We start from the raw sequence: 57,348 nt of genomic DNA, 5'->3' as shown, positions 1-57,348 counted from the left end.
GCGGTGGCCTTGCCAGTTCCATCGCGACGCGAAGGGCGCGCTGCGCACGAAGAAGGTGCGCGACACCACGGTCTTCCTGGTGGAGCACAGTCAGCCGCAGCCCGCGCCCAGCCGCGACTGCGATACCTACGTCCTGGCGGTCCGCACCCACGGCGACGGGTTGGAGGCCTCGACGGCCATGCACGTCGCCGCGTGCCTCCCCTTCACCTGGGACGCGAAGATCTTCATCGCGCTCTTCTGAAGCGCGTCGGGCTCACTCCATCTGCGAGGAGACGATGGGGTCCTGCTCGCCCGTGCGCCACGGCAGGCTCGGCCACCAGCGCTCCAGCGGAGGCGGTGAGCCGGGCTCCACACTCTGTCCCGGCCGAGGCGCGATGGCCGTCACGCCCGCCTTGTCGGCCGCCGCGAGCGCGCGCTCGATGGGCTCGGTCCATCCGTGCGCGGCGAGCCCCAGCAGCCCCCAGTGCACCGGCAGGAAGACGCGGCCCTGGACGAGCTGATGGGCCCGCACGGCCTGCTCCGGGCCGATGTGCCAGTCGGGCCAGGCCTGGTGATACTGGCCCACCTCAATCATCGTCACGTCGAAGGGCCCCAGCTTCTCGCCAATGGCTTTCATCGCGGGGAACAGGCCAGTGTCCCCCGAGTAGTAGGCGCGGTGCGTGGGCCCGCGCACCGCGTAGCCCGCCCAGAGCGTGGCGTCCTTGTCGAAGCCCTTGCGTCCCGACGCGTGGCGCGCGGGCGTGGCCACCACCTCGAGGCCGCCCACCGGCACGGACTGCCACCAGTCCATCTCGACGATGCGCGACTCGGGGATGCCCCAGGACGACAGGTGCGCGCCCACGCCCAGCGGCACGATGAAGCGCGTGTCCCAGTCCTTCATCGCCACCAGCGTGCCCCGGTCGAGGTGGTCGTAGTGGTCATGGGAGATGAGGACCGCGTCGATGGCGGGCAGCGCGGCCAGCGGCACCAGCGGCGGGAACCAGCGTCGAGGGCCCACCCAATCCAGCGGTGACGCCCGCTCGCTCCACATCGGATCCATCAGGACGCGGTGACCATCCAGCTCCAGCAAGACGGACGAGTGCCCGAACCAGGTGACCCGCAGTCCGGACGCGGGCGGCGTGGCGAAGCGCTCGGGGTTGCCCATCACGGTCGACGGTGGCGTGGAGGGGCTCACGTCCGGGCTGGGATGGAACATGCCCGCCACCGAACCCCACGCGTCGTTGATGAGCGGCTGCGGGTTGGTGAAGTGGCCGTCGCGCCACTCGGGGGAGCGCTCCATCCGCTCACGCCGCGCGCCCGTGGCGCTGCTCCCCAGCGCCGTCCACGCCTGCGCGGCGAGGACCCCGACCAAGAGGACCAACACCCCGAGCAGACCGCCCACGCTCCAACCCAGCCGCTTGCGCCACGTCATGCCGCGTCCGCCTCCCGCGCGAGACGGCGCACTCTAGCGCCTCGACTCCCGCCCGGTGCGGCCCCTGAAACCGGACGCGTCCCAGACGCGCCATGCCCGCGCCCGCCGAGCGCTCAGCGCACCATGCGCCTGCTCGCCCCTGCTGGATGCATGGCGCTCAGCGCGGCCTTCCACTCGCCATCGAGGGAGGCACGCGCAGCCGGCGCAGCGTGGAGTCTCCCTGGTCCACCACCAGCGCATCGCCACCGGGAAGCACCGCGATGCCCGTGGGCAGACTGAACGTGGCCTGCTCGGCGGGTCCATCTCGCGTCCCCGCCGCGCCACTGCCCGCGAACGTTCGCGCCCGGCCACCCGAGACCGCGCGGATGCGCTCGTTCCCCGTGTCCGACACGAGCACCTGCATCCCCGCGACCGTCACCCCCAACATGGGCATGAAGCGCGCCGAGCCGCCCGTGCCATCCGAGAATCCCCCCGGATAGCTGCCGGCCACGGTGGACGTGGTGAAGCTGGCATCGAGCGCCACGCGCCGCAGGGCCCGATTCCCCGTATCCACCAACCACACCGCGCCCGAGCCCGCCGCGAGGGCCGTGGGGCGGTTGAGCCGCGCTCGACTCGCGGGCCCATCTCCGCTGCCCGCGCCCCGTGCCCCCACCACCGTCGTCACCCTCCCATCCGGCGTGACGCGCGCCAACCGGTGGTTCAGCGTGTCCGCGATGAAGAGGTCCGAGCCCGCGAACGCCACGCCCATGGGCGTCTGGAAGCGCGCCGCGGTGCCCAGGCCATCCGCCATCCCCGAGCGTCCCTCTTTCGAGCCCACGAAGGTGGACACCGTCCACCGGCCATCCCGCGCGATGCGCACCACGCGGTGGTTCCCCGTGTCCGCCACATACAGGCTGGAGTCCGGTCCCAGGGTGACGGACTCCGGCAAGCGCAGCGCGGCGCGCGCCCCCGGACCCTCGCCCACTCCGGCCGCGCCCGTGCCTGCAATCGTGGACACCGTGTGCGCCGCGTCGTTGGCAATCATCCGGATGACATGGTTCCCCGTGTCCGCGACGAAGACATTGCCCGCGCTGTCCACCGCCAGCCCTACCGGCCGGCGGAAGCGCGCCTCCAGGGCCGGCCCATCGCGCCAGCCTTCCTGGAAGGCCCCGCCCGCGAACGTCGTCACGCCCAGGGATTGACCGGTGCGGTCCACCGGGCGCTCCCGCCCCGCGCCAAACGTGTCCCCCGGATGCGGCGCCACGAGCCCCGCCCGGGCGAAGACGTTGTCCGTGATGCGCTGCACCCGAAGGTCCGCGAAGTTGAAGTGAGACAACCCCAGGGACCACGCAACCCCTCCCGCCGCGAAGACGAACGCGCCGGAGGGCGCCGTATAGACAGACGCCGCATGCCAGTTGGGCTCGCCCTTGCTGCCAATGACGGGCGAGGTGGCCAACGGCACCAGCCCCGCGGGCGAGTGGCCGTTGTCCCACTCGCGATCAATCTCATAACCCGCCATGGCCAGCAGCGTGTCTCCGTCCGCCAGGCCCGTGCCCTCGAAAGGCCAGGCGCCAGCGTTGCGCACGACAAAGGGCTGATTGATGAGCGCCCACGAGTCCGACATGACGCCCACGAGTCCGTTCTCGGGCTCGTTGAGCAGCGGGTTGCGCCAGCGCACGGTGATGACGTTCGAGTGCGCGAGCGGATCCTCGCGAGGCGCCTCGTCCTTGAAGCACACCTGCCTGCGTCGCGGGACGCCGCTGAACGAGGGCTCCAGGCGGATGAGCCAGCAGCTCGTGTCCCCCGCGAGGAACGCCAGGTTCACACCCGAAGCGAGCGCCGCCACCACCGCCTCACGGCCCGGGCGAGACCAGTACTCGTCGTGCCCCACCGCGAGGAACAGCCGCTGTCCGAGGAGCAGCGACGGGTCGCGGTCCAGGTCGGGGTTCGTCACGTAGACGAGGTCATGCCCCTTCGCCTCGGCCCAGAGCACGAACTGGTGCACGTAGTTGAAGTACTCGCCAGAGCCGTTGCCGTTGGCATAGGGCCGGTCGAACGACACCCTCTTCGCGTGGCCGCCGGACAGGCCCAGCGAGTCGTTATAGAGGCTCTCACCGCCCCAGAAGTTGTAGGCCTGGAACGTGGTGACGGGGACCTGGACCAGGGCCGCGCCCTTGCGCTCATCCGAGCGCACCACGAAGAGGACGTAGGACTGGAGCCCATCGTCCCGCAGCAACTTGATGACATACACACCCGTCGCCCAGGACGGCTCGGTCTGGACCGTGAAGGACGTGGGCCAATGACATTCGAGCAATCCCGTGGAGGGGTCCGCCGAGGGCGTGGGCTGAGGGCCCACCGAGATGGGGCCACCCGAGGCCACGCGCCGGCCTCCGACGCCTCGGTAGTAGCCCATGCGGTAGACCTCCCAGCGCACGGTGTGGTTGCCATCCGTGCGCGCGTGGACGTCGATGGACTCGCCATGCTGGACGCTGCTCGCGCCCGCGTACCCTTCGAGCTGGGCCCCGACCGCGGCGCGTCCGAGCCGCCACTGGGTCGAGCCCGGCGCGGTGTTCTCCACGTCGATGGGATTGGGCTCGGCCGCGCCCGCGAGCGCCCACGTCAGGACCAGCGCCATCAGCATGCGTGCTACCTCCCCGGGCCGATGTCCCCCGCCCGGGAAGGTCACTCAACCCCGGCGTCGCGGGGGTGGGCGTGCCTCGACATCGCGCGCCCGCGTCTGTGCATGAGGTGACGGCCGGAGTGTCCGGTGCGCGCCCTCACGCCACCGCGTCAGCGCACGCGCAGCACCACCTTGCCCACCGTGCCCCGCCCTTCGAGCCGCCGATGCGCCTCCACCGCCTGGGACAGCGGAAGGGACAGCCCCACCACGACGCGCAGCTCGCCTGCCTCCATCGCGGACAACAAGGCCTCCCGGGCGCGGCGCCGTGACTCGGGTGCTTCGGGCGTGCGCAGCCAGTAGGCGCTCACCTGGAGCGACTTCGCGTAGAGCGACTCGACAGAGACCGGAGGCGGCGAGCCGCTCGCGTTGCCGAAGCTCACCAAATGTCCGAAGGGAGCCAGGGACTCCATGCTGGCGCTCCAGGTGCTCGCGCCCACGGAGTCCAGCACCACGTTCACGCCCTTCCCGTGAGTCAGCGCCAGGACACGTGGCGCCACCTCCTCCCGGTCGTACCGGACCACCTCGTCCGCGCCGAGCTCGCGCGCGAGGCGCTCCTTCTCATCCCCCGACACCGTGCCGATGACGCGAGCCCCCGCCCGCTTCGCGAGCTGCACCGCCAACAGACCCACGCCGCCGGCCGCCGCATGGATGAGCACGGACTGGCCCGCCTCCAGGCGTCCCATGGTGTGCACCACGTGATAGGCCGTGAGCCCCTGGACCAGCAGGCCCGCCGCCTGCTCGAAGGAGACCGAGTCCGGCAATGCGACCAGCTCTCCCACGGGCGCGCGGGTGAACTCGGCATAGGCCGCCGTGGTCAGCGCCACGACTCGGCGCCCCACCCAGGCCGGGTCCACGCCGGGTCCCACCCGGTGCACCACGCCCGCGGCTTCGCTTCCGAGGATGCGCGGCAACGGCACCTGCGCGTCATAGAGCCCGCGCCGGCGCTCGGTGTCCGCGAAGTTCACGCCCGCGGCGTGTACCTGGATGAGCACCTCTCCAGCCTCGGGGACGGGCTCCGGGATGTCCTCCCAGCGGAGCACCTCGGGACCTCCCACCTCGTGATAGCGAATCGCTTTCATGCGCGCGGACATAACGCCCGCCCCACGCGACGGCATCCTCGAGCGCCCTGCGCGAGCACCTGCCAGACACTCACTGCACGGCCTTCCAGAAGAACAGGGCGGTGGCGCGCTTGTTGCGCCGCTCGCCCTCACCGAAGTAGCGCGTCGCCGAGTGCACGAAGTCCGCCCGGTAGACGATGAGGCGGTTGAACACGTTCTCCACCTCCACGTCCTGCTGCCACGCGTCCGCCGGGAGCTTTGTCACGCCGAAGGCCTCCGTGAGGTTCTTGCAGCCCGCGGGACACAGGTTCCCGCCCAGCCCGCCGCCAGGCAGTCGCAGTCGGTAGAACGACGTGCCCGCCTTCTTCGTGGGCGGCTTCGGGTGCAGGTAGATGACGGCCGCGTAGTCGCAGAGCACCAGCGAGTCGACGTGCGGCTTGGCCACGGACTCGCGCTCGCCCACCACCTGCACGTGGTTGTGTGACAGCGCGCCCGACACGGGCGACTTCTGCGTCAGCGCCTTCGCGCCCGTCTGCTGACAGACCCACGCCTCCACCTGCGCCAGCTCGTGCGGGAGCAGCGCCTCGGGCGCGCGGATGCCCGGCCAGATTTCGTTGCGCCAGGGCGCGCCCTGCGTCCAGTCCTCGCGGGCGAGGTTGCGCTCGTAGACCTCCAGCGCATTGGGGAGCGCGTTGTCTTTGACCCAGTAGTCCCGTCCCAGCTTCGGTTTGCGGTACGGGAGCACATCGCGGACAACAGGTTCAGCGGCGCGCCGCATGATGGACATGACACCTCCGGCCCAAGAGCCGGAGGGGAATCCTAGGGCTCGCGCCCACACGGGGCATCCGGTTTCCACGGGCCCGCCCGCTCATGAACCGGGCGGGCCGCGTCAACCCTCAGTCCACGCCCCACAGCCGGCGCGCTTCCTCGGCGATAACGTCCGGAAACTCCTCGGGGAAGAACAGCTTGGCGCCTGGCACCCGCCGCACGCCGCGCGACTGGGGCAGCGTCTTGTCCAAGTAGTCCGGGCTCGCCTGCGAGAAGAGGGAGTCACCCGTCCCCCAGACTATCCGTGTCGGGACCGCGCACATGCGGAGCTTCGCCTCGATGCCGGCCAACGGGTTGGGCGACAGGCCCATCGCGTAGGCGTTCACCCGCGCCCGGCCCTCGGGCGTGCTCACCAGCGGCGCCAGGTAGTACTCCACGGTCTCGTCCGCGAGCTGCTGCGGATACGTGAACGTCATCCCGCCCAGGCCCTGCTCCGAACGCGCCAGGTTCTTGTCCGCGCGCCACGGGCCCAGCCACGAGCTCACGAACGTGTCGGCCTTGGCCATCTCGATGACGGGAATCACGGCCGGTGGCGGGCTGTCGTTCTCCACGTCGCAGTTGGTCAAGAGCATCGTCCGCACGCGCTTCGGATGCTTCGTGACGAAGAGCTGCGCCACGGCACCACCGCTGTCATTGGCGATGAGGTCCACGGTGTCGATGCCGAGCTGATCCAACAGCGTCACCAGCATGTCCACCTGCGCGTCCGGCGCCACGCTCTGCCCCGGCGCGACCTCCGTGTAGCCCAGGCCCATGGAGTCCGGCGCCACGCAGCGGCGATACGGCGACAGCCGCTCGATGGCCCCGCGCCACTGGAAGCTGTTCAGCGGGAACCCGTGCAGGAACAGCGCGGCGGGCCCCTGGCCTCGCTCCACGTACGCGATGCGCCCGAACCGCGTGTTCGCATAGCGCCGCTCCGCGCGGAACGCGGCCGCATCCAGCGGCGCCCCCGTCGAGGGCTTCCCGCCCACCAGTCCGCGAGGCGCGCACCCCGCCGCGAGCCCGAAGGCCGCCCACGCCATCAACTCCCGACGTCCCAATCGCGGGACGATGCTCCGCCCTGAGTCCTCCACCTCCACCTGCTTCGTCTCGAAGTTCATGGCGCGCACTAGTAGCCACCGCGCGCTGCGCCCGCTTGGAGAAAATTGCACCGTGGCTCACTGCGCTGGCGCAGGGAGTCGCGCGAATTACACGTATTTCGGATTGAAAGAAAATGAACGGCTCGGCAGGATTCAGCCGCCCGGCTGGACCAGGGAGACACGAGCGGCATGATGAGGAGTTCGTGGCTCGGCTCGGGGGGATTGTCTGTCCATGTGGCGGAACAAGGAGCGAGTCTATGCAAGCACGCCGTGCCGTGCGTGGTCTGGGTTTGTCCCTGGGCTGCGCGGTGGTGATGATGGGATGTCAGGGTGAGCACGTCGCCCCGGATGCTGCCGCGACCGAGCAACGCCAGACAGCCGCGCTGGCGACCACGTTCGATTCGCCGCTGCCCGGCCTCACCGGGGCGCAGCAGGCGCTCTTCAGCGAGGGGCGCGACGCCTTCGCGGAGGAGGAGGACGCGGCGGATGGCCTGGGCCCCGTCTTCAATGGCAACTCATGCGCGGCCTGCCACATCCAGGGCGCGGTAGGCGGCGCGGGCGAAACCGTGGAGACGCGCTTCGGCCGGCGAAACCCAGATGGGACGTTCGACCCGCTGGATGCCTCGGGAGGCTCGCTCATCCAGACCACGGGCATTGGCGTCCAGTCTGCCGAGTGCGCCTTCGCGGGTGAGCAGGTCCCGGCCTCGGCCAACGTGGTGGCGGGGCGACTGACCACGCCGCTGTTCGGACTCGGGCTGGTGGACGCGGTGCCCGACAGCACCTTCATCCACCTGGCGGACACGCAGCGCCAGTACCAGCCGCGCACGGCGGGACGGGTGAGCATGGTGAACAACCCGCCGGTCGGCACGCAGACGGTGGGCAAGTTCGGCTGGAAGGCGCAGGTCCCCTCGCTGCTCGTCTTCTCCGCGGACGCGTACCTCAACGAGATGGGCATCACGACGTCCATCTTCCCCCGCGACAACTGTCCCCAGGGGGACTGCGCGCTGCTGGCGCGCTGCGACCCGCGTCCGGACGCCGCGGGGCCCGAGGACGCCAACGACACGGACATGCTCAAGTTCCGGGACTTCATGCAGTTGCACGCCGCGCCGCCCCCGGGCACGGTGACGGGCCAGACGTCACACGGCGAAGAGATGTTCGACTGGATTGGATGCAATGACTGTCACCACGCGAGCTTCACCACGGGCCCCAATCCCATCGCGGCGCTGAACAAGAAGACGTTCTTCCCCTACTCGGACTTCCTGCTGCATGACATGGGTCCGCTGGGCGATGGCATCGTGCAAGGCGGCACGGGCGCCAACGAGATGCGCACCGCGCCGCTCTGGGGCGCGCGCACGCGCACGCGCTTCCTGCATGACGGCCGCGCTCACACGGTGCGCGACGCCATCCTCGCCCACGCGGGCCAGGGGGCGGGCGCGCGCGACCTCTTCGCCAACTACCTCTTCGAGGACGAGCGCGAGGATCTGCTCGCGTTCATCAACACGCTCTAGGGCTCCGCGCCCTCGGGCTCGGCCACCGCGTCGCGGGAGGTGGAGGGGACATCCACCTCCCGCACCTGGGTGAGAATGGGCTTCGCGTGCGCCAACGAGGCCGCGAAGAGCGAGGGCTGGCCGGGGTCCGCGAACGCCGTGGCGAAGTCCTCGGGCGTCAACGCTCGCACCAGTCGGGCCGCGAACGTCTCGCGCAAGAGCCTCACGTAGTACTCCACATCGTAGTCTCGCGGATCCGCCGCGACGCCCGGCGAGTCGGGCCCGGGCGTCCCTCCGGGATCATCCGCCTCGGGGTCCGACACCAGACCCGCGCGCCCGCCCACCGCGCGGTACACGCGGATGCGCTCGCCCACCGACCAGTGCGTCCGCCCGCTCGTCAGCAGGGCCTCGTAGGGAAGCTCTCGCCTCCGTGAGCGCAGGGCCTCGTACTCTCTCGGCGTCTTCGTCAGACGCACGCGCGCGGACACCTCGAAGGTGGGGACGGTGCGCCGGCGCAGCGCGGTCACCGTCGCGGCATAGACGTCCTGCACGCCCCGCACGTCACCCGCCAACAGGTGCGTCAGCGCGCGCCGCAGGAACTCCTCACCGAAGGGCTCGGCGCGGCTGGAGCGGAACGCCACGCCGCGCAGCACCAGCTGCCCCGCGTAGGGCTGCAGCGCGTAGTTCTTCGGTTCGTGGGAGAGCATCGCGGCATAGCGCCCGTCGAACTCCAGTTGGACGCGAGGCGGAAGGAGCGCGGCGACCTCGGAGACCACGCGGCGCTCGTCCACCTCGCTCCACGCCTCCGGCACCGCGAAGTACACGCCGTCCGTGTCGGCCTCCAGCAGCGTCACGCCTCGCGCGGCCAGCTCGCGACACAAGAGGTCCAGCACCTCGCGACCTCGGCGCGTGACTTCATTGGCCGCGTGCACGTCCGCGAAGCGCGTGAGCCCCACCGCGCCCAGGTAGCCGTAGGCCGAGTTGACGACAATCTTCATCGCCGCCGAGAGGGCCTCGTCCGTGTAGCGCTCGGGAGACCCCGGCGCGGCGGCCTTGGCCCGCTTCTTCGCCGCGAGCCGCTGGTCCACCAGCCGGTCCACCATGGAGAGCAGCGCGCCCAGTCGGTCCCTCCGAGGGCCAATCCGATACTGGCGCATCAGCGAGGGATAGAGGCTGGCCACGTCTGCCTTCACGATGTGGCGCGCCACGCCCGCGGCGAACAGGTGCAAGGCCGCGCCGCTGTGGGGCGTGCCATCTCCCGCCTCGTGCGCGGGCAGCGCCGCACCCGCGCGCAGGTAGGCCCGGACGAGCAGCGGATCCAACACGCCCGTCGCGGGCCCCGCATCCGCGAGCCGCTCGTAGCGACGCGGGGCCATCCGCGCGAGCGCGAACGCGGCACCGCCGAGCAGTCTCGCGACGCCCGCGGCCTCCGTCACGTCATCGCGCGCATACCGCCGCACCCGCTCGGGGTCCGTGCGGAAGACCTCGTACACCCGCGCGCCGGGGATGAGCTCTCGCTCCGGGCCCGCCAGCCCCAGGTGCTTCGCGACGGCCTTGAGCCCATGCCCCGGCAAGTCCCTGGAGGAGAAGTCGTGCCGCCGCACGGCATCCAGCGAGTCGATGAGTTCGCGCCCCGGCACCGTGAAGCGCGTGCGTCGCATCCACTCGGCCTGGCGTCCGTCCTGCCCTCGCGCCAGCGCCGCGCCGCGGGCCGCGGGCCGCTGTCGCAGCCCCGGAGTCCCCGCGCGGCCCAGCGAGACAGGCACGCCCAGCACGCGCGCGCGATGCGCGATGAACGGCAGGTCGAAGCCGTGCAGGTTGTGGTTCTCGATGACGTCCGGGTCGCACTCGCGCACCCGGGCCATCAGCCGGTGGAGCAGTCCGGCCTCGGCGCCCGCGTCATCGCCGTGCGCCTCCAGCACCTCCGCCTCGCCCTCGGGCGTGCGCAGGGCCACGAGGAAGATGCGGTCCGTCACCGGATCCAACCCCGTGGTCTCCAGGTCGAACTGCATGCGGCGCAGGTCGTCGAAGCGCAGGTCGCGGAAGTAGGTCCGCCCCGACGCGCAGAGGTACTGCTCCTCGGGCGGCAGCGAGAGCGCCACGTCCGCCCCCAGCTCGCGCAGCGTGCCGAACGGCCGGCCCAGCCGTCGCGTGGCGCCCTGCAACACCGCCGCGGTCAGCGCCCGCCCATCCTCGGCGCGGACCAGGTAGCGGAGCGCGCCCGGCCCCTGCAGCTCCTGGTACGTCACGCGGTTCGGCGCCGAGCCCTCGGACTCGGGGCGCAGCCGCGCGCCCAGGTGCGCCACGTCCTCCAGCGAGGCCAGCACCATCCAGGGACGGAAGCGCACATCCTCGCGCACCAACCCGCCCGCGCCGGGCAGGCGCCGCCACACGAACGCGCGCCCGTCCGGCTCCGCCCAGACGGACACGATGCCCGGCGTGGGGTCCCACCCCCAGAGCCACTCGTCTTCTCGTGTGGATGGCGCGCGCATGCCGGTCGCTGCGCCATTGACTACCGGAACGCGCACGCGAACGCCCGTGACTCGTCGAAGGAAGTGAAAGGAAGCCCCATGCCTCGCACCTTGAGCCCGGTGCGTGACAGGAGTATGTCAACTTTCCACGTCATGCAGCGCACCGAGCGGCTCTTCGCCATCGCCGAGTACCTCAGAGGCCGTCGCACCGGGGTCACCGCGGAGGCGCTGGCGGAGCGGTTCGGCGTCACCCTGCGTACCATCTACCGGGACCTGGATGCGCTGCGCGCCGCGGCCATGCCGCTGTCCGCCGAGCGAGGCCGCGGCGGTGGCTACGCGCTGGACCGAAGCTACAGCCTGCCCCCCGTGAACTTCACCGCGCGCGAGGCGGCGCTCCTCGTCGCGCTGGGCCGGTTCGCGGTGGACATGCGGCTGCTCCCGTTCGAGGAGACCGTCGAGTCCGCGCTCGACAAGGTCCGCTCCGCGCTGTCCACCTCCGCCCAGCGCGAGCTGCTCGAGCGGCTCAAGGACTTGTCCTTCCTGGGCGTCCCCTCTCTGCCCAGCAAGAAGTCCGTCCGCGAGGCCATCGAGCGCGCCTGGTTCGAGCAGCAACCCCTGCGCATCACGTATGTGGATGGCAACTTCCTCCAGACCACGCGAAGGATTCGCATCAAGTCCTTCATCATGGACCGTCACGAGACGCGCGTGAACGCTGTGGACCTGGAGACCCAGGAGCAACGGCCCTTCCGCCTCGACCGCATCGTCGAGGCCGAAGTGCTGCGCACCGAGACGCCCTGAGCCGTACCGTCGAAAGCTTTGGCTGTCATTGGATTCTGACGCCATGCAATAGCCTGTAGTTACAGGCAATTCCAACTTGGCGCGTCTATGCTCGTCCATCACTCCAGGACGAGAGGCAGGTCCGACGATGACGCCCACTCCCCTCCGCGGCGACGCTGAGGCAGGCCGTGTCCCATCGACGCCAGACGCAGCCGAACTCCGGCCCGCGTCCCTCGCGCAGCGGCGTCTGTGGTTGCAGACCCAGCTCGATCCCAACCCCGCCGTCCATCACCTGCCCTGTGTCTGGGACGTGTCGGGCCCAATGAACGTCACGGCGCTGGAGCGCGCGCTGGATGTCTTGGTGGAGCGCCATGATGCCCTGCGCACGACCTTCGTGGCCCTCGACGGCGAGCCGGTTCGGCGCATCGGGCCCGCGCATCCCTTCGCGCTCGGCGTCATCGACTTGCGCCACCTCGCGGACAGCCACGCCGAGGCGGAACGACTCACCGTCGCCGAGGCCCAGCGCCCCTTCGACCTCGCGACGGGCCCGCTCGTGCGAGGCACACTGCTGCGGCTGGGCGAGCAGACCCACCGACTCCTCCTCACGCTGCACCAGATGGTGGCCGATGACGGAACGGCTCGCCTGCTCCTTCGCGAGCTGCGCGTGCTCCAAGGGGCCTTCGCGGATGGTCGCGTCGCGCCCAGGCCCCCCGCTCCAACCTATGGCGCGTTCGTGCGCTGGGAGCAGGAACAGGTGCATGGAGAAGCGCGCGACGCGCAAGTCACCTATTGGCGTCAGCGATTGGCCGGGAGCATGCCGGTGTTGGATCTGCCGGCGGATCGCCCACGCGCCAGCATCCAGGGATTGAGCCGGAGCACGCTGAACTTCACGCTGTCCGCTGAACTCACCGAGGCACTCGACAGGAGCGCGGCCGAGTCAGGCCTCTCCCTGTCCTCGCTGCTCCTCGCGGGCTTCGCCACGCTCCTGCATCGCTACACCGGCAAGGAGGACTTCGCCATCGGCGCGCCGGTGAGCCACCGCTCACGGCCCGAGTTCGAGCACCTGGTGGGCCCCGCCACCAACACGCTCGCCCTGCGCATGGAGGCCGAGGGCAACCCACGCTTCATCGACTTCGCACACCGGGTGCAGGACAGCATCCACGGTGCGACGGCGCACCAGACGCTGCCCTTCGAGACGCTCGTCGCGGTCCTCCAACCCGAGCGCAATCTCAGTCACGCACCGCTGTTCCAGGTGATGTTCGCGATGGAGGAGTCCGCGGATCCCGTCGAGGGAGCACCGCGTCCGCGAGGCACCGTGGCCTGCGACCTCATCCTGTTCATGGCGCGCTCGGACTCGGGGCTCTCCGGCACCTTCGAGTTCGACACCGACCTCTTCGACGCCGAGCGCATCCACCGCATGGCCGGCCACCTGCGCGTCCTCCTCTCCGCCGCCGTCGCCCAGCCCCGCCTCGCCCTCTCCTCACTCCCGCTCCTCACCCCCGAAGAGCGCCACCGCCTCCTCGTCGACTTCTCTCCCCCTCCCGCCGACTTCCCTCGCGACGCCTGCGTCCACCACCTCTTCTCCCTCCAGGCCTCCCGCACCCCCGACTCCCCCGCCGTCTCCTACGCCGACTCCTCCCTCTCCTACCGTCAGCTCGACGAGCGCTCCAACCAGCTCGCTCACCACCTGCGCTCCCTCGGCGTCGGCCCTGAAGTCCTCGTCGGCCTCTGCCTCCACCGCTCCACAGACCTCCTCATCTCCATCCTCGCCATCCTCAAGGCCGGTGGCGCCTACCTCCCTCTCGACCCTTCCTACCCCCGCCAGCGCCTCGCCTTCATGCTCGAGGACGCTCGCGTCTCCGTCCTCCTCGCCCACGAGGACTTGCTCCCCTCCCTCCCTCCCTTCTCCGGCTCCTCCCTCCTCTTCAATCCCTCTCTCTTCTCCTCACTCCCCTCCTCTCCCCCTCCCCCTTCCGCCTCTCCCGACAACCTCGCCTACGTCATCTACACCTCCGGCTCCACCGGCAACCCCAAGGGCAGCTCCATCTTCCACAGGGGACTCTGCGCCCTCTTCTTCAACGTCCTCGCCTTCCCCTTCTCCTCCTCCGACAGGGTCGCCCAGGCCTCCAACATCTCCTTCGACCCTTCCTCCTTCGAAATCTGGGGCGCCCTCCTCCACGGCGCTCACCTCGTCGGCATCTCCGCCAACCCCGCCAGGGAGCCTCTCGCCTTCGCCTCTCAAGTCCATGACGCACGCATCTCCGTCATGTTTGTCACCACCGCCGTCCTCACCCTCCTGTCTCGCGAAGCACCCGGCGCCTTCTCCTCTCTCCACACCCTCGTCTTCGGTGGCGAGGCCGCGGACCCCCTCGCTCTTCGCGAAGTCTTCCGTCACGGCCCTCCCCGTCGCCTCCTCAACGGCTACGGCCCCACCGAGTGCACTGTCTTCTCCACCGCTCACCTCATCCCCTCTCCTCCTCCCCTCGGACTCCCCGTCCCCATTGGCCCGCCCCTCACTCACGGGCCTGTCTTCATCCTCGACTCCCACTTCAACCCGTGCCCCATTGGCGTCCCCGGCGAGCTCTTCGTCTCCGGTGAGCGCCTCGGCCGTGGCTACTTCAACCGCCCGGAGCTCACCGCCCTCACCTGGCGCCCCAACCCCTTCTCTTCCCTCCCGGGCCAGCGCCTCTACAAAACCGGAGACCTCGCTCGCTTCCTCCCCAACGGCCTCGTCGAGTACCTCGGCCGCATTGACCACCAGGTGAAGATTCGCGGCTTCCGCGTCGAGCTCGGCGAAATCGAGGAGCGCCTCCGCCTCCACCCTGCCGTCAAGGAGTGCGCTGTCATTGCTCGCGACTTCGCCGGCGACAGGAAGCTCGTCGCCTACCTCGTCCCTCGCGACTCCTCCCCCTCCCACTCGGACTTGCGCTCCTTCCTCCTCGAGCGCCTCCCCGAGCACATGGTGCCCTCCTCCTTCACCCTCCTCTCCTCTCTCCCCCTCACCCCCAACGGCAAGCTCGACAAGCGCGCACTCCCCAACCCCGACACCTCTCCCCTCTCCTCTCCCCTCGCCCCGCGCTCCCCTGTCGAAGACGCCCTCTGTCGCCTCTGGGCCTCTCTCCTCGAAGTCCCCTCCGTCGGCCCTCTCGACAACTTCTTCCACCTCGGCGGCCACTCCCTCCTCGCCACCCAGCTCGTCTCCCGCATCCGCGCGGAGTTCGGCGTTGAGCTGTCATTGCGGACCTTGTTCCTGGGCCCCACCGTGGCCGAGATGGCGCAACACCTCGGCGACGCGACGCTCCCCGAGTCCACGCGCCCCATCCCGCCCCTCAGGCGAACCCCGCGTGGAGGTCCCATCGCGCTGTCCTTCTCGCAGGAGCGACTGTGGCGCTTCCAGCAGCGCCAGCCCGAGTCCGCCGCGTACAACATGCCGGATGCGCTGCACCTGCGCGGGCGCGTGGATCCGCGCGCGCTCCGAGGTGCCTTCCAGGCACTCGTCCTCCGGCATGAGGCGCTGCGCACCACGTTCGGGGAGCACGACGGAAGGCCCGCGCAGAGGATCCACCCCGAGGCTCGCTTCACCTGGCAGGAGCTGGACCTCAGTGGCCACGCCGACCGAGAGGCCGAGTCCCGGCGCTTCATGACGGACGACGCGCAGCGGCCCTTCGACTTGAGGAGGGATCCGCTCGTGCGCGCGTCCCTCTTGCGCCTGGGCGACACCGAGCACCTGCTCGTCCTCAACGTGCACCACATCGTGTCCGATGGCTGGTCCGTGGGTGTCCTCTTCCGCGAGCTGGGCGCGCTGTACACCGCGCTCGCCGAGGGCCGCGAACCCTCGCTGCCGGCGCTGGACATCCAGTATCCCGACTACGCGGCGTGGCAGCGCAACTGGCTGACGGATGAGGAGCTGTCCCACCGGCTCGACTACTGGAAGCAAGCGTTGGCCGGAGCGCCCTTCGTGCTCGAGCTGCCGACAGACCGGCCCCGCCCCGCGGAGCGCACCTTCGCGGGGACCTTCCGCGAGGTCTACCTGGGGCGTGAACGCAGCGATGCCCTCAACGCGCTCTGTCAGCGGGAGCAGGTGACGCCGTTCATGGCCCTGCTCGCCCTCTTCGGCGCGGTGCTGGCGCGGACCGCGGGACAGCCCGAGGTCGTCATCGGCTCACCCATCGCCAATCGCTTGCATCCCGAGCTGGAGCCGCTCATCGGCTTGTTCGTCAATGGCCTCGCCCTGCGCGTCAGCCTCGCGGGCACGCCCACCTTCCGCGAGCTGCTCCAGCGCGTGCGAGAGGAGACCCTGGGAGGCTATGCCCACCAGGAGGTCCCCTTCGAGAAGGTGGTCGAGGCGCTCGGCGTCGTCCCCCCCGCGAATCGCAGCCCGGTGTTCCAGGCGATGTTCGTGCTCCAGAACGCCCCCGGCGCGCCGCTGGAGTTGCCAGGGCTCACGCTGACGCCCGTCGTGGCGAGCCGCGCCTCCGCCGCCTATGAAGTCACCCTCGCGCTCCAGGAAGTGTCCGAGGGCTTCGGGGGCGTGCTCGAATTCAACACCGACCTGTTCGACCCGAGCACCGGCGAGCGCATGCGCACGGACCTGCTCCGCCTGCTCGACGCGGTGGTCGAGAATCCCGACCTGCCCATGGGTTGGTCCCCGGCGACGTGACGGCGGCGCTCAGTGCGCCGTCTGACAGGAAGCCGCGGCCTGGACGGCGGCGCGGAGCAGCGCCGTGCCGCCGTCACCTTGGTGCGAGGCATCCAGGGACGTCACCGCCACGGTGAGGTTCAGCTCGGGGCACGTCATCACCGCCGCGCCCCAGAAGCCCTCATGCAGCCAGCAAGGCCCACCGCTGGCGCGCGGCACGCGGAAGATGCCCATGGCTCCCCCCTCGGACTCGTTCGTCGCGGGCACACGCAACATGGTGTCGAGCGTCGATGCTCGCTCGAACACCTGTCCCGCGAACAGCGCCTGGAACCAGCGCGCGAGGTCTGGCGCGGTGGACACCAGCCCTCCGCCTCCGAAGAGGTCCGCTGACGCGTGGATGCTCGCGAGCGGCACTCCGTCATAGGCCTGCGGCGCGGCACCCATCACAGCGGAAGGCACGGCCTCCTGCGTTTCGAGCCAGGTGGACTGGAGCCCCAGTCGCTCGAACCCGAGCAGACTGCGATACGCCTGGGCGAGTCCCAGTCCCGTCTTCGCCTCCAGCAGCGCGCCGAGCAGCAGATAGCCCGTGTCCGAATAGACATACGCCGCGCCGGGCTCGCCCACGGGAGCGCCGTGCTCCATGGCGAACCGCACCTGCTCCTCTCGGGTCCAGACATGCTCGGGGGACTCGAACACCGTCGCGAGGTAGTCGTCGCTCTGCGCATAGTCGAACAGCCCGCTCGTGTGCGTGAGCAGCTGCGCCACCGTCATGCGCTCGGGCGCGTAGCCCCCGGCGCGCAGCAGCTCGGGGTAGGGCGCGGGGCACACCGCCGCCACGGTGTCGTCCAGCGACACCTGGCCCCGCTCCACGAGCCGCAGGATGGCGGCGGCCATGAACGTCTTGGTCACGCTGGCGATGCGAAACGGCGCGCGAGGGCTCAGCGCCTCCAGCCCCGGAGCCTGCACGGCCTCTTCCAGCTCCAGTCCCGCCGCTGGGATTCGGGCCGCGAGCAACCAGCCCGGGTTGCCCGGATTCGCGGCCTGGGCATCGCGCAGCGCGCTCTGGAGGGAGGCGCTCAGGGGCGAGGGGTCACAACGAGGCGCCTCGGGGCCTGGACTCGCGTCGTGGCAGGCGAGCAACGAGACAGTGAAAGCCAGGACGGTTGCGGAGAAGGAGGCACGACGTGTCGCCATGAAGACTCCCGAAGAAAAGAGCCTGCAGGGTGACGTTTTCAGGCTCGTCTGGGCTTGAACGCTCTTCGGATGCATGCACCTCGCACCGTTCCTTTTCCTCGAACCTCACGCTGGTGTCTTCGTGCTCGGCTCACCGCGAACGCAGACCGCGCCCCACCGGCAGTGGGGCACCGCCCTGCTCGTGGGCCTGGACGATGTCGTGACGGTGCGGCATGCCGAAGGAACCACGCGCGGGCGCATCGTCGTCGTGCCGCGAGACGTGCCGCATGTCACACGCTGCGAGGGGCCCCTGCTCAGCGTGGTACTGGACGCGGATCGCCACCGCGCCACGGTCCAGGCCTCGCTGCCATCCCAACCCTTCGCCATCACCGACCCCGCGGTCCTGGCGGAGGCAGTGAGCCTCGCGGCCCACCCCTCGCATGACACACCGCGAAGGGCCGAGGCGCTCGCGGCCCGCCTCTTTCCCACGGGACCCGCACCGGTGGGTGACGGGCGCATTGCACGACTCCTGGACACCCTGGAGGACAGCGAGCCCCGGTCGCTGGTTGAACTCGCGCGCGGCCTGCGCCTCTCACCGGGCCACGTGTCCGAGCTGTTCCATGCCCGGGTGGGCATCTCATTGCGACGTTGGCTGCTGTGGCGTCGGTTGCTGCGCTCCCTGCCCCTGTTCCGCGCAGGTCATCTGGCGGACACCGCCGCGAGCGCGGGCTTCGCGGACCAGGCCCACCTGACGCGAACGTGTGTCCGCCTCGCCGGGTACTCCCCCCGGAGTCTGGCCAACATGCTCGCTCGCTGAAGCCAGGCGCCGCGGCGGTACAGAGGGCAGTCAGCCGCGAACGCGCCCCTTCACCCTGGAGGACGGCTCGTCAGAGGCCCCACCCCCGCCCACCCTTCCGTGGACGGGAATCCTCTCTCGAGCCACTGGAGCGCGCGCAATGTCAGGCAACGGCAAACCCAAGACGAATGGCAACGGTCACGCCGCCAAGCAGGCGGGACGCAAGCCGAACATCCTCGTCATCTGGGGCGACGACATCGGGCTGTGGAACATCAGCGCCTACAACCAGGGGATGATGGGCTACCGGACGCCCCACATCGATCGCATCGCCCGAGAGGGCGCGCTGATGACGGACTGCTACGGCCAGCAGAGCTGCACGGCGGGCCGCGCCGCGTTCATCACCGGGATGAATCCGCTGCGCACGGGGCTGACCACCATCGGCATGCCGGGCGCGGACTACGGGCTCCAGGACTCGGACCCCACCATCGCGGAGATGCTCAAGCCACTGGGCTACGTCTGCGGGCAGTTCGGCAAGAACCACCTGGGCGACTCGAATCGCTACCTGCCCACCGTGCACGGCTTCGACGAGTTCCACGGGAACCTCTACCACCTCAACGCCGAGAACGAGCCCGAGTGCCCTGACTACCCCAAGGACCCGGCGTTCAAGGCGCGCTTCGGCCCGCGCGGCGTGCTGCACAGCTGGGCGACCGACCGGGATGACCCGACCGAGGAGGAGCGCTGGGGACGCGTGGGCCGGCAGAAGGTCGTCGACACCGGACCGCTCACCAAGAAGCGCATGGAGACGGTGGACGAGGAGTTCGTCGCCTCGTCGCTGTCCTTCATGGAGCGAGCCGTCCAGGAGGGCAAGCCCTTCTTCCTCTGGCACAACTCCACGCGCACCCACGTGTGGACGTTCTTGCAGGAGAAGTATCGGAACAAGACGGGCAAGGGGCTCTACGCGGACGCGATGACCGAGCTGGATGATCAGGTCGGCCTGTTGCTGAAGAAGCTGGATGAACTGGGCATCGCGGACAACACCCTCGTCGTGTTCTCCACCGACAACGGCGTGGAGAAGATGGGCTGGCCCGATGGCGGCAACGCGCCGTTCCGAGGCGAGAAGGGCTCCACCTGGGAGGGCGGGGTCCGCGTGCCGTGCGTCGCACGCTGGCCGGGCGTCATCCCTCCGGGCACCGTCGTCAACGACATCTTCGCGCATGAGGACTGGATGCCCACGCTCGTCGCCGCGGCGGGCGGGCCCACGGACCTCGCGGAGAAGTGCAAGCAGGGCTTCAAGGTGGGCAACAAGACCTTCCGCGTCCATCTGGACGGGTACGACCAACGCGAGCTGCTGTCAGGCCAAGGCCCTGGGAAGCGGCACGAGTTCATCTACGTGCTCGACAGCGGCAACATCGCCGCCGTGCGCTACGACGACTGGAAGGTCATCTTCAGCTACCAGGATGGCCATGGTCCGGACATGTGGTTCAGCGGCAAGCGCTTCAACCCCGCCTGGCCCTACCTCATCAACCTGCGCTCGGACCCGTTCGAGGAGGGGCTCTACTCCGGGCTCTATACGCAATGGTACGGCGAGCGGATGTTCCTCTTCGTGCCCGCCCAGGCGCTCGTGAAGCGCTTCGCCCAGAGCCTCCTCGACTACGTCCCCAGCCAGGCCCCGGGCAGCTTGAGCATCGGGCCCCTCAAGGAACAGGTGAAGGAGAAGATGAAGGAGACGCGGACGGCGGGGAAGGCCGAGGTCAGCGACCAGGTGATGAACCTCGCGCAGGAAATCGAGAAGGCACTGCACCGACTCCAGCAGAGCCACGCCTGAGGTCCGAGGCGAGCGGCCTCTCGGGAGGCACCGCGTCTCGCGGTGCCTCCTGTCAGTCCTGACAGGGTGGCTTCGGGGTGGGGACCTCGTCCTGGAATTCGCTCATCACCCTCCGCCGATGGAACACGCGGCGCTCCAGCAAACTCAACAGCAGGTTCGACAGCGCGATGACCACGGCCACGAGGCCCGCGAGCACGGGGCTGCCCAGCACGGCCTCGCAGCCCACCGCCGCGGCGATCCAGATGGAGGCGGCCGTGGTGATGCCGAAGATGGCGCTCCCTCGCTTGAGCACGCTGGCGGCGCCCACGAAGCCAATGCCAGACGCGACGCCCTGGATGATGCGCAGCGTCTCCTGGGCCTTCGGTCCCACCACATTGGCGCCCGCGGAACAGAACAGCGCGGCGCCCAGCGTGACGAGGTAATGGGTCCGCACACCGCCCGGTCGCTTGCGATACGGCAGGCCCAGGACGATGCCCGCGCCTCCCGCCACGAGCAGTCGCACGAGCAGGTCCACGCGCTCCACTTTCCCCTCCCGCCTCCAGCCCGGACTCCGGCGCCAAAGCTGGGGCTCGCCCGGCACGCTCGCAAGCGAGAGCCAATCGAAGCGATTGCAACGCGCCAACAGTCTCCTCGACCAGGTCCACGAGCTGGCCGGAGTGGAGTCCGGGTGTCTTCACCAGATAGGCCGGATAGCCAGACAGGTTCTCGTCGAGGAAGCGGCTGTTCCGGCGCTCGGACATCTTCGCCAACATGGTCGCGGCGATGGCCCCGCCGTCCATGGCGAGGCCCACGTAGGAGAAGTCGCAGTTGCCGGTGGAAAGGACCCCCGCGTCTCCGTCCTCGTCCCAGACGACGGGGTTGTCGCAGCAGGAGTTCAGCTCGACTTCGAGGGGGGCCTTGGCGTCGCGCAACATCTTCTTCGCGGCGCCGTGGAGCTGGGGGATGCAGCGCAGGGACAGGGCATCCTGCAAGCGGCTCCCCGCGAAGTGGCCAGGACGGCGGAGTCCTTCAGCATCGCGCGAATGTTGGCGGCGGTGGCGGCCTGCTCGGGATGAGGGCGCACCCCCATGGCCCTTGTGTCCATGGCCTGAATCACGCCCCGCTGTGCCTCCAGGGAGACGCTGCCGATGATGTCCGCGCTCTTGGCCGCCTGAAGCATGTCATGCAGCGCCACCGCCCCCAGCGCGGTCACCGCGGTGGTGCCGCGGATCAACGCCAGGCCCTCCTTGGCGCGAAGGGCCAGCGGAGAGAGTCCTGCCCGAGCCATGGCCTCTCGGCCTGATAGCAACGCGCCCTCCCAGTACGCGCGACCGTCGCCCATCACCACCCGGGCCAGATGGGCCTCGGGCGTCAGATAGCCCACGGAGCCCTCGCGAGGCATCCAGGGAGTCAGGTCGCGGTCGAGCATTCCTCGCAGCGTCTCCAGCAGCTCCAGGCGCACCCCGCTGTGGCCCTGCCCCAGGTTCTGCAACACCATCAGCATGGTGCCGCGCGCCTCCTCCTGACTGAAGGGGCTCCCCACGGACGTCGCGTGAGACACCACGATGTTGCGCTGGAGCTGCTCCGCCTCCGTCGCCCCAATGGCCTGGGTGCTCAGCGAGCCAACCCCGTGGTCGCCCCGTACATGACCCGGTCCTCGTGGATGGCCTTGTCGATGAGGGAGCGGGAGCGCTCCACGCGCCGTCGGTAGTCCTCGGAGAAGACGACCCGCGCACCAGCCCGCCCAACGGCCATGAACTCCGTCAGCCCCAACCGTGGGCCGAGCGTGACCGAGTCCAGTCGTTGGTAGGCCGGCATGCCAGACCCTCCCCCTCCGCCGCAGCGGACCTCCAGTCCCTGGCACAGGGAAAGACGGGCAACGTGCAGCGCATCACGGGATGCGGGAAGGCCCTGCGCCAGCGGATGGCTCGAAGGTTTGGGAGAAGTGCTCAGAAGCCGATGGCTGGGATGGGCGGCCAGGGCGCGCCCTGGAGCGCGCTCAACAATGCCTGCGCATGCCGGTGCAACAGCGGCAGCCAGGGCGCGCCGGGGCTTGCCTGCTCGGCGGCCGCGAGGATGGACCGCAACACGTCCGGAGTCGCCTCGCGCTCCGAGGCCTCACGCGAGCGCTGCCCCATGGCCGCCACCATTCGCAGCAGCCGCAGCACCACGGCGGGCTCGCTGGCGCCGTAGCGCAGGGTCGGGTCGGTGACCAACTCCCGGTAGTCCCCCAAGGAGAGTCCCTGCAGGTAGACCCGAGGGACTCCCGCTGAATCCGCCAGCACCCGGCGCCCCAGCCGCAGCTGACTCAACGAACACAGGAGGAACGTCAGTTGATCCACGGCTTCGACCGCGGTGTACGGGTCGTTGACGCCAGGGGACAGCGCCCTGACCGCCACGTCCACCAACTGGCGCACGCCCAAGGCGATGTCCATGTCGCCGTCTCGCCAATGGTCCAACCGAATGGCGTGAAGCAGCCGGGACGAGGGCTCCTCGCGTCGCGCCGGCGGGCCTTCCTCTTCGACCCAGCCGAGGGCCTCTCCTTGCACCACCGGCTCCCCTACGGCGCGCTCCAGATGGACCATCAGCCGGTGTGACTCGGCCACGGCCAGGAGCGCATGTGCATCGACGGTGGCGATGAAGCCGTCGCGTGGGCTCCGCAGGGACCACGCTCCACGCGGGCGCGGACTGGCGGGAGGTGGCGGCTCCACGTCATCCACGCGCAAGAGTTCGAGCTTCCGAGCCACCTCCAACGTGTCCTCGCGCACGAGCCGGGTCAGGTTCTCCACGCGCATGAGCTGGAGCATGTGCAGCACATGCGCGATGAGCGCGACCTCGCAGACGACGAGCAGCAGGAGCGCCACGGCGAGCGCTGGGCGAGGCGCACGCGCATCGGTCTCGATGAACCCGAACATGTGGGCCGACACCAGACAGAAGACGCTGGTGGCGACAAAGACGGGGATGACCCAGCGAAAGCCCACGCCGTGCACGAAGTGGCGCAGCAAGCGCGGGGAGTACTGCCCCGCCGCGCTCTGCACGACAATCATCGACAGCGAGAGGACGATGCTCAGCGAGGTCAGCGCGATGCCCAGCACGGTGGAGAGCATCTGCCGCGCCTCGGGAGCGGTCGCCTGCCACGCCACTCCGCTCAGCACGCGGGCCACGGGGCCGGGAGGATTCACGAGGAGGACGCCCAGGAAGGCGCCCACGCCCGCGCCGAGCAAGGTCTGGAACCCCAACCGATGGCGCACCCACCCACGGAACGGAGAGAGGACGGAGGCCCGAGCCCGGGAGACACGCCCGGACCGAGCCCTGTGTCGAGGCAGCACCTGGGTGCCCATCCTGGACGGTTCCTCCGTGACCTCCGAAGCCGCGCCATGACGAGGCCCCGGAAGGAGCGAGCAGCGGGAACATTCGAGCGCTCAGCCGCCCGCGCAGGGCCGAGACGTGTGATGGAGCTGATGCTGGGAGCGGGCACTCGCCCACGCAACGACGGGCAGGCCGCTCGTCAGGCGCTCGCTCCGTCCCCTGGCGCAGGCGCCGCGCCCACGAGGACGCAGGCGTCACTCCGGCTTCAGCGGCGAGGGCGCGAGGGGCGCTTCACGGCGCGCACCATTCCGCTCGCGCCGCCGCCTGCGTAGAACGTGTCTCGGCCGTCGGATTCGAGCCCTGAGACGTTCTTGCCCTCGGGCATGGACAAGCGGGTGAGCACGCGGCCGTCATCGGGGTCGATGCGGCGAATCTCGCTCGCGCCGTCCTCCCAGGTGCCGTGCCACAGCTCGCCGTCCACCCACGTCACGCCGGTGACGAAGCGATTCGACTGGAGGGTGCGCAGGACCGCGCCGGTCTCTGGATCCACCTGAAGGATGGTGCGGCTCCGGTACTGCCCCATCCAGAGCGAGCCTTCGGCCCAGGCGAGGCCCGAGGCCTGGACCTGGCCTGGAGCGGGCAAGGTCTTGAGGACCCGGCCCGTCTTGGGGTCGAGCTTCCGGATGCACCCTTCGCCGAGTTGGAAGAGGTGCTCGCCATCGAACGCGGTGCCAGCGTCGCAGGGAACGGTGAAGGAGCGCTCCAGGTTGCCCGTCACGGGGTCCATGGCGCGAAGTGACTCGCCGTTGGCGAACCAGACATGCTCGCCATCGTGGGTGACGCCATGAACGAAGGGGGGCCCGGAGAAGGGGCCGTACTCGCGAAGGAGTTCGGCCGGCTGCGTGTCCTCGTCGTCGCGGGGCTTGTCCATTGGGCGCTCCTCGGCCCCATCTAACCGAGGCACCACGACGGAGGAAGTAACAAAGTTGGCGCGAATCGCGGCCCTATCTCTGGACCGCCAGGATGCGCCACGTCCGGACGTCCACGGCATACGTGGCGCCCATGTCCAGGACGATGTCTCGCTCGTGTTCTGCGCAGTGGCTCGGGCTGAAGGAGAACTGAACGTAGACGATGCCCTCAGGCCCGGGCGCAGCGGCCACATCGAACGCCTCTCGGCGATACAGGCACTGCTCGAGTGGCGTGGCCCCCGCGTGAGGCTTCGTCCCGAGTGGCCGAAAGTCCTCCATGGCGAGGCTGATGGCGGCCGCTATCGGACCGGGCACCTCCAGGAGTCCCTCTCGCGGAAGGTCGCGAGGGAACTGGACCTTCGCAGCCTCTTCAGCGGGCGCGTGAACGGGCCGAGGCGCGCCACGGAAGAGCGAACACCCGGACAACAGCACGAGCCACAGCAGCGCAGCGCGGGGCATCATGCGACCTCGAAACCTATCGCTCATCGATGGACGTTATGCGCCCACTCGCCTTGTCTTCGTTCCGACTGTGTCCAATCAGGACCCACTTCCGTCCATCACGGACGTACACCTCTCCAGGCCTCGACTCATTGACATAGGGGACCAGTTTCAGGACGCGACAGGACGTATCGAACTGGATCCGGATGACGAAGCGCTGAAGCTCCTTCCTCCGATCTTCGGATGACATCTCCGAGGGCGCCCAGGGATGACTGTGAAAGTCGCCAAGGGGCATTGTCCTCCCACGCGAGTCGAGCACGGCCCGTGGAGGACTGCACTGCTTGCGCTTCGAGGCTCCCACCAAGACCGACGGGCCCAGAGGAGATCCATAGCTCGCGGAGTAGATACCGTCGCCCAGTGAATAGAGGGCACCCCAGTACTCCTGCCCCCAATCACCATCCCTTGCATTGGGAAGTCTCATGATGGCTGGACACAGTTGATCAATGACGTCATCCACATCGGTGGATGGCTGAATTTCTGGCCATGGGCCACGAACCCAGACGGCCCCATTCGCGTCTCGACCGAACCTCTTCCCCATGCCCTGCTGCACGTAGCGGCTCCCAGGCGCACAGCCAGAGAGCAGCAAGAGCACTGCCACCCCACAGTGCTTCATCACAGGTTCCCTTTGGAATTGAGGCCCCAGAGACCAGGGGCGAGATGCCCCCATAGCCAAAGGAACTGACAGTCTGTCCACAGGAACAATCCCCATCGACATCAGGTCAGGCCGGACACCGCGAATTCGAAAGGGCGTCCCTGAGAGGGAACCTGTTGAGTTCAGTGGGCCGGAGCAGGACCCGCGCTGAGCTGTTGCCTCAGGCTGGCTTCGTCGACGAGTCCCCAACGCTCGATGAGTCTGCCATCGGCGGTGAATCGCAGGATGTCGATGACGGAGTAGGCGATGGGGCGGCCGGTCGCCGCGAACCCCAGGAATGGGCCTCGGTGCGTCGCATGGGTCGTTACGCGACACGCGACCTTGTCTCCCTCCGAGAACACCTCCTCCACTTGGAACCGCACATCGGGGAAGGCCGCGCGGAGGCCCGCGAACGCCGCCTTGATGCCTTCGCGCCCGGGCTTCATGTTCGGATCCGGGTTGTGGTCGATGACGTCCGGGAGCAGGAGGTCATCGAGCAGCGAGACATTGCCCGTATGGATCGCGGTTTCGAGCGTCGCGTAGAAGCGTCGCGCAGCGGCCTTGGGGTCGGTCGGCACGGTGGAGGCCCTTTCAATACGAGGCGTGGCACACGCAGTCATCAGACAGATGCAGGACAGCAGCAGGGAGCGCGGCATGCACCCCACTGTCCCTTCTGGCCGCCCCTGCGTCTTGTATGAATCCGACATGCCGGTGCCTGCCCTCAGGGCAGCGCCGGCAACAGGAGCAGGGTCGTGAAGTCGCTGACGGGTGGCGCGCCCCAACGCAGCGCACGCCCGCGCCCCAGTCGGTGCACCCGCCCAGAGTCCTCCAGTGCCACCAAGGAACGCTGAACGGTTCGCTGGCTTGCCCCCAGCGCGAGCGCGAGCGCCGAGGTCGACCAGTGCTCCCCGTCGGACAGCAATGCCAATACCGCCGCGTCCGGTCCCTCCACAGGAGGCGCGAGGAGCCTCACCTCTTGCGTTCCCTCCAATGACAGACTGTATCCCTCCGGCGTCGCTCGAACCTCGGCGAGCCCTCGCAACAACGTACGCAGCCGTCCCAGCTCGACCCTCAACCTTGCCCGATGCGTGGCGTTCGCAGTCCTCACGGCGAAGGCATTCGCAATCAACACGTCTCGCGCCGCCGCGCCCGGCCAGGCCTCCGCCAAGGTTCGGAGCAATTCGAACAGCACCGGCCGGGAGGCCAGCGCGACCGAGTCCGGGCCCTGGCGCACGAGACGCCGACACCCGTCCACCACGAACTGCCCCGAGGCCAGCACCGCCTCCACGTCCTTCAAGACGAGCGGCCGTGCACTGCCCTTCTCCAGGAGCCTCGCGGCGGGCATCACCAGGAGTCGCTCGGCGTGCTCGAACTCCGCTCGAAGCGCGGGGATCCGCGCGTGCGTCGCGGCGGCCCAGCCTCGGTCCAAGGCCCGACGCGCGTTCGATACCGACCCTTGGCGCAACGCCACCTCGAACTCCAACAGACCTGTCACCGCCACGGCCATCGCCGAGGCCCCCCGAGGCTCCAGCGCCTTGAGCGCCCGGGCAGCCTCGTCGATGCGCCCCAACAACAACGCGCGCCGCGCCTGGAGCAATCGGGCGTAGCGCGCGTTGTCCGCGTCGCCATGCTCCGTGAACGTGCGCAGCGCGGCGGCAAGCGCCCGATCCGGCCCCTTCAGCTCACGCGCCGCGAGCGCCACCTCCGCTTCGGCCAGCGCACACCGTGCCCGCGCGAGCACCTCCCGTGAGCCGTATGCGCGCGCGGCCCGGCGCAACAACTGACTCGCCTTGGAGAAGTCCCCCAACTGCGCCATCGCCACGCCCCGGAGGGCCAGTGCCTGCGCGTCCTCGCGCAGGGCCACGCGCTTGAGCGCGCCCAACGGATCTCCCGCCCGCAGTGCCCTTGCCGCCTCGGTGACGACCCCATCCATGCCGCGCATCCTCGACCAGCCCTCCGAGGTTGGGAAGCCCGCCGGTTTTGTTACTCCCTCCTGAACGCTCCGCCTCGGTACATCAGCGGTCACTTCCCAGCGGAGGTTTCACCGCAATGCACGTCAAGACAGAGTCGAGAAGTGAGTGGCTGGCCGCGCGCAAGGAACTCCTCGCCAAGGAGAAGGCCCTCACGCAGATGAACGACGAGCTGAGCGCGGCTCGCCGAGAGATGCCCTGGCTCCGCGTGGAGACGGACTACGCGTTCGAAGGCCCCAACGGACGCGAGACGCTCTCCCAGCTCTTCGCCGGACGCAGCCAGCTCATCGTCTATCACTTCATGTTCGCGCCCGAGTGGGACGTCGGGTGCAAGAGCTGCAGCTTCTGGGCGGACTCCTTCAACGGAGTCTTCGACCACGTCCAAGCGCGTGACGCGACGTTCCTCGCCATCTCGCGGGCGCCCCTGGAGCAACTCCAGAAGTATCAGCAGCGCATGGGCTGGCGCTTCAAGTGGGTGTCGTCGCACGACAGCACCTTCAACTTCGACTTCCAGGTGTCCTTCACACCCGACGACGTCGCGCGCGGAACGGCCACCTACAACTACAGCCCGTTTCAGCACAACCAGCCCGACATGCCTGGGTTCAGCGTGTTCTCGAAGGACTCCAGCGGAGCGGTCTTCCACACCTACTCGACCTTCGCGCGCGGCATCGAGAGAGTGAACGCCGCCTATCAGCTCATCGACCTGCTCCCCAAGGGACGCGATGAGAATCCCTCGGGCCACCCCATGTCTTGGTTGCGCCGCCGAGACGAGTATGGACGGTAACGAGCGCCCCCGTGGCAAGCGCGCGTCCCTCGTCTCCCTGACGCTCGGGTTGCTGGTGGCGCTTCTCCCCAAGTGCCCGCTGTGCATCGCGGCAGCCCTGTCCGTGATGGGGATGACGGCGGGCATTGCTCGCATCATCGGGATGGCGCTGCGCCCCATGGGCATCGTGGTCGCCCTGTCTGCGCTCGGGGTCCTCCTGTACCGAGGGGTCCGAGCGCACCTCCGCGCGAAATCACAGCCACGCATGGCCTGACCTGACGCCGCTCCAGCTTGAGAGTGTTTCGTGGTATGCTTTGACGGCTCGAACACCGGCGAGCGTTCCAAAACCAAGGAGCATGCATGCGAAGCATTCTGACGGGAGTGCTGGCGGCGGCGTTGCTGTGCGGGTGCGGAGGTGGAGTCTCCCCCGAGGGAGACGTCACGCCAGATGAGACGGGAGGGCCCTCGGAGGTGCGGGAGATGAGCACCTGTGAGCCGTGCTTCAGCAGCTACCAGCGGTGTTTGAGCAATGCCACCACGGAAGCCGCTGAGGCGAAGTGCGACGCCACCTTCCTGCGGTGCAATCAAAACCTGTGTCCATAGGAACGGGCCGCGGCATTTCCATCTCACTCGCAGGAGTCCACATGCGCTCAGGATTCATCGCCGTGGTGCTGTCGATGGGATTGTTCGCGGTGGGGTGTGGCCCATCGGAGGCAGAGCTCACGCCGGATGAGCCGTTGAGTTCGACGACTCAACAACTCCCCATGTGTACCGCGAACGGGACCTGTGGTTCGGGATGGACTTGCGTGGATGGAGGCTGCCGCCCCATCTGTCACGCGGGAGTCTGCGGCAGCCCCTGGACGGTCTGCTGCCTGGGTGGCTTCAACAGCAATGGCAGCCTGACCGAGCCTTACTGCGTCAACTCCACCAACCTCTGCAAGTGGGGCACGTGGACCCCTGGCGGCGTGGAGTAACACCGCCCCCTCGCGCGCCACGGTCTCTACTTGTGAAGAGAGGCCGTGGCGCCATCCGCCGCAACGACCTGGACGCGACGCGGTCGCTCCGCCAATCGCAAGAGTCGAGACACTTCGCCCGCCAGCGCATCCGTGGCCCCCGAGGCTTCCGCCACCGTCAGGACCATGTCGTAGTCATCCCCTTCCTCGCCCGCGACGATTTGCGTCCTCGCGGTGAGCACGCCTGGCAGCGTGGTGGCGAGCCTCCGAATGGAGGCCATGCAGATCTTCTCGCCGCCCTTGATGAGGAAGTCCGACAGCCGCCCCTGGAAGTAGAGATAGCCGTCGTCGTCCTGCTCGAAGATGTCGCCCGTGGCCAACAGGCCCGGCGCGCGGAGCGAGTGACGCTTCTCTCCCTCCACGACGCCGATGCGGCGCTTCATCACCGTGTCCGAGGCGACGTACAACTCCTTCTGCCCCTCCGGCACGCGGGGAACCAAGGACACCTGCGTCCCTGGCAACGGCAGTCCCGCCGAAGCGAAGCGATGCGCGGGCTCCACATGCGCCGAGAGCGTCGCCACGCGCGGCCCCGCCTCCGACAATCCATACGTCAGATACAGCTCGCCCCGAGGACGCTGCCGCAGCAGCCCCGCCACGTGCTCCGGAGAGAGGACGTCTCCGCCCACGCCCAGGGAGCGCAGGCCCTCGGGAAAGGCTTCGCCCCGCTGGAGCAGCGCGCGCACCAGGATGGGCGTCAGCGCGGAGACCGTGACGGCGTGCTCGCTCAAGGTCCGCACATACGCGGCGGGCTGGAATGGCGGACCGCTGATGACCAGGTCCGCGCCACACACGAGCGCGCCAAACACCTGGGCGACCATCGCGTAGGAGAAGTAGAGTGGCAGGTTCACCAGCACCGTGTCCCCGGCGCGAAGCCCCACCGAGTCCGCGTGGCGGCGCGCGTTGCGAAACAGCGCCGACAGGTCGAACACACAGCCGCTCGCGAAGCCCGACGTCCCCGAGGTGAGGAGCACCATCTCACCCGCTTCGGCACCGGGCGGCTGCTCATCTGGGAACAGCGCGACCTCGGCCGCTCCCAGTTCGAAGCGCTCCACCCGGCTGGCCTGCGCGGCCGGACGCCGCATCGCCACCAATGCGCGCGCGGGGAGCGCATCCACCAAGGCCATCTGCCTGCCCTGCGGCGACGCGGGAGACACCAGCGCGGGGACACCTCGCGCCAGCAGCACACCGAACACCTGCGCCACCAGCTCCGCGCCGTTGGGCAACGCGAGGAGGACGACCTCGCCAGGGCGCAGGCCGCGCGCCCGCCACGTCGCGGCGAGCTGCTCGAGAACGCGAGTCCCCCGAGTCTCGGAGTCCGTCAGGTCGCGGATGCGATCCACGAAGCGCTGAAGCACCGCGAGGGGCACACCCGACAACTCCGAGAGGGGCTCGCTCATGGCAACGCCGTCCCCTCTCGGAGCGCACGCGTCACGCGCGCCACGTCCACCGCTGGCCCCTCTCCTCGCGCCAAGAGGACACAGCCCGCCGTGGGAGCGCCCACCCCCGAGGGCAGCGGCGCCGCGATGAGCGCGCCCTCCACCACGCCCCGCGACAACCAATCCGAGGACAGGTGCAGCGCCAGCGTCACCGCCTCTTCCACCGGCAAGGTCAACGCCAGGGTGGGCCCTCGAATGCCGTGAACGATGCACGCCAATCCGGCGGGCGCGCTCGGCGTCGCGGAGGGGAAGCGCACGGGCGAGGCGAAGCCGCGCAGGGCGTCGCTTGCTACCTGGGCCATGGCCTCGGGCGGACCCGCGGGCCCCACCTGGATGAGCGAGCAGCGCGTGGCCCAGGCCTGGAAGTCATCGCCGAGCGGGGCAATGGCCTCGCCAATGGCCATCACCAGGGACCAGGACATGGGGTCGGCGTAGCGCACCGTGCCCTTGACTCGCGCGGCGTAGGGATTCGGCCGCGCACCACTCACGCACGCGCTCCCGCGCAGCACGATGGAGGCGTGTCCCACGGATGGCGAACTCATCGCGGAACCTCGAAGACGAGCGAGGTGTCGAAGCCCCCGAAGCCGAGCGTCAGGCTCAGCCCGCAGCGCGCCGCATGGCGCACCGCTCGGCCCACGGGGAGCGGAAAGGGGAACGCCGGATCCGGCTCCTCCAACCCGGCGATGGGCGGAGCCACCTGCTCGCGCAACCCGAGGATGAGCGCGATGGCCTCCAGTGCGCCCGTGGCCCCCAGCGTGTGCCCGAAGTTCCCCTTGGTGGCGAAGACGAGCGGCCCGGGCCCCTCACCAAACACGGCCTTGAACGCGTCACGCTCCGCGCGGTCGTTCACCGGCGTGGCCGAGCCGTGCCCATTGACGAGCCCGATGTCGCCAGGAGCGAGGCCCGCGTCCTCCAGCGAGCGAAGCATCGCCAGCCGCGCACCTGCCGCGCTCGGGTCGGGCGAGGTCATGCTCGCCGCGTCGTTGGCGGACCCACCGCCGCGATACAGCGCCCACGGGGTCACCGAACGCGCCTGCGCGTGCGCCACGGACTCCAGCACGAGGAAGCCCGCGCCCTCGCCCAGCAGCATGCCGTCATGCCGCACATCGAACGCGCGCGGACGCGAGGGCGTCATCGTGGACAGCGCCGAGTGCGCCAGCCGCTTGCTCGGCGTGAGGATGTCCACCCCGCCGCAGACACAGACCTCCGCGAGTCCTCCACGGATGAGCTGCGCGCCCACCAGGATGGCATCCGAGCCGGAGGAGCACGCGGTGGACAGCGCCACGGGCCGCGCGCCCGCGCCCACCGTGCTCGCCACGTCATCCGCCCAGGCATGCAGGGGCGCCTCGCGCTCGGACGCGTCGTCCAGGAAGGCCCCCAGGCTCGTGCCCAGCACCAGGCGCGTGGAAGGCGCACGGACATCGATACCTGCCTCGCGCGCCGCCCGCTGGAGCGTGTCCACCGCCAGCGCACGCAGGCGCTCGGCGGGCGCCTCCGGCAGCGAGGCAATCACCGCCGCTCGCACGTTGCGCAGCCGGTGCGGCGAGGCCACGTCCACGAAGCCGTCATCGCCCGCCAGCAGCCGGTGCCACACCTCGCCGAGCCCGTCGCCGAGCGCGGTGCGCCACGCGGCTCCGGTCACGGCGACGGGCGCTACCATAGCGGCGAGCCCAGCTCCGACACCTTGCTGCGCACGAGGCTCGCGCGGAACGCCGCCACGCGCGTGGTCCCCACCATCGCCTTGCCCGAGTAGGTGAAGAGTCCGCCCGCGAGGCGGTTGACCTGCACGCGCAACAGCACCTGGTCGCCCGGCACCACGACCTTGAGGAAGCGCGCCTCCACGGAGCCAATCAGCGTCAGCTCGTCCTCGGCGAGCATCGACGTGCTCATCTGGTACAGGATGATGCCCGCCTGGGCGAAGGCCTGGATGAGGTTGCTGCCCGGGTAGATGGCGCGCTCGGGGAAGTGCCCCGCGATGCAGTCGGTGTTGCCAGAGATGGAGATGAGCGCGTCGAGGAACTTCCCCGGCTCATGGTCCACGATGCGGTCCAACAGAATCATCGGGTGGCGATGCCGCAGCCACTGACGCAGGGCCGTGAAGCCCAGCGGCTTGGGTTGCCGTTCCACCTCGCTCAAGGCACTGGCTTGAACTCGGCTCGCAGCGCTTCCGGAATGCATGCAGGACCTCCGCTCTCGCGGTTGACGACGGCCATGTCCAGACTTCCCGTGGCGAGCAGCACCGGCTCGGGGCCGGCGTCCTCGCGGTAGAGCTTCACGGCGACCTTGATGCTCGCGGGCCCCACATGCTCGACCCCGGGCATGAGCAGCACCCAGTCCCGAAAGCGCGCGGGGGCGCGATAGGTGATGCGCAAGTCCCGCACACGCAGGTCCAGGCCGTGCGCCTCCAGCACTTCCAGTCCGGCGCCGCGGCGCTCCAGCTCGTCCAGCGCCGCCGTCTCCACGAGCGACGCATAGCGCGAGAAGTGCACGACGCCGGACGCGTCCGTATCCACGTGCTCGACCCGGTGGCGCAGCGGGCCGTCCCTCACGGACGCGTCTCCACGAACCGGCGCGTGCCCTCGTGGATGCGCTCGACGATGGCGCGCACGTCCGGCTCGCCCGCGATGAGCGGCGGTGCCACGCGCATGGCCGGATACAGGTAGCGCAGGCCCCGCGAGCGACGACCCGCGCCGGCCATGAACTCCACGAAGACGCCCGACTCGAGGAGCTTGTGGCGCAGCGAGGACAGCGCGTTGGCGGCGGGCTCGGTCAGCTCGACGCCGTTCATGTAGCCCAGGCCTCGCACCTCGCGGAACAGGTCCGGGAACGCGGCCACCACGTCGCGCCGCAGTCGAGCCCGCAGCTCCTCACCCAGCGGCGCGGCGCGCTCCAGCAAGCGCTCGTCCACCAGGTGCTGCAAGCCGTGGCGAATCACCGCGCACGTCAACGGCCGCAGGTCCGAGGTGGACACCGCGCCGCTGGAGCGCACGGACAGCTCGCGCCGGGCAATGACCATCGACGTGGACACCACGCCCATGCCCAGGCTCTTGCCGATGACGGTGATGTCCGTGGGGATGGGGCCCTCGGCGTCCGTCATCCCGAAGAACTGGCCCGTCTTGGCGAAGGTGAGCACCTCGTCCGCGACCAGCAGCACCTCGTACTCGCGGCAGAGCGCTGCCAGCCGGCGCAGATAGCCCGCGGGCGGGACGAGGATGCCCGCGTCGCCCTGGATGGGCTCGACGAACACCGCGGACAGCTTGCGCCCCTGCTCCACGAAGAAGCGCTCCAGGTGCTCCAGCTCACCAAAGGGCAGGAAGGCCACGTCGAGCCCATGCGGCGGCTCGGGGCTCACCGGGGGCAGGCCGACGCGGTAGTGGCGCCGGTTGAGCAGGCTGACGAGTCCTCCCGTCCACCCGTGCCACGCCCCCTCGAAGGCGAGCACCGTGCGCCGCTCCTCGCGGCCCGCGCGGGGCGCGAGTCGGCGGCGATCGAACCCCGACTCCAACACCAGCCGAAGCGCCAGCTCCAATCCCTCGGAGCCCGAGTTGCGACCGCTCGCGTGGTACTGCTCCGCCGGGAACCGGTCCGCCCAGCGGCCACCGGGCCCGAAGAGATCCGAGAGCAGCCGGGTCCGCTCCAGCGAGCCCAGCTCGTCCGTCACGTAGCCCGCGCGCTCCAGGCCCTCGCGCAGGGCCTCCTGGATGCGCGGATGGCCCGCGCCCAGACATGCGCTCGCGTAGCCCCCGCTCGCGTCCAGCACCTCCCAGACCCGCCCCGCCTCCGCGCCCTCCAAGGCCGCGAAGTGCTGCACGAGCCCCTTGGCTTGCAGACAGGCGAAAGGCAGTCGCCCACCGCCATAATGGTCCATCTGCAACGCCATGCCGGCGCGCAGGCGATCCAGTTCATCCGGGCTGAGCCTCGCGCCAGGAGTCGGCGCGTTCACGCCGCGCTCTCCTGAGAGGACTTGAGCTGGGTAATGAATGACGCCAGCTTTCCAACCGTGCGGAAGTTATCCGGATTGAAGTCCTCATCCGTGATGCGCACATGGAAGCGTTCCTCGCACAGCACGCGCAGCTCGAGGAAACCCACCGAGTCGAGCCCGAGGACGGACTGGAGCCCGTCGTCCTCTCCAATCTGGGCCTCCGGCGTCTCGACGAACAGACTCGTCACCAGCATCTTCTTGAGGGCGGATGTCAGCTCTTCCTGCATGACTCGAACCTTCCTTCCAGGGATGGTGAAGCCAAAGCTGACGGACGCCGCCTCACGGCGGACCGGTCACCCGCGCCAGGCGGGCGCCTCAGGTCTCGAACGATTTGAAGTTGCCCCCCACCCGCCCCCAGGAAGTCTTTCAAATCGCGCATGGCGCTCCTCGATAAGACTTGCACCGTCTACCATGTTTCTCAATTCAACAATACCCGGCAAACAGCACAAAGCCGCCGAGAGCAGCATCCCTGCAAAAACTTGATTGGATTGTGATTGGCGCGACTACTTCAACGTGAGCAGCGCGCCGGCGACCATGAGCAACACACCCAGCACCAGCTTCCAGCTCCACGGTTCCTTCAGGAACGTCACCGCGAGCACCAGCGTGAGCGCGAGGCTCAGCTTGTCGATGGGCGCCACGCGCGAGGCGGGGCCGAGCTGGAGCGCGCGGAAGTAAGCGAGCCACGACAGGCCCGTGGCCACACCGGACAGCGCGAGGAAGAGGAGCGTGCGGCGGCTGAGGGTGGGCAGGGCGTGGTGCTCGCCGCGCGTCAACGCGATGCCCCAGGCGAAGACGAGAATCACCACGGTGCGCAGCGCGGTGGCGAGCGTGGACGGGACGCCCTCGACGCCGACCTTGGCCAGGATGGCGGTGGCCGCCGCGAAGGCCGCCGACAGCAGGGCATAGAACAGCCAGCTCATGACTTCCTCCGGATGCGCGCCTCGCGCCCATAGCATGCTTGCCGCAGCGCATCTTCGTGAGAGGCCCCCGTGTCCGTCCGTCTCGACCCTCGCCGACTGGAGACCTTCCGCGTGGTGGCCACCACGGGGCAGGTGTCCGCCGCCTCGCGGCTCTTGCACCTGTCCCAGCCCGCGGTGACGGCGCAGGTGCGACAGTTGGAGCGGGAGTGTGGACAACCCCTGCTCGTGCGCACCGCCCGTGGGGTGCGCGTCAACGAAGCGGGGCGCGTGCTGCTGGACTACGCGCGGCGCATGCACGAGCTCCTGGAGGAGGCCGCGCTGACGCTCGCGCCCGCGACGGAGGACCTCACGGGCGAGCTGGCGCTGGCCGCGAGCACCACCTTGGCCAGCTCGGTGGTGCCGGAGTTGCTCGCGTCCTTCCTCGCCGGGCACCCGGGCCTCACGGTGCGCCTGGAGGTGGGCAACACGGAGCAGGTGCTGGGGTGGCTCACCGAGGGGCGCGTCCCGCTGGGGCTCGTGGAGGGCCACGCCCGCGCCGCCGGCATCCGACTGGAGCGCTATCTGGAGGATGAGCTGGTGCCCGTCGTCTCGGCGCGCGCGCCGGCCTCGCTCCAACGCGTGCGGGACGTGCAGGCGCTGCGCACCGTGCCGCTCGTGTGGCGCGAGCCAGGCTCGGGAACGCGCGCGGTGCTGGAGCGAGCGCTGCGGCGCGAGGGCGTGAGGCGAGGTGCGAGGTCCGGAGACCTCCAGCTCGGCAGCACCGAGGCAATCAAAGGCGCGGTGGCGCTGGGCCTGGGCGTGGGCTTCCTGTCGCGCTGGAGCATCCAGGCGGAGCTGGCCCAGGGGCGCCTGCGCGTGCTGCCCATTCCGGGCCTGCACATCCCACGGGCCCTGTCGTGGGCCCTGCCGGTGGACGCGCCCTCCGGCATCGCGGGGCGCTTCCTGCGACACGCGCGCCTCGCGCCACCGCTCCTGTTGCCCTGATGGCTCAGGGGATGGCGCAGGGGACGGCTCAGGCGATGAGGCCCGAGACGAGCGCGCCCAGGCTCGCGCTGGCCATCACCCCCCACAGCACCACGCCCAACACGAGCGGACGCAGGCCCACCGCGCGCAGGGCACCGCGCGTCAGGTTGGCGCCAATCAGGAACAGCGTCAGCACCAGCGTCTGGCGCGCCACGGCCGCCACGCCCTGCCCCACGGGCCGAAGCACCGGCACCGCCGTCACCAGCGCCGCCGCGCCCAGGAAGCCGAGGATGAACCAGGGACGCTTCGCCCGTCCCGCGGACGCGGCCCCACCGCCGTCTCGGCGAGAGCGCCACAGTCCCAACCCCAGCGTGAGCGGGACGATCCACAGCGCGCGCGCCAGCTTGACGGGCGTGGCCACGGCCAGGGCGCTCTGCCCATAGCTCATCGCGGCGCCCACGACGGAGCTGGTGTCGTGGATGGCCAGCGCGCACCACAGGCCGAAGCGCTCCGCGTCCAGCCCCACCGCGCGCCCCACGACGGGGAAGACGAGCAGCGCCACCGCGTTGAGCAGGAACACCGTGCCCAGCGCCACCGACACCTCGTCATCCTTCGCGCGCAGCACCGGCGCCACCGCGGCGATGGCGCTGCCCCCGCAGATGGCCGTGCCCACGCTGATGAGCAAGCCCGTCCCCGGCACCACGCGGAGCAGCCGAGTCAGCAGCGCGCCCAGCGCCAGGCACACCGCGATGCCCACCACCGTGTCCCCCGCGCCGTGCGCTCCCGCCGCCACCACGGCGCGCAGGTCCATGCCCGCGCCCAGCCCCACCACGGAGAGGGACAGGAGCGCCTGCGTCGCCCGCCGAGTGAGGGCCGCATGGGGATTGCCCACCGTCACCGCGACGACGAGCCCCGCCACCAGCGCCATGGAGGTGGACACGAAAGGCAGCAGGCACACGGCCGCACCCAGGGGCACCAGCACGCGGCCCAGGCGGCTCGCGGGCGGTGCGGTGGGACAGGGAGGCTCAACGGACTCGGAGGACACCCAATCGGAGGGACGCATGCGAGCCAAGGTGCGGCCGGGGGGCTCGCGAAACCAGACACAAGGTGGGATGCGCCATCAGCATTTTGGATGGCTCGGGTCCCACGCGCAGGCCCATCCGGTGTATCCCTCTCCCCCGCCCGAGGACGCGCCTCGACCGAACACCGGAGGAACTTCTTGCACCACAGCCGCCTCTCGAACTTCGTCATCGACTGTCAGACGCAGGACCTGGACGCCGCGACCACCTTCTGGAGTCAGGCGCTCGGTCGCCCCGCGACGCCCGCGTCCCCGGACAGCCCCACGTATCGCGAGCTGGCCCCGCGCGGAGATGAACCCGGCCTGCTGCTCCAGCGCGTGGACCACCCCAGCCGCATCCACCTGGACATCGAGGCAGACGACCTGGACGCCGAGGTGGAGCGACTGGAAGCACTCGGCGCCAGGCGCATCGCGTACGTCAAGCGCTGGTGGGTGATGGAGGCGCCCACCGGTCACCGCTTCTGCGTCGTCCGCCCCCAGCACGGCCCCTTGGAAGGGCGCGCGAACGTGTGGGACGGAGAGGGCCGCTAGAGGGCATCGCGACACTCAGGGCCGAGTGGCCTCGCGGGGGACGCGGGCCTTCCTCGGCGGGACGGCCGCGGGGATGCGACCGCGTGGAGATTTCCGCCTCGGGCGCTTCGGGGTCGCCTCTCGCGAGGGCTCTCGCTCCGACTTCCGGTTGCGTGCGGATGCGGGCGCGGGCGTCGGGTTCAGCCAGAACATCCACCAGAGCATGTCATCCTCCCGTGCTGTCGAGCTGGCATCGAATAGCCTCGCGACCGCGCGCTCGCCACCGCGAGTGCATGCGGCGCCCCGCCCCATGACCGCCCCTCGTCGGCCTGGAACGTTCGCCTGACATGAGCCCCTCTGCTCCCCGTCGCCGCGGACCGCGCAAGCGCCCCGCCCTCATGGCCACGACGCTGGTGCTGGATGCGTCATCCGGCGCGCCGCTCCAACAGCAGCTCGTGCGCGCGCTGCACTCGGCCATCCTCGAGCGGCGGCTCGCTCCGGGCTCACGGCTGCCGTCCTCGCGCGCGCTCGCGGACGAGCTGGACCTGTCGCGCAACACGGTGATGAACGCCTACGCGCAGCTCCTCGCGGAGGGATACCTGGAGGGGCGCGCGGGCTCCGGCACCTACGTCGCCACCGAGCTGCCCGAGCGACTCCTCCACCGCGCCCGCGCCAGCCCGCGAGCACCGAGGGATCCGCGCGCGCCCGCGCTGTCTCGCCGGGGCAGCCACCTGGCGTCACTCACGCCACCCTTCGGACCCGAGTGGTCCCGCCCCATGCTGCGGGCCTTCCAGTTGGGCACGCCCGCGCTGGATGCCTTCCCCGGCGAGCTATGGGGACGGCTGCTGCACCGCCGCTGGCAGCGCTCGTGGCGCGACATGCTGGCCCACCGGGACGTGCGCGGCGCGCTGCCCTTACGTCGTGCCATCGCCAGCTACCTGGGCACCTCGCGTGGCGTGCGCTGCGTCCCGGAGCAGGTGCTCATCGTCAATGGTTCACAACAAGCCATCGGACTCGTGGCGCAGGTGCTGCTGGACCCGGGCGACGCCGTGTGGGTGGAAGACCCGGGCTACCTCGCGGCGCGCGGGGCACTGCAGGGCGCGGGCGCCACGCTCGTCCCCGTGCCGGTGGATGCGGAGGGCCTGGACGTGGAGGCCGCCACGCGGCTGCGCCCGGACGCGCGCCTCGCGGTGGTGACTCCCTCGAATCAATTTCCCCTCTGCGTGACGATGAGCCCCCAGCGCCGCGAGGCCCTGCTCGCGTGGGCCCGCCGCACGGACGCGTGGGTGTTCGAGGACGACTACGACAGCGAGTTTCGCTACGCAGGCAGGCCGCTGCCTTCGTTGCAGGGACTGGCGAGCGACTCGCGCGTCCTCTACTGCGGCACCTTCAGCAAGGTGCTCACCTCGTCGCTTCGATTGGGATACCTCGTGGTGCCCGAGTCCCTGGTGGACGCGTTCGCCGCGGCCCGGATGTATGCGGACGTGCAGTCCCCCACGTTGGAGCAGGCCGTCCTCACGGACTTCATCCAAGAGGGGCACTTCAGCCGCCACGTGCGCCGCATGCGCGTGCTCTACGCGAAGCGCCAGGCCCGGCTGGTGGAGGCAGCGCGGCGTGAGCTGAAGGGCGCCCTGGACGTGGCCCCATCGGACACGGGGCTGCACCTGGTGGGCTGGCTGCCCGAAGGCGCGGATGACCTCGCGGTCAGCGCCCGAGCCGCCGAGCGAGGTGTCCAGGCCCTCGGCCTGTCACAGTTCCGAACGGCCCCGCGGGGACGCCACGCGCTCTTGCTGGGCTATGCGTGCGTCCCGGAGCCAGAACTCGACATGGGCGTGCGGCGGTTGGCGGAAGCCCTCGACTGACACGGGCGGGGCGCGCAAGGTGGCCCCACGCCTTCGTGCACAAGTGGCTCTCGTGCGCGCGGCCGGTCGCCGTTACTCATCCGTTCGAGCGCGAGGGGCCCTTCCGGTCCCCGCCGAATCACGAGGACCCCATGGACCCCCGATTCCCCATCGACCAGCTCTCCCCCGGCGGATACCAGGCCATGCTCGCCCTGGAGAAGTACCTGCACTCCTGTGGGCTGGAGCAGCCGCTGCTCCACCTGCTCAAGCTGCGGGCTTCGCAGATCAACGGCTGCGCCTACTGCATCGACATGCACTGGAAGGACGCCCGCGCCCTGGGCGAGTCGGAGCAGCGTCTCTATGGGCTCGATGCGTGGCGGGAGGCCGCCTACTACACGGAGCGCGAGCGCGCGGCGCTGGCCTGGACCGAGGCCGTCACGCTCATCACCCAGGGCCACGCCTCGGATGCCGTCTACGCGGAGGCAAGCCGCCACTTCTCCGCGAAGGAGCTGTCCGACCTGACCTTCGTGGTGAGCACCATCAACGCGTGGAACCGGCTGGCCATCGCGGCCCGCTCGAAGGCGGGCCAGTACGTGTCGCACCTGGGAAAGAAGACGAGCTGAGCCGCCGCCGCGCGAGCGGTCTCAACTCCCCGGGGGCGTGCGAGGAAGGTCGGTGCCGAAGGCGGCCTGGAGCAGGTCCATCAGCCCAGGCCACGCCTCGGCGGACAGCCACAGTCCCTCGGGCGAGTGCTCCGCCGACATCGCCAGGGAGGAGGACTCGAAGAGCCGGGCCGCCAGCGCGCCCTCCTTCGGCAGCCTGCCTTCCACGCGCAGCACCTGGCCGTCCCAGCGGATGTTTGGCGGCAGCAGCTTGTCGGCCAGCGCGCGCACCGCCGCCTGGCCCGCGCTCGCGCGCAAGACGCCCATCACCAGCGCGGACGCGCCTCTCGATTCCTCCAGCTCCACCTTGCCCGGGGTGCGCAGCCACAGGGTGTAGCGGCCTTGTGCCAGCTCCACGCGCTCCGGCGTGGTCTGCACGCGCAGCTTCCAGCCCTTCACCGTCGCGCGGATGTCATAGACGCCGGGTGAGGAGATCCACTCGCGCAGCTCCAGCGACTTCACGCTCCGGAGCGCCTGCCGCGAGAGCGCCTCGACGCGCGCGTGCGACAACCGCACCCGCTTGCGGCTCACGTCCACTGTCACCTCGGACGACAGCGCCGAGGGCAGCTTCCGCACCCATTCGAGCGCGCCCTCCAGCAGCAGCGTCCCCAGTCCCTGCCCCACCATCGTGTTTCACTCCTTCATCGCCAGGGCCACGGCTTACTTCCAGGCGCGCTCGGAGAGGAAGTCACTCCAGCGCGCCAGGGCCTCGGCGAAGCGCGCGGGCGGCAGGCCGAAGCCCACTCGGAAGTGGCCCGGCCGACCGAACGTCTCGCCCGGGAGCACGAACACCTCGCGCGTCTCCACCAGCCGCCGGGACAGGTGTGCCGAGGCGACCGAGGCATCCCGCAGATAGGGGAACGCCACGAGCCCCCCCTGCGGCGGCACCCAGCCCAGCACGTCCGCGTGGCGCGCCATGAACGCGGTGAAGGCCGCGACGTTCTCCTTCACCCACGCGCGATACAGCCGCATCACCGGCTGCCAGTGGCGCAGCGCCTGCGTGGCCACGTAGTCGTTCATGGAGCAGAGCGTGTGCGTCGTGTAGTCCTTCAAGTCGCGACACGCATCGAGCAGCGACTTGGGGCCAATCATCCAGCCCACGCGCAAGCCCACGCAGCCCATGCACTTGATCATCGAGCCGATGGCCACCGTGCCGCCATCCGGCGTGTAGAGGCTGGGGATGAGCTGCGCCTCGTCATCGAGGGGGACGAAGCGGTAGTGCTCGTCCGCGAGCACCTCCGCGCCCACCTTGGACGCGAGGCGGCGGACCTCGGAGATCTCCGCGTCGGTGAGGCGCATGCCGGTGGGGTTCTGCGGGTTGTTCATCACCACCGTGCGCGTGTTCGCATCCACGAGCCGCTCGAGCGCGCCCAGGTCCAGGCGGAAGCCTTGCTCGACCTTCAGTGGCAGCTCGCGCACCTCGTAGCCCAGGTAGCGCGGCACCTCGGGGAGGCTCTGGAACGCGGGCGTGGGCACCACGACGTTGGCCCCGGGACGGTGGCGCACGTGCGAGTAGAGAAACAGCGCCTCGCTGGTGCCCGTGGTGACGAGCACGTCGTCCGGCTCCACGCCGTCATAGAGCGCCGCGATGGCCTCGCGCAGGGCTCGCGAGCCTCGGGTGTCCGCGTTGTCGAAGGACTGCCGCAGCAGCTCTTCGGGGGAGCCGCCGGTCGCCTCCAGCAGCTGCCCCACCGTCTGGTTGACCATGCCGCTCTCGGCCAGGTTGTAGCGAACGAACTGATACTGGATGAGCCAGGGCTCGATCTCGTGGAGCGCGATCTCCAAGGGGGCCTCGGGGGAGCAGGGGCGAGGCGGGCACTCTAACGCACCCCGTGCTAGCCTGGGCGGCGCCATATCCCCCGCACCACGGCTCTCCCCGGGTTCTCCCATGCTGGCTCGCGCTCCCGCTCCCCAGGCCCAGGACGACGACCTCTCCCTGGCCCTCCCCCGCTCCTTCTGGAAAGAGTTCGACAAGAACTACTTCGGCAAGAAGCCCACCGTCATCAAGCAGCCCTTCGCGCGTGGCTTCCCCACGTCGGACGAGGTGTTCGACGCGCTGGTGGCCGGCGCTCAGCACCTGCTGCGCGAGCAGAGCCTCGCCATCATGAAGGCGTTCCGGTTCTACCTGGAGCACGAGGATGGACCGGACGGAGTGGCCTACCACTCGATGCTCTTCCCTCTGACGCGGCGGCACTTGCCGCTGCCCGAGGACGAGAACTTCGAGGCGTACTACCACCGGCTCGACAAGTGGCTCGGGGGCAAGCGCTTCGGCATCGTCCTCAACAGCGGGCAGAGCTACAACTGGCGGCACTGGCTCCAGCTGCGCTCGTTCCTCCAGGGCATGTACGAGGGGCTCGGCATGCCGCTGTTCGGCGCCGACCCGGCCATCCTCTTCGGCAACTACCGCTTCACGCCGTTCGGCATCCACAAGGATGACCTGGCCGTCTTCAACTTCATCGTCCACGGGAAGAAGATCATCAGCCTCTGGCCGTTCGAGACGCTGGGCTCGCGCCCGGAGATGCCCAAGGATCCGGAGCTGCCGCTGCGCACCGCGTCCGTGCACCTGCTCGACAAGGCGGACGAGGACGCGATGCTCGCCAAGGCGTCCTTCATCGAGGGGGACCCGGGCGACATCCTCACGTGGCCCGTGACGTACTGGCACCGCGCCGAGCCCACCGAGGGCCTGAGCATCTGCATCTCGCTGGGCGTGGCGTACCGTCCGCCGGACTTCTTTGGCGTGGGTCCGCAGCCCCAGTGGCCGGGCATCCTGACGCCCAAGGAGCTGCCGAGCCGCGACGGCTGGCAGCTTCCCGACAGCGTGCGCGTCCCGCTGCGCCACGCGTCCAAGGCGAACACCGTGGTGGCCTCCGAGCGCGCGCTCACCGAGCACTGGGTGCGCTACGCCACGAACGGCGCCATGTCCGGCCCGCCTCCCGAGGACACGAACACGGTCCTGTCCGCGCAGGACTGGATTCAAGGGGGCGGCGGCTACCACTCACTGGTCGCCGTGCCGCTGCCGGATGGGGACGTGCTGGTGTCCGCCAACGGCCGCTCCACGGGCCTGAGCGTGTCTCCCGCCGTGCGCCGTCGCATCGAGTGGCTGGTGTCCACGCTCAATGGCCCCAAGGCGCAGCACGTGGAGGCGCTGGAGAGCCAGTTCTTCTCGCGGCTGCCCGCGCGGGGCTTCACGCGCAAGGCCTTCCTGGGACTGCTCAACGACATGGTGCGCTGGCGCGCCGTGCGGAAGGTGGCGCCCAAGAAGGGGCGCTGAGCCGCTCAGCTTCCGAGCAACGGCGGGAAGTGCAGCGACGGAGTGCCGCAGCCGTCCGCCGTGGGAAAGAAGGTCAGGTCCGCGCCCACGCCTCGCAGGGCGCGGAACGTTTCGAGGACGGAGAGGTCCAGCTCCACCGGCGCGAGCCGGCGGACTCGCACTCCGCCTCGGACCTCCCAGCCCGCCGCGACGAGGCCCACGGTCCCCGGCTTCGCCATGGTGGTGAACGTCTCCACGCGAGCCACCAGCTCCGTGTAGTCCGAGGGCAGCGCGTCGCCGCGCGGGACGATGTGGAGGTTCAGCGCCTCGGGAGAAGGAAGCTCGCCGGGCGCGCGCAGACCTCGGCCATTCGGCGCGCTTCCCAGGCGGGACGCGGTCGACGCTGAGTGCACGAAGCCCGTCAGCCGGCCCGCGTCCACGAGGCGCAGCAGCGAGGTCGGATGTCCCTCGTCATCCGTCGCGCGCGAGCGCGTGCCCAGCGGATGCGCGGGGTCATCCTCCACGGTCAGCACCGACGGGAACACCTTGCGCCCCACCGCGCGAGCGAGCGCCGGAGTCGCCGCGACGACGTCCCCGCGAAGGAGCCACGCCAGGCCCGCCACCAGCGGAGCAGCCACCGCCGGACGCAGCACGACGGGGAGCGATGGATCCACGGCTTCGGCCGGTCCCTCCAGCGCGGCCACGGCCTCGGCCAGTCGAGCACGCAGCGCGGGAAGGTTTGCTTCGCGCGTCGCGGGAACGGAGGAGAGCGCATCGACCACCGCGCCACGGGCCGTCTCGACGCGCACGAAGAAGTCCTCGCGCAAGCTCGAGTCGAGGCTGTGTGCACGGCCCTCACGCACGAGCGCGCACCACGACGACACCTGCGTGAGGACCGCCGCCTGGACCACGACGCCGGAAGGAACCACTTCCCGAACCGCTCGCGCCGTTCGCTCCGCGAGACCTTCGGAATGAAGACGCGGAGGTCCATGCGGAGCACTCACGTCCGCAGGGGACACCGGCACGTCTCGCGAAGAATCGTCGTGACCGGGAGGCACGACACCTGACGGGACAGCGTCCGCCACACGCGACGATGTGTTGTCCGAAGCATCGGCTACACCCGCAGGCCGCGATGACACATGCGGTGATGTACCGGGCGCGGACACCTCCCCAGCGCGCGACGATGCGCTGCGCGATGCCTCACGGGCATCCGCGGCATGCGCTGAAGCGCCGTGCATGGACCCATCCGAGGCGAGTGGCGAAGGAGATGCCGAAGCATCGAGTGCCAGCTTGAGGCGTCGCCACGGTTCGGCGGCCAGCACCAGGACTTGGCGCAAGTCGTGCGCCTCTCGCACGGGCATCGCGGCATGACCGCGGGCTTCGTCGCGCCCCACCCTCGCGGTCGCCAGGAGAGACTCTCCCGTGTTGAGGACGGGCGCTCCCGTGGCGGCCTCGTGCTCCACCGTCAGACGCCGCTCCGCGCGCAGGAACAGCTCCGCCTCCGCGCCCGCGTGCGCCCACGCGAGGTCCGCCAGCGCGTCGCGCGCGGCTCCGAGCACCTCTCCCAGGTCCACGCCCGCGCAGCGCTCGACGCCCGTGTCCTCTCGCGCCTCAAGGCTGTCCGGCATCCACGGCCTCCACGCTCGCTTTCGGCGCGACATCATGCCCCACGCCCCGCGCCCACGAGCCACGCGGATGGTAAGAATCCACCTCACCGGAGAAGGGAGCGCGGGCCTGAACTGGTTCGTCGAGCGGCGCGAGGAATCCGAGGTCGTCCACCAGCGCTCCGGCCTGCGCCCGGGCGCTCCCGTCCGCGACCGCGGTTGGTCCCAGTCCACTCCCGACGGCGCGGGCTGGCGCTGGGCCGAGCTGACCGAACACGCCTCGCTCCCGACCGCGTTCCCGGCGGAGGTCCACCACCAAGCCCGCGCCCTGCTCGAAGCCGAGCCCGCGCCTGTACACGTGGCCCCCGAGACCGAGGCCCTCGTGCGGCGACTCGTCGAGGTGGCTCGCGCAGCGGGCGCCGTGCACCTGGATGTCCTGCTGCGCGAGGTGGACCGCCGGACGCTCTGCGTGAATGAGACCCAGGCCGTGGAGAACCACCAGCGCCACGCCATCCTGGAGGTGAAGACCGTCCTCGATACCGGCGCGGACCTCTGGCGCTGCGCCGCATGGCCTGACCTGGCACATGCGCACGCGGACCTGCCTCGCCTGGAGGCCCAGGTGGAGGACATGGTCCGCCACCTCCGAGACAGCACCCCACCTGTTCCCTGCCCGACCGGAGCGTTCCCCGTCGTGTTTCCTCCAGGTGCGGCCTCGGGGTCCTTCTTCCATGAGGTGTGTGGCCATCCGCTCGAAGGAGACGTCGTCGCGCGCGGCGGCTCCTATCTGGCGAGCCGCTTGGGACAACGCGTGGCCGCGGAGCATGTGTCCGTCTCCGATGACCCGACGGATGGCAACGGCGCGCTGGGCTTCACCTGGGACGATGAGGGCCACGCGGCACGAGTCGTTCCGCTGCTGCGCGCGGGCATCGTGGGCACACCGCTCTTCGATGCACGCAGCGCCTGCGCGCTAGGACATGCGCCCAACGGCCATGGCCGGCGCGTCAGCTTCCGTCACGCGCCCTTGCCTCGCATGGCGCACACGCGCGTGGAGCCGCACGCGGGAGACCTGGACTCGCTCCTCGCGGACGTTGGCCACGGGCTGCTCGTGCAGCACCTCAACCCGCGCCACATGAACATGCTGACCGGCGACTTCAGCTTCTACATGGTGGAGGCGCGCGAGATTCGTGACGGGAGACCGGGCCGTCGCGTGAGCCCGGGCATCCTGCGCGGAAACGGCCTGGAGGCGCTCGCGGCCATCGACGCGGTGGGCGCGGACTCGCGCAACCTCTTCGCCACCCGAGGCTGCCGGAAGCTGGACCACGGCCCGCTGCCCGTGTCGTTCGGGCAGCCCACCGTGCGCTTCCGTCAGCTCACCGTTCAGCCCTGGCGCTAAAGCCCTACGGAGGGAAGCACAGGAAGCTGAAGTCCGGCGGCAGCTCTTCCTCCGCGAAGGGGTCTTCCTTCTCCGGGCCCGTCTCCGAGCTGGCCAACAGCCGCGTGAACGACAGCCCCGGAGGCAGTCCGGGCATGTTCAGCGGAGACACGGACCAAGGGCGTCCATCCGGCTTGTTCGTGATGGTGTCCACGAAGGACACCTTCACCGGGCCCGCCACGTTGGGCGGCACCACGAGCGCGTAGTAGCCCAGGCTGCTCACCCCGTTGCGCTTGGCCGTGAAGCCCATCGCGGACTGCCCGGGCGCGCCCGTGGGCGGCGCCCAATCCAACGCGTACAGCGAGCCCCTGTTGGTCTCGGCGGCAATGTCGCCGCTCGGGTACATGAACAGGTCCAGCACCGGGCTGGGCGAGTACACCCAGATGAGCGCGACGGCTCGGCCGCTGGAGGGGTCCGCCAGGCTGGCCGGCGTGACCGCCGTGCCCGTCTCGGTGGAGAGCGTCTTCGACAGCGCGCCCAGCGCGCCCGCGTCTCCCACGAGCGTCGCCATCTGGATCATGCACTGCGTGCCAGTGGGCGCCAGGGGCCGCAGGGTGACCGTGGGGAAGTACGTGGCCGCGGGGATGGGGAGGAAGCCCGCCTCCGCGGGGAAGATGTCGCTGGCGCCGATGGTCATCTCGGGCGTGGACTCGGCCTGCATGAGGTAGACCATGGAGGCATCGGGCGAGATGCCCTTCTCGGTCTGCCACTGGCCCCACGGCGCCATCGCGGGAGAGCTGGTGTCAGCCACCGCCCCCGTGGCGTCCACGAGGTGAACCTTGGCGCCCCAGGCGCTGGCGCGCATGACGGTGGGCATGCCGTACAGCAGGGCGGGAGGAGGCGGCTCCTCCGTCGGGTCGTCCGGGTTCTTCGGCCACGTCGCGAACGAGAAGAAGAGGGCCTCGGGGTCGAACACCACGCCCGAGACGTTCGTCTTGCGCACGGCCAGATCCGCATACGGCGCGGTGTTGCCGGGCGGCGGCGTGGTGGGGGCATCGGAGGCCGCGCAGCCCGCGAGGAGCGCGGAGCAGACGGCGGCATGGGCGAAGGAAGTGCGTCGCTTCATGGCGGTCCTCGAAGGCTCAGCGAGCCGGCAGGATGTGCTCGGCCGGGGGCGTGGTGACGTGGCAGGCCTGGGCGCAGTTGCCGTAGCCATTGGGCGTATTGGTGACGGGCTGGAACTGGAGGTCGAAGTACTCCGTGCCGTGCGACTGACCGTGGCAGCCGTTGCAGGCCATGATGCTGGGGAACAGCGCGCTCTCCCGCGTCAGGTGGCACACCGTGCAGTCACCCTTGTTCTGGTTGTACTTGCGCGACCCCATGTGGATGCGGTGGATGCTGTCCGGCAGGTAGCCCACGCTCTCATCCAGGTGGCAGGTCTTGCACGCCTCCACGTGGTCCACTGACAGGCCGTGGTGGATGTTCGTCAGCGAGTTCACCCCGTTGTGGCAGAGCTGGCAGTTGCCGACGCGGCCCGGGTACGTGGTGGGCTGCGCCTGCCCGACCTGGAAGAAGAACGGATCCAACCGAGCCAGCCGCTCCCCCAGGAACGAGCGGTGTCCCTTGAGGAAGATGGCGTAGGTGCCGGGCTTGGCATCAGGCGGGAGCTGGACCCCGTAGCGCGTGGAGGGCTCCGCGTCGCCACCACCGGCGACCTTGTTCACGCCCGCGGGCAGGTAGAACTGCGGCTCGCCACGCGGGAACGCGAAGTAAGGCAGCTTCAGCTCTCCGTGCACGACCTTGATGTCCTGGAGCGGGCCCACGACCTTGTAGCCGGACTCGGAGGCGCTCGCGTCGCGGTAGCTCAGGAGCATGGCGTCGTTGAAGTACGACAGGCCGTTGGACTCGGAGGCGATGTAGCTGTTGTAGCTGGGCATGCGATCGCGCGCGTGCAGGCCATTGCCGTCACCATCCTGCAGCGACACGGCGAACTCGACGGTCTCACCCGGCTGGTAGAACTGCCCGTTGGTGGGCCGCTGCAACCGCACGGACTGCGTCAGGCCAAAGCCACACGCGACCCGCTCCGTCGTGGACATCCCGTTGGCGTCGAGCTTGTAGCAGGTCGCCTCGCGGTCCTTGTTCGCGACGAAGGTGACTGGAGACAGGAACGGCTTGTTGGGCAGCAGGCTCCAGGTCACCCGGATGAAGCCCTCTCCCGCCTGCTCCGGCATGCGGAAGGACTTGAACGGGTTGGTGGAGTTGACGAACGACGCCTTGATGATCGTCTTGTACGACGGCGCGTCCGGCCCGGCCTGATGAGGAACCGGGTCCCCCGGCGACAGCGGACGCGACAGACCGCCCACCGTCCAGCTCGCGCGCGTGCGCCCCGTCACCGGGCTCTCCGACAGGAAGTCGGTGCGCTTGTACGTCACCGAGGCGCGCACGGTGTTGGAGGCGTCCAGCACCTCCACGAGGAAGGTGTCATCCAGGGACACCATCCACGCGGCGTTCTCGTAGAAGGTCTCGCGGATGAAGACCGAGCCACCGTCGTTGCGCCACGTGTCGTGGCCGATGGTGACGCCGGACCAGTCCAGGTCCTTGAAGCGCGACATCTTCCGCATCCACACGGAAGGCGCGTGCCGGTCATTGAAGTCGTTGGGGACGTCCTTCACCAGGTCGCCGAACACGGCGTCCACCGCGGTGAACTCACGCAGGAAGTAGGTCTCTCCGGCCACCACGCGGAAGCGCGCGGTGGGCTCGGCGGGCTTGCCCAGCGGGATGCCCGAGTTGAGGGGCGCGCACGTAGCCGGGTAGTCCGGCAGGTCCAGCGACCCGCGCGACACCGCCTCGCCGTTGGGCAACATGGCGCAGCCGTTGAAATACAGCAGCGACAGCGAGATGGCTCCAGAGGCGGAGCTGGAATAGGGGTCGAAGGCCCTCGCGCCGCGTCCGCGGGTCCCTTCGACATCGGAGGTCTTGAGGACGTCGCAGCTGGCGGTCAGCACCAGCAAAGCGAAGAGCAGGCTCTTGTGGGGAGAGGTCATGAGGGCATGCGCCGCGCCTGCCACCCAGGGAGGGGGGTGGCGAGGCAGTGAGTCGAAGCTCGGTCGCTCACTCTACTGGTTGCTTTCCTTAGAAGCCAAGAAGGTCACTTCGCGGAAGGCGCGGGGGTGACGGCGGCGGGCACGGTGCGCAGGTAGCGGTACACGGCGCGGAGGTCCGGCTCGGTCATTCCCGCCAGGAAGATCCAGGGCATGGCCAGCTTGTTGGGGTGCCCGCGGACACTCGCCGCCGGGGCCACGTCCCGGAAGGCGGCGAAGCGGGCCACGAACCGCTCCGCGTCGAGCGAGCCCAGCCCCGTGGCATGCGGGGTGAGGTTGGCGACCACCTCGGGGCCAAACGGGGTGGACACGGGCCGGCCGCCCACGAACGGGGTCGCGGCGTCATCCACGCCCGCGTGACACGCGGTGCACTGCGCCAGGTTGGCCAGATAGCGCCCCTGCGAAACGGGGTCCGCGGCGGGCTCGGCGACCGGCGCCTTCTGGGGCGCGGCGAGGCCCTGGTACTCGGCATACATCTCGGCGGGCAGCTCCGAGCGAGGCACCGTGTGCGTCGAGGGTGGCACGGTGCGCAGCCACGCAATCACGGCGCGCGCGTCCGCGTCGGACAGCTCGCGGTAGAGGAGGAACGGCATGAGCGGGAACAGCGTCTTGCCATCCCGGCCCGTGCCATCGCGCAGCGCACGCAGCAGCTCCTCGTCCGTCCACTTCCCCAGGCCGTGCTCCGGATCCGAGGTGAGGTTGGGAGCACAGACGCGGCCGGGCATCTCCCAGCCCTCTCCCCAGCATGCGCCCGCCAGGGGCGCGCCCGTCACCGGGCCGCCATAGCGAGTCCAATCCCGCTCGCTGTGACAGGAGCCACAGGCCAGCACGTGCTCACCCAGGTAGCGCCCGCGCTCCACCTGGCGCGAGGCCACGGAGTCAGGCCCCGCCTTCGCGGGAGCGGCCGTGGCCGCTGCGGCCGGAGCGGCAGCGGCAGGCGCGGGCGGGCTCGCCGGGGCATCGCGACGACACGCGGACAGCAGGAGCAGGAGGGGGAGCCAGGAGTGCTTCACCGGGGAGATCCTTCTGGGGCGAAGCGCGTCACGCGGGACGCGCTTCTGGGGAGACACGTCACTCGGGCGCGGGGCCGTCCACGGGCTGGCCGGTGCGCAGAGCGATGATGGCGCGACGGTACTCGATGGGGAGCCGGTCCGCGCGCGTGTGCAGCTCGCTGGAGAAGTCGATGGGATGCGCCTTGGGGCGCACCCCCTCCAGCACGCGGCGGTCCTGCTCCAGGATGGCCAGCTCGCTCTTCACGAACAGCTCCGGGAAGTGGTTGCGCAGCCGCGGGTGGTAGCTGGAGAAGTAGAAGCCCACCATCTTGTCCTCGGCGATGGGCGAGGCGACGGCGTACACCGTGTGCACGTAGAAGAGCGTGGGCTTGAAGGCCAGCCGCGCGGCGAACGGCAGCGTCACGTCATACGTCAGCGTGGTGCGGTCCACCTTGGGCGGCGCGCCCTCCATGGGTGGCGCCAGCGCGGGGTACACGATGCGTGTGCGCAGTCCGCCCTCGGGAGTTCGCTCCACGTCGTAGGGCGGCACCTCTTGCACCTCGGGGTTGCCGAAGGTGCCGCGATGCACCCAGCCCAGGTGCGCGACGTCGAGGATGATCTCCACCAACCGGCCCGCGGAGACGTCCCACTCCAGCCGAGGCAACGGCACCGTGGCCACGCTGCCGTCTTCCAGCTCGGGCCACTCGGGCAGCGGCGCCTTGGGCGTGGGCGACAAGCACACCCAGACGAGGCCGTAGCGCTCGGTGGCCTTGAAGGCGGGGATGCACGCCTTGGGAGAGATGGGCGCCGAGGGCTGGGACGGCACGCGCACACAGCGGCCATCCACGCCGTAGGTCCATCCATGAAAACCACAGCGCACACCTTCGGGGGTCACCTCGCCCGCGGCGAGGTCCGCGCCTCGGTGGGCACACCGGCGATGCGTGGCCGCCACGCCCGCGCTCGTGCGCCAGAGCACCAGGTCGGTCTCCAGCAACCGCGCGGGGAGAGGGCGGTCGGTCAGCTCATGCGAATACGCGACGGGGTGCCAGTACGGCGCGAAGTCCCCGACGTAGGTGCCTGGAATGCTCACGCGAGCGCGAGCGGAGCAATCTTGCTTTCGATCTCCTCGAGGAGGAAGTCGATCTCCTCGATCTCATCGAGCTTCTCCGGAGCGGCGGAGAGCGCGGCGGGAGCAGCCTCAGCGGACACCGGCTGCGTGGACTGCTCGGACTGCGACTGCACCGTGTCTTCCGCGGCCATGGAGCCTCCTGACGAATGCTGCTCGCGAATGCTGGGAGTCGGGATGCTCACGGCAGGATGGGGCCGGTGTCAATGCACGACCTGTGACGCCGCGCGGCTTGGCCGACCTCTGCCGTCACCCGTTCGAGTCGTATACGCTCGGGCTTCTCCCCGATGACCACCTCTCCCTTCGCTCTCGCCACGGTCGCGCTCACCCTGCTCTGCGGCGGCCTCGCGCGTGCCGAGCCGTGGAGTGGAGCGACACCCGGAACAACCACCCTCCCCCAAGTCCTTCAGTCGTTCGGTTCCCCCAGTCAACGAACGGAACGAGGCGGAGAGGTGGAGCTCACGTATCAGCGCAAATCGGCGCCCCCCGGGGCTCGTCGGGTGCGCTTCCGCTTCACGGGCTCCGAGCGCGCCCTGAGCGCCATCGAGGTGCTGCCCGCTCGCGCCATGAAGCGCGCGGCCATCGAGGCCCTCTATGGTCCTGCCTGTGACGATGCCGCTCCGGATGCTCCATCTTGCTTCGAGCAAGAGCCCGCCCCCGGACGACTGATCCGGCTGAGCTATCGCGCCCGAGGACTCTCCGTCCTGCTCGACCGGGCGCAGCGCGTCCGCGCATTGGAGTTCCTCGCGGCCCCCACCGCGTCGCGGCCTCCTCCCGAGGCGACGCCTGTCCCCGCCAAGGACGTCGCACCCGCGCCGGCAGCTGTCGTACCGGACACTGCGTTGGCTTCGAGCGAGGGGCTGGCTCCCGCCGTCGTGGAGGATGCACCACAGACGGGCTCGCCCGTGCCGAGTCCTGCCGCGCCCGTCGCCGCGCCACCTCCGGCCCAGGACGGAGCGGGAGACTCGGTCATCCGCGGATGGCAGGGCCCCGTGGAGGAGAGCGGCGACAGCGACTGGACGCAGCGGATGCCCACCAAGCCCGCACTCGCGCTGGGAGGGGCGCTCTACCAGCGCGCGGAAGTGGTGGGAGTTCGCACCGACGGGACCACGTCGTTCGAGCCTTCGTTCCCCACGCTCGTGGACCTCTACCTGGACGCGACCGCGTCTCAGCGCGTGCGTGGATACATGCTGGGGCGACTCGGGTTCGATCCGCTCGACACGCGGCACACGCGCCCGGAGGTGTTGCTGGGGCAGCTCTGGCTCAAGTTCGACGTCGCACGCACCCTCTACGTCACCGCGGGGCGACAGGAGGTTCGCTGGGGCAGCTCGCAGGTGTGGCGCCCCACGGACTTCCTCCAGCCTCCCAATCCGGATCCGCTCAGCAACCTGGACCTCCGCACGGGCGTGGACATGGTGAAGCTGTCACTCCCCTGGGAGTCCATGGCCGCCAACCTGTCGCTCATCGGCACCGCGGAGATGGCGGGCACGACCGACGAGGACCGGACGGTGCGCTACGGCGGCGCGGTGCGTGCCGAAATGGCCGTGGGTCCCGGAGAGCTCATCGCCACGGCCGCGTTCCATGAGCAGCGGCGTCCTCGCTATGGCCTGGACCTGTCGGTTGGCGCGGGCATCTTCGACTTCAACACGGAGCTGGCGCTCGTGCGCGACAGCCCGACGCGCCTGTGGCAGCGCACCACCGATGGCTTCGTGGAGCGCCAGCTCGACGGGCCGAAGCTCCTGGCCAGCGCGGGGGTGTCCGCGCAGGTCGTCTTCGCGGATGTGTACCGCGCCATCCTGAGGGTGGAGGGCTTCTCCAATCCGCTCGGCTACGACGACCGAGCCTATCTCCCGTGGCTCAACGCGCAGGGTGACTACCAGTCGCTCTACTTCGGGCGCTACTACGCCATGGGGCAGCTCAACATCGCGCGCCGCAGCCGCACCACGCCCACGGTCATCTTCACCACCCTGGCGAACCTGCAGGATGTCTCATTCATGTCTCGGCTCGACTTCCAGGCCTCACCGTTCGACGTGCTGGAGATCGCCGTCCGCGCCTTTGTCGAAGTTCCCTACGGCGACAAGGGCAGCGAGTTCCGCTTCGAGCAGACGTCCTCGGATCCCGCCGCGAGCAGCTCGGGGCTGGGCGTCTTTCGCGCGGGCGTGAGCCTCTTCATGCGCATCTAGTCCGCAGTGCCCTCGGCGTGCCCCCACCGCCGCGCCCCTGCTCCTCCGCAACCTCCCGGCCCCTGACTCTCCCCCGGACATGACCTCCCCTTCCGACCTCGACTCCCTGGACCCGGCGGCGAAGCGCGCCTTGCTTCAGCAACTCCTGGGACGCAAATCCCCTCGGGCCAACAGCGCGGAAGCGCCGCGCGCAGTGGGCCCCATGCGCCGCCCGTCCGGTGCGCCCGCCGTCCTCTCGCCCGCGCAGGAGCGCATGTGGTTCCTGCACCAGCTCCGGCCGGGCACCGCGACGTACGTCGTGCCCTGGGCCGCCGAGCTGCGTGGCCCGGTGGACCTCGAACCACTCGACACGGCCCTGCGGCTGCTGCTGGAACGTCACGCCGCGCTGCGCTCCCGATTCCCCGAGGATGGGGGTCGCCCTCGCCTCGACTTCCTCCCCGTGCCCGCGCGGGCGCTGGACGTGGAGGACGTGCCAGACACGGGTGATGCGAATCCGTGGGCCGGGCGCCTGAAGGAAGAGGCGTCGCGGCCGTTCGACCTGGAGCACGGGCCGCTGTATCGCTTCCGCCTGCTGCGCGCGCCGAGCCAGCGACACATGCTGGTGCTGGCGTTCCATCACCTCGTCACGGATGGCGCGTCCATCAACGTGCTGATGCGTGAGCTGGCGTCGCTCCTCGCGATGCTCGCGCGAGGTGAGGCGCCGTCGCTGACGCCCCTGCCGCTGGAGCTGGCGGATGTCTCCGCGTGGCAGCGCACGCCCGCCGCATCGGAGCGCGAGCCGGAGCTGCTCGCGTACTGGAAGCGTCGCCTCGATGGCGCGCCTCAACACCTGGACCTCGCCACCGACCTGCCGCGCCCCGCGCAGCGCTCGGACCGAGGCGCGCTGACCGAGCGGCTCACGCTGTCCCCCGCGCTCGTCGAGTCGCTGCGCGCGTTCAGCCGAGAGCAGCAGGTGTCGCCGTTCATGACGGCCCAGGCCGCGTTCGCCGCGCTGATGTATCGCTACACGCGGCAGGACGACTTCTGCGTCGGCACGCCCGTGTCCGGACGCCCGCACCCGTCCACCGAGGGACTGGTGGGCCTGTTCGTCAACACGGTGGTGCTGCGCACGCAGGTGTCTCCGTCGGATGACTTCGCGGCCCTGCTCGGGCGCACGCGCACCACCACGCTGGAAGCACTGGCCCATCAAGAGCTTCCCTTCGACAGGCTGGTGCAGGCGCTGGGCGTGGAGCGCAGCCTCAGTCACTCGCCGCTGTTCCAGGTGATGTTCGACCTGTACCAGGTGGAGCACTCGCTCGCGGGCGCCTTTCCTGGCGCGCGCGATGTGCCGCTCGACACGGGTGCCTGCGAGTTCGACCTCCACCTGACGCTCATCGAGAGCGCCACCGGCTTCGAGCTGTACGCCCGCTACAGCACCGACCTGTTCCAAGCCCACACGGTGAGGAGGCTCCTGGGGCACTACCTCCAGTTGCTCGGTCATGCGCTGCGCGCGCCGCACACGCGACTGGACTCGCTGACGCTGCTGCCTCCCGAAGAGCGCGCGCAGGTGCTCCTGGACGCGAGTCCGCCACGGCAGCCGTTCCCGTTGTCGTCCGTCTTCCCCGAGCACTTCGACGCGCAGGTCGCGCGCACGCCTGAAGCCGTGGCGCTGACGACGCCCGAGGGCGCGCGGTGGACCTACGCCGCGCTGGCGGCGGACACGCGTCGCGCGGCGCGGCGGATGGTGGCCCAAGGCGTGGGACCGGACGTCATCGTCGGCGTGCTGGGACAGCGCTCCGAGGCCACCGTGCGCGCGCTGCTCGCCGTGCACCAGGCCGGTGGCGCCTACCTGCCCCTGGATGCGCGGCTGCCTCCGGAGCGACTCGCGACGTTGCTGACGGAGAGCCGTGCGCCCTTCGTGCTGGCGCTCGGTGCATCGGGCTCGGTGCTGGAGGAGGTCCTCGCGCGATTGCCCGAGGCGTCACGTCCTCGCGTCCTGACGCTGGACGGCGCGGAAGTCGAGAGCACCGCGCCGCTGCCTCCTCGCGCGACACCGGACACGCTGGCCTACGTGTTGTTCACGTCCGGCTCCACGGGCACGCCCAAGGGCGTGATGATTCCGCACCGGGGCATGCTCAACCACCTGTTGGGCATGCGCGCGGCGCTCGACCTGGGGCCCAGCGATGTCGTCGCGCAGATCGCCGCGCTCAGCTTCGACATCTCCATCTGGCAGATGCTGGGTGCGCTCGTGGGCGGCGGCTCCACGCACCTCATCGACGACGACACCGTGCGAGACGCGCCCCGGTTGGCGCGCGCGCTGGAGGAGGGCCGGGCCACCGTCATGGAGATGGTGCCCTCGGTGCTCCAGAACATCCTCGATGGCGCGGCACCTGACGCCGCGTTCCCAGACATGCGCTGGGTGGTGCTGGGTGGAGAGCCCGTCCCGCCCGCGCTCTGCCGGACGTGGATGGCGCGCTGCCCGGCGTGCCGTGTGGCGGACGCCTATGGGCCGACGGAGAGCTCGGACATCGCGAGCTTGCACTTCGTGCAGACGCCGCCCACCGGCACCTTCACGCCCATTGGCCGGCCCAAGGCCAACATGGAGGTGTACGTGCTGGACGAGGCGCTCCAGCCCGTCCCGCGCGGCGTCCCAGGCGAGCTGTACCTGGGCGGACTGGGCGTGGCCCGAGGCTACGTGGGCCGGCCCGACCTCACCGCCGAGCGCTTCGTGCCCCATCCCTTCAGCGCCGAGCCGGGAGCCCGCCTGTATCGCTCGGGTGACTTGGGGCGATGGCTGCCGGAGGGAGTCCTCCAGTTCGTCGCGCGCGCCGACCTTCAGGTGAAGGTGCGCGGCGTGCGCATCGAGCTGGGTGAAGTGGAGGCCGCGCTCGCGTCACTCCCCGGCGTCCGCCACGCCGCCGTCACGGTGCAGCGCCGCGCGGTGGATGACGCGTGGCTCGTGGCGTGGGTGGTACCAAGCAGCGCCGACGTGCGCATCGAGGACCTTCAGCACGCCCT

Annotated in this window: 49 protein-coding genes and 2 pseudogenes (1 of these 51 only partly in view); 18 read left to right on the top strand and 33 right to left on the bottom strand. The window is 70.0% G+C overall.

Annotated elements, in window-relative coordinates; translation table 11 throughout:
* On the top strand, positions 1-241 hold the 3' portion of the coding sequence (locus tag JGU66_26850) for a hypothetical protein (GenBank protein MBJ6764406.1). The gene continues 251 nt to the left of window position 1, outside the view; the window shows 241 of its 492 coding nt (coding positions 252-492); its start codon lies beyond the left edge, outside the window; its stop codon occupies positions 239-241.
* Positions 242-253: 12 nt separating this feature from the next.
* On the opposite strand, the gene JGU66_26845 is transcribed toward JGU66_26850, so the two are convergent.
* The 5 genes from JGU66_26845 to JGU66_26825 form a co-directional block, all read right to left on the bottom strand.
* Positions 254-1,411 (bottom strand): MBL fold metallo-hydrolase, encoded by a 1,158-nt coding sequence (locus JGU66_26845; GenBank protein MBJ6764405.1) that lies wholly within the window; start codon positions 1,409-1,411, stop codon positions 254-256.
* Between the two features lie 157 nt (positions 1,412-1,568).
* Positions 1,569-4,031, bottom strand: a complete 2,463-nt coding sequence (locus tag JGU66_26840) for a hypothetical protein (protein ID MBJ6764404.1) — start codon at positions 4,029-4,031, stop codon at positions 1,569-1,571.
* Positions 4,032-4,180: 149 nt separating this feature from the next.
* Positions 4,181-5,149, bottom strand: coding sequence for a quinone oxidoreductase (locus JGU66_26835; protein ID MBJ6764403.1), 969 nt, complete (start codon positions 5,147-5,149; stop codon positions 4,181-4,183).
* A 70-nt stretch (positions 5,150-5,219) separates the two neighbouring features.
* Positions 5,220-5,906, bottom strand: a complete 687-nt coding sequence (locus tag JGU66_26830; GenBank protein ID MBJ6764402.1) for a hypothetical protein — start codon at positions 5,904-5,906, stop codon at positions 5,220-5,222.
* A 118-nt stretch (positions 5,907-6,024) separates the two neighbouring features.
* The gene (locus JGU66_26825; GenBank protein ID MBJ6764401.1) at positions 6,025-6,975 is read right to left on the bottom strand and encodes an alpha/beta hydrolase; all 951 of its coding nucleotides are present in this window, start codon (positions 6,973-6,975) and stop codon (positions 6,025-6,027) included.
* A gap of 314 nt (positions 6,976-7,289) precedes the next feature.
* Here JGU66_26825 and JGU66_26820 point away from each other — a divergent pair, with 314 nt between their 5' ends.
* Positions 7,290-8,540 carry a hypothetical protein gene (locus tag JGU66_26820; GenBank protein MBJ6764400.1) on the top strand — a complete coding sequence of 417 codons (1,251 nt, stop codon included), beginning with the start codon at positions 7,290-7,292 and terminating at the stop codon, positions 8,538-8,540.
* On the opposite strand, the gene JGU66_26815 is transcribed toward JGU66_26820, so the two are convergent.
* Complete coding sequence (locus tag JGU66_26815) at positions 8,537-11,011, bottom strand: ribonuclease H-like domain-containing protein (protein MBJ6764399.1); 2,475 nt, start codon at positions 11,009-11,011, stop codon at positions 8,537-8,539. The genes JGU66_26820 and JGU66_26815 overlap by 4 nt on opposite strands.
* A gap of 132 nt (positions 11,012-11,143) precedes the next feature.
* Between JGU66_26815 and JGU66_26810 the strand changes: the two genes are divergently transcribed.
* Complete coding sequence (locus tag JGU66_26810) at positions 11,144-11,788, top strand: HTH domain-containing protein (protein MBJ6764398.1); 645 nt, start codon at positions 11,144-11,146, stop codon at positions 11,786-11,788.
* Between the two features lie 127 nt (positions 11,789-11,915).
* Complete coding sequence (locus JGU66_26805; GenBank protein ID MBJ6764397.1) at positions 11,916-16,427, top strand: amino acid adenylation domain-containing protein; 4,512 nt, start codon at positions 11,916-11,918, stop codon at positions 16,425-16,427.
* Between the two features lie 9 nt (positions 16,428-16,436).
* On the opposite strand, the gene JGU66_26800 is transcribed toward JGU66_26805, so the two are convergent.
* The gene (locus JGU66_26800; protein ID MBJ6764396.1) at positions 16,437-17,600 is read right to left on the bottom strand and encodes a beta-lactamase family protein; all 1,164 of its coding nucleotides are present in this window, start codon (positions 17,598-17,600) and stop codon (positions 16,437-16,439) included.
* A 121-nt stretch (positions 17,601-17,721) separates the two neighbouring features.
* Between JGU66_26800 and JGU66_26795 the strand changes: the two genes are divergently transcribed.
* Both JGU66_26795 and JGU66_26790 read left to right on the top strand, forming a co-directional pair.
* Positions 17,722-18,396 (top strand): helix-turn-helix transcriptional regulator, encoded by a 675-nt coding sequence (locus JGU66_26795; protein ID MBJ6764395.1) that lies wholly within the window; start codon positions 17,722-17,724, stop codon positions 18,394-18,396.
* Positions 18,397-18,535: 139 nt separating this feature from the next.
* A complete protein-coding gene (locus JGU66_26790) occupies positions 18,536-20,200 on the top strand; it encodes an arylsulfatase (protein MBJ6764394.1) in 1,665 nt (554 codons plus the stop codon).
* Between the two features lie 52 nt (positions 20,201-20,252).
* Here the strand turns inward: JGU66_26790 and JGU66_26785 are convergent, their stop codons facing one another.
* The 9 genes and pseudogenes from JGU66_26785 to JGU66_26745 form a co-directional block, all read right to left on the bottom strand.
* On the bottom strand, positions 20,253-20,723 hold the full coding sequence (locus JGU66_26785) for an MgtC/SapB family protein (protein ID MBJ6764393.1): 471 nt from the start codon (positions 20,721-20,723) through the stop codon (positions 20,253-20,255).
* Between the two features lie 127 nt (positions 20,724-20,850).
* Positions 20,851-21,171: pseudogene (locus JGU66_26780) on the bottom strand (aromatic amino acid lyase).
* Positions 21,075-21,797 carry an aromatic amino acid lyase gene (locus JGU66_26775; protein ID MBJ6764392.1) on the bottom strand — a complete coding sequence of 241 codons (723 nt, stop codon included), beginning with the start codon at positions 21,795-21,797 and terminating at the stop codon, positions 21,075-21,077. The pseudogene JGU66_26780 and the gene JGU66_26775 overlap by 97 nt, the downstream one beginning before the upstream one ends.
* Positions 21,794-21,997 carry an aromatic amino acid lyase gene (locus tag JGU66_26770; protein ID MBJ6764391.1) on the bottom strand — a complete coding sequence of 68 codons (204 nt, stop codon included), beginning with the start codon at positions 21,995-21,997 and terminating at the stop codon, positions 21,794-21,796. The genes JGU66_26775 and JGU66_26770 overlap by 4 nt, the downstream gene beginning before the upstream one ends.
* A gap of 131 nt (positions 21,998-22,128) precedes the next feature.
* Positions 22,129-23,520, bottom strand: a complete 1,392-nt coding sequence (locus tag JGU66_26765) for a DUF2254 domain-containing protein (protein MBJ6764390.1) — start codon at positions 23,518-23,520, stop codon at positions 22,129-22,131.
* Between the two features lie 233 nt (positions 23,521-23,753).
* The gene (locus JGU66_26760) at positions 23,754-24,419 is read right to left on the bottom strand and encodes a glutamine cyclotransferase (GenBank protein MBJ6764389.1); all 666 of its coding nucleotides are present in this window, start codon (positions 24,417-24,419) and stop codon (positions 23,754-23,756) included.
* A gap of 73 nt (positions 24,420-24,492) precedes the next feature.
* Positions 24,493-24,915 carry a hypothetical protein gene (locus tag JGU66_26755; GenBank protein MBJ6764388.1) on the bottom strand — a complete coding sequence of 141 codons (423 nt, stop codon included), beginning with the start codon at positions 24,913-24,915 and terminating at the stop codon, positions 24,493-24,495.
* 813 nt (positions 24,916-25,728) lie between these two features.
* Complete coding sequence (locus tag JGU66_26750) at positions 25,729-26,241, bottom strand: ester cyclase (GenBank protein MBJ6764387.1); 513 nt, start codon at positions 26,239-26,241, stop codon at positions 25,729-25,731.
* 65 nt (positions 26,242-26,306) lie between these two features.
* Positions 26,307-27,518, bottom strand: coding sequence for a helix-turn-helix domain-containing protein (locus JGU66_26745; protein MBJ6764386.1), 1,212 nt, complete (start codon positions 27,516-27,518; stop codon positions 26,307-26,309).
* Between the two features lie 116 nt (positions 27,519-27,634).
* On the opposite strand from JGU66_26745, the gene JGU66_26740 reads away from it, so the two are divergent.
* The 4 genes from JGU66_26740 (at position 27,635) to JGU66_26725 (ending at position 29,292) form a co-directional block, all read left to right on the top strand.
* Positions 27,635-28,339, top strand: a complete 705-nt coding sequence (locus JGU66_26740; GenBank protein ID MBJ6764385.1) for a thioredoxin family protein — start codon at positions 27,635-27,637, stop codon at positions 28,337-28,339.
* Entirely contained in the window at positions 28,329-28,592 is a 264-nt protein-coding gene (locus JGU66_26735) for a hypothetical protein (protein MBJ6764384.1), read from the top strand. Before JGU66_26740 ends, JGU66_26735 begins: the two co-directional genes overlap by 11 nt.
* Before the next feature lie 86 nt (positions 28,593-28,678).
* Positions 28,679-28,921, top strand: coding sequence for a hypothetical protein (locus JGU66_26730; GenBank protein MBJ6764383.1), 243 nt, complete (start codon positions 28,679-28,681; stop codon positions 28,919-28,921).
* Positions 28,922-28,962: 41 nt separating this feature from the next.
* Positions 28,963-29,292, top strand: coding sequence for a hypothetical protein (locus tag JGU66_26725; GenBank protein MBJ6764382.1), 330 nt, complete (start codon positions 28,963-28,965; stop codon positions 29,290-29,292).
* A gap of 26 nt (positions 29,293-29,318) precedes the next feature.
* Here the strand turns inward: JGU66_26725 and JGU66_26720 are convergent, their stop codons facing one another.
* From JGU66_26720 to JGU66_26685, 8 genes are all read right to left on the bottom strand, one after another.
* Positions 29,319-30,728, bottom strand: a complete 1,410-nt coding sequence (locus JGU66_26720) for an acyl--CoA ligase (protein MBJ6764381.1) — start codon at positions 30,726-30,728, stop codon at positions 29,319-29,321.
* Complete coding sequence (locus tag JGU66_26715) at positions 30,725-31,309, bottom strand: coronafacic acid synthetase (GenBank protein MBJ6764380.1); 585 nt, start codon at positions 31,307-31,309, stop codon at positions 30,725-30,727. Before JGU66_26715 ends, JGU66_26720 begins: the two co-directional genes overlap by 4 nt.
* Complete coding sequence (locus JGU66_26710; GenBank protein MBJ6764379.1) at positions 31,306-32,427, bottom strand: beta-ketoacyl-[acyl-carrier-protein] synthase family protein; 1,122 nt, start codon at positions 32,425-32,427, stop codon at positions 31,306-31,308. The genes JGU66_26715 and JGU66_26710 overlap by 4 nt, the downstream gene beginning before the upstream one ends.
* Positions 32,421-32,945 (bottom strand): beta-hydroxyacyl-ACP dehydratase, encoded by a 525-nt coding sequence (locus JGU66_26705; protein MBJ6764378.1) that lies wholly within the window; start codon positions 32,943-32,945, stop codon positions 32,421-32,423. Before JGU66_26705 ends, JGU66_26710 begins: the two co-directional genes overlap by 7 nt.
* Positions 32,900-33,316, bottom strand: a complete 417-nt coding sequence (locus tag JGU66_26700; GenBank protein ID MBJ6764377.1) for a thioesterase family protein — start codon at positions 33,314-33,316, stop codon at positions 32,900-32,902. Before JGU66_26700 ends, JGU66_26705 begins: the two co-directional genes overlap by 46 nt.
* Positions 33,313-34,710: an aminotransferase class III-fold pyridoxal phosphate-dependent enzyme gene (locus JGU66_26695; GenBank protein ID MBJ6764376.1), complete on the bottom strand. Its 1,398-nt coding sequence runs from the start codon at positions 34,708-34,710 to the stop codon at positions 33,313-33,315. Before JGU66_26695 ends, JGU66_26700 begins: the two co-directional genes overlap by 4 nt.
* Entirely contained in the window at positions 34,707-34,976 is a 270-nt protein-coding gene (locus JGU66_26690; GenBank protein MBJ6764375.1) for an acyl carrier protein, read from the bottom strand. The genes JGU66_26695 and JGU66_26690 overlap by 4 nt, the downstream gene beginning before the upstream one ends.
* Before the next feature lie 276 nt (positions 34,977-35,252).
* The gene (locus tag JGU66_26685; GenBank protein ID MBJ6764374.1) at positions 35,253-35,669 is read right to left on the bottom strand and encodes an EamA family transporter; all 417 of its coding nucleotides are present in this window, start codon (positions 35,667-35,669) and stop codon (positions 35,253-35,255) included.
* A gap of 69 nt (positions 35,670-35,738) precedes the next feature.
* On the opposite strand from JGU66_26685, the gene JGU66_26680 reads away from it, so the two are divergent.
* Positions 35,739-36,653, top strand: a complete 915-nt coding sequence (locus tag JGU66_26680) for a LysR family transcriptional regulator (GenBank protein ID MBJ6764373.1) — start codon at positions 35,739-35,741, stop codon at positions 36,651-36,653.
* Between the two features lie 28 nt (positions 36,654-36,681).
* Here the strand turns inward: JGU66_26680 and JGU66_26675 are convergent, their stop codons facing one another.
* On the bottom strand, positions 36,682-37,695 hold the full coding sequence (locus JGU66_26675; GenBank protein MBJ6764372.1) for a putative sulfate exporter family transporter: 1,014 nt from the start codon (positions 37,693-37,695) through the stop codon (positions 36,682-36,684).
* Positions 37,696-37,851: 156 nt separating this feature from the next.
* On the opposite strand from JGU66_26675, the gene JGU66_26670 reads away from it, so the two are divergent.
* The 3 genes from JGU66_26670 (at position 37,852) to JGU66_26660 (ending at position 40,684) form a co-directional block, all read left to right on the top strand.
* Positions 37,852-38,241 (top strand): VOC family protein, encoded by a 390-nt coding sequence (locus JGU66_26670; GenBank protein MBJ6764371.1) that lies wholly within the window; start codon positions 37,852-37,854, stop codon positions 38,239-38,241.
* Positions 38,242-38,567: 326 nt separating this feature from the next.
* Positions 38,568-40,082: a PLP-dependent aminotransferase family protein gene (locus JGU66_26665; protein ID MBJ6764370.1), complete on the top strand. Its 1,515-nt coding sequence runs from the start codon at positions 38,568-38,570 to the stop codon at positions 40,080-40,082.
* 131 nt (positions 40,083-40,213) lie between these two features.
* Positions 40,214-40,684, top strand: coding sequence for a carboxymuconolactone decarboxylase family protein (locus JGU66_26660; protein ID MBJ6764369.1), 471 nt, complete (start codon positions 40,214-40,216; stop codon positions 40,682-40,684).
* 21 nt (positions 40,685-40,705) lie between these two features.
* Here the strand turns inward: JGU66_26660 and JGU66_26655 are convergent, their stop codons facing one another.
* Together JGU66_26655 and JGU66_26650 are read right to left on the bottom strand one after the other, a co-directional pair.
* The gene (locus JGU66_26655; protein MBJ6764368.1) at positions 40,706-41,350 is read right to left on the bottom strand and encodes a hypothetical protein; all 645 of its coding nucleotides are present in this window, start codon (positions 41,348-41,350) and stop codon (positions 40,706-40,708) included.
* Between the two features lie 33 nt (positions 41,351-41,383).
* Complete coding sequence (locus JGU66_26650) at positions 41,384-42,508, bottom strand: aminotransferase class I/II-fold pyridoxal phosphate-dependent enzyme (protein MBJ6764367.1); 1,125 nt, start codon at positions 42,506-42,508, stop codon at positions 41,384-41,386.
* Between the two features lie 103 nt (positions 42,509-42,611).
* On the opposite strand from JGU66_26650, the gene JGU66_26645 reads away from it, so the two are divergent.
* Positions 42,612-43,994 carry a hypothetical protein gene (locus tag JGU66_26645; protein ID MBJ6764366.1) on the top strand — a complete coding sequence of 461 codons (1,383 nt, stop codon included), beginning with the start codon at positions 42,612-42,614 and terminating at the stop codon, positions 43,992-43,994.
* Between the two features lie 5 nt (positions 43,995-43,999).
* On the opposite strand, the gene JGU66_26640 is transcribed toward JGU66_26645, so the two are convergent.
* Positions 44,000-45,334 carry a TldD/PmbA family protein gene (locus tag JGU66_26640; protein ID MBJ6764365.1) on the bottom strand — a complete coding sequence of 445 codons (1,335 nt, stop codon included), beginning with the start codon at positions 45,332-45,334 and terminating at the stop codon, positions 44,000-44,002.
* Between the two features lie 334 nt (positions 45,335-45,668).
* Here JGU66_26640 and JGU66_26635 point away from each other — a divergent pair, with 334 nt between their 5' ends.
* Positions 45,669-46,970 (top strand): TldD/PmbA family protein, encoded by a 1,302-nt coding sequence (locus JGU66_26635; GenBank protein MBJ6764364.1) that lies wholly within the window; start codon positions 45,669-45,671, stop codon positions 46,968-46,970.
* A 4-nt stretch (positions 46,971-46,974) separates the two neighbouring features.
* On the opposite strand, the gene JGU66_26630 is transcribed toward JGU66_26635, so the two are convergent.
* The 5 genes from JGU66_26630 to JGU66_26610 all read right to left on the bottom strand — a co-directional run bounded on the left by JGU66_26630 (position 46,975) and on the right by JGU66_26610 (position 52,302).
* Complete coding sequence (locus JGU66_26630) at positions 46,975-48,075, bottom strand: hypothetical protein (GenBank protein MBJ6764363.1); 1,101 nt, start codon at positions 48,073-48,075, stop codon at positions 46,975-46,977.
* Positions 48,076-48,091: 16 nt separating this feature from the next.
* A complete protein-coding gene (locus JGU66_26625; protein MBJ6764362.1) occupies positions 48,092-49,993 on the bottom strand; it encodes a hypothetical protein in 1,902 nt (633 codons plus the stop codon).
* Between the two features lie 104 nt (positions 49,994-50,097).
* Complete coding sequence (locus JGU66_26620) at positions 50,098-51,063, bottom strand: cytochrome c (GenBank protein ID MBJ6764361.1); 966 nt, start codon at positions 51,061-51,063, stop codon at positions 50,098-50,100.
* 58 nt (positions 51,064-51,121) lie between these two features.
* Complete coding sequence (locus tag JGU66_26615) at positions 51,122-52,126, bottom strand: aromatic ring-hydroxylating dioxygenase subunit alpha (GenBank protein MBJ6764360.1); 1,005 nt, start codon at positions 52,124-52,126, stop codon at positions 51,122-51,124.
* Between the two features lie 2 nt (positions 52,127-52,128).
* Positions 52,129-52,302, bottom strand: coding sequence for a Xan family putative trans-acting RiPP leader peptide (locus tag JGU66_26610; protein MBJ6764359.1), 174 nt, complete (start codon positions 52,300-52,302; stop codon positions 52,129-52,131).
* Positions 52,303-52,411: 109 nt separating this feature from the next.
* Between JGU66_26610 and JGU66_26605 the strand changes: the two are divergent.
* Positions 52,412-54,351 (top strand): annotated as a pseudogene (locus JGU66_26605) (hypothetical protein).
* Between the two features lie 79 nt (positions 54,352-54,430).
* The coding region (locus tag JGU66_26600; GenBank protein ID MBJ6764358.1) for an amino acid adenylation domain-containing protein at positions 54,431-57,348 on the top strand (2,918 nt) is incomplete at its 3' end.

It is taken from the genome of Myxococcaceae bacterium JPH2 (assembly GCA_016458225.1).
Lineage (GTDB): Bacteria > Myxococcota > Myxococcia > Myxococcales > Myxococcaceae > Citreicoccus.
This window is presented reverse-complemented; position numbering and strand designations above follow the sequence as displayed.

Bases quoted from the DNA above. Each gene is read 5' to 3' on its own strand.
- JGU66_26770 (MBJ6764391.1), bottom strand. From the start codon at position 21,997: ATGCCGGCCTACCAACGACTGGACTCGGTCACGCTCGGCCCACGGTTG.
- JGU66_26800 (MBJ6764396.1), bottom strand. From the start codon at position 17,600: ATGGCGACACGTCGTGCCTCCTTCTCCGCAACCGTCCTGGCTTTCACT.
- JGU66_26675 (MBJ6764372.1), bottom strand. From the start codon at position 37,695: ATGCGTCCCTCCGATTGGGTGTCCTCCGAGTCCGTTGAGCCTCCCTGT.
- JGU66_26720 (MBJ6764381.1), bottom strand. From the start codon at position 30,728: ATGAGCGAGCCCCTCTCGGAGTTGTCGGGTGTGCCCCTCGCGGTGCTT.
- JGU66_26660 (MBJ6764369.1), top strand. From the start codon at position 40,214: ATGGACCCCCGATTCCCCATCGACCAGCTCTCCCCCGGCGGATACCAG.
- JGU66_26815 (MBJ6764399.1), bottom strand. From the start codon at position 11,011: ATGCGCGCGCCATCCACACGAGAAGACGAGTGGCTCTGGGGGTGGGAC.
- JGU66_26725 (MBJ6764382.1), top strand. From the start codon at position 28,963: ATGCGCTCAGGATTCATCGCCGTGGTGCTGTCGATGGGATTGTTCGCG.
- JGU66_26820 (MBJ6764400.1), top strand. From the start codon at position 7,290: ATGCAAGCACGCCGTGCCGTGCGTGGTCTGGGTTTGTCCCTGGGCTGC.
- JGU66_26805 (MBJ6764397.1), top strand. From the start codon at position 11,916: ATGACGCCCACTCCCCTCCGCGGCGACGCTGAGGCAGGCCGTGTCCCA.
- JGU66_26705 (MBJ6764378.1), bottom strand. From the start codon at position 32,945: ATGCATTCCGGAAGCGCTGCGAGCCGAGTTCAAGCCAGTGCCTTGAGC.
- JGU66_26740 (MBJ6764385.1), top strand. From the start codon at position 27,635: ATGCACGTCAAGACAGAGTCGAGAAGTGAGTGGCTGGCCGCGCGCAAG.
- JGU66_26685 (MBJ6764374.1), bottom strand. From the start codon at position 35,669: ATGAGCTGGCTGTTCTATGCCCTGCTGTCGGCGGCCTTCGCGGCGGCC.
- JGU66_26610 (MBJ6764359.1), bottom strand. From the start codon at position 52,302: ATGGCCGCGGAAGACACGGTGCAGTCGCAGTCCGAGCAGTCCACGCAG.
- JGU66_26765 (MBJ6764390.1), bottom strand. From the start codon at position 23,520: ATGGGCACCCAGGTGCTGCCTCGACACAGGGCTCGGTCCGGGCGTGTC.
- JGU66_26715 (MBJ6764380.1), bottom strand. From the start codon at position 31,309: ATGAGTTCGCCATCCGTGGGACACGCCTCCATCGTGCTGCGCGGGAGC.
- JGU66_26750 (MBJ6764387.1), bottom strand. From the start codon at position 26,241: ATGCCGCGCTCCCTGCTGCTGTCCTGCATCTGTCTGATGACTGCGTGT.
- JGU66_26635 (MBJ6764364.1), top strand. From the start codon at position 45,669: ATGGTAAGAATCCACCTCACCGGAGAAGGGAGCGCGGGCCTGAACTGG.
- JGU66_26755 (MBJ6764388.1), bottom strand. From the start codon at position 24,915: ATGCCCCGCGCTGCGCTGCTGTGGCTCGTGCTGTTGTCCGGGTGTTCG.
- JGU66_26845 (MBJ6764405.1), bottom strand. From the start codon at position 1,411: ATGACGTGGCGCAAGCGGCTGGGTTGGAGCGTGGGCGGTCTGCTCGGG.
- JGU66_26640 (MBJ6764365.1), bottom strand. From the start codon at position 45,334: ATGCCCGTGCGAGAGGCGCACGACTTGCGCCAAGTCCTGGTGCTGGCC.
- JGU66_26730 (MBJ6764383.1), top strand. From the start codon at position 28,679: ATGCGAAGCATTCTGACGGGAGTGCTGGCGGCGGCGTTGCTGTGCGGG.
- JGU66_26690 (MBJ6764375.1), bottom strand. From the start codon at position 34,976: ATGCAGGAAGAGCTGACATCCGCCCTCAAGAAGATGCTGGTGACGAGT.
- JGU66_26835 (MBJ6764403.1), bottom strand. From the start codon at position 5,149: ATGAAAGCGATTCGCTATCACGAGGTGGGAGGTCCCGAGGTGCTCCGC.
- JGU66_26655 (MBJ6764368.1), bottom strand. From the start codon at position 41,350: ATGGTGGGGCAGGGACTGGGGACGCTGCTGCTGGAGGGCGCGCTCGAA.
- JGU66_26665 (MBJ6764370.1), top strand. From the start codon at position 38,568: ATGAGCCCCTCTGCTCCCCGTCGCCGCGGACCGCGCAAGCGCCCCGCC.
- JGU66_26790 (MBJ6764394.1), top strand. From the start codon at position 18,536: ATGTCAGGCAACGGCAAACCCAAGACGAATGGCAACGGTCACGCCGCC.
- JGU66_26810 (MBJ6764398.1), top strand. From the start codon at position 11,144: ATGCAGCGCACCGAGCGGCTCTTCGCCATCGCCGAGTACCTCAGAGGC.
- JGU66_26745 (MBJ6764386.1), bottom strand. From the start codon at position 27,518: ATGGATGGGGTCGTCACCGAGGCGGCAAGGGCACTGCGGGCGGGAGAT.
- JGU66_26630 (MBJ6764363.1), bottom strand. From the start codon at position 48,075: ATGAAGCGACGCACTTCCTTCGCCCATGCCGCCGTCTGCTCCGCGCTC.
- JGU66_26840 (MBJ6764404.1), bottom strand. From the start codon at position 4,031: ATGCTGATGGCGCTGGTCCTGACGTGGGCGCTCGCGGGCGCGGCCGAG.
- JGU66_26830 (MBJ6764402.1), bottom strand. From the start codon at position 5,906: ATGCGGCGCGCCGCTGAACCTGTTGTCCGCGATGTGCTCCCGTACCGC.
- JGU66_26645 (MBJ6764366.1), top strand. From the start codon at position 42,612: ATGCTGGCTCGCGCTCCCGCTCCCCAGGCCCAGGACGACGACCTCTCC.
- JGU66_26735 (MBJ6764384.1), top strand. From the start codon at position 28,329: ATGGACGGTAACGAGCGCCCCCGTGGCAAGCGCGCGTCCCTCGTCTCC.
- JGU66_26825 (MBJ6764401.1), bottom strand. From the start codon at position 6,975: ATGGCGTGGGCGGCCTTCGGGCTCGCGGCGGGGTGCGCGCCTCGCGGA.
- JGU66_26760 (MBJ6764389.1), bottom strand. From the start codon at position 24,419: ATGGACAAGCCCCGCGACGACGAGGACACGCAGCCGGCCGAACTCCTT.
- JGU66_26625 (MBJ6764362.1), bottom strand. From the start codon at position 49,993: ATGACCTCTCCCCACAAGAGCCTGCTCTTCGCTTTGCTGGTGCTGACC.
- JGU66_26710 (MBJ6764379.1), bottom strand. From the start codon at position 32,427: ATGGTAGCGCCCGTCGCCGTGACCGGAGCCGCGTGGCGCACCGCGCTC.